Here is a 57,671-nt window from a genome sequence, read left to right as displayed (position 1 = left end):
ACAACTTCATCGCCCAGCTGCCGCGGGACCTGATGGAGGCGGCGGTGGTGGACGGCGCCTCGCACTTCAAGATCTTCCGGTCGATCGTGCTGCCGCTCTGCACGCCGGCGCTGGCCTCGTTCGCCATCTTCCAGTTCCTCTGGGTCTGGAACGACCTGCTGGTCGCGCTGACCTTCGCCGGGGGAACGCCCGAAGTGGCGCCGATGACCGTCCGGTTGGCCCAGCTCTCCGGCTCCTTCGGCGGCCGCTGGGAGCTGCTCACGGCAGGCGCGTTCCTGTCGATCGTCATCCCCCTGGCGGTCTTCTTCGGCCTCCAGCGGTACTTCGTCCGCGGACTGCTGGCCGGTTCGGTCAAGGGATAGTCCCGATCGGCACGGGATGTGGCGGTTCCGTGGACACGGTCGGCGCCGAACCGGTACACCGATAGGGGCAGTTGGCCGAGGTGCGTGGGGGGCGGTCATGGCAGGTACAGGCATTCGCGCGGGCGTCGGACGCCGTGGCAGGCTCGGGGGCCTGCTGGCCGCCCTCACCACCGCCGTGGCGGTGGTCGCCGGCCCGGCGGCCGCTCCGGCGGCGGCCGCCACGGTGACCCTGGGCAGTACGGCGGTCGGTCCGTCCACCGATTCCGGAGACTCGAACCACCTCAACGCGTCCCGGTACGTCACCGGCGCGGCCGGCGGTACGGTCAGCAGCGTCAGCGTCTACGTGGGCGCGGTGGACGCGGCGCCGAACAACCGGTTCCAGGCGGCGCTCTACCGCGACAACGGGGGCAGCCCGGGCGCGCTGCTGGCCGGCAGCGCCACGGCGACGCTCACCGCCGACAGCTGGAACACCGTGCCGCTGACGGCGGACCTCACCGCGAACACCGCGTACTGGCTGGCCTACAACAGCAACGGCGGCAGCGCCGCCGTCAACAACCTGCGCTACAGCCCCGGCGGTACCAGCGTGTACGGCAACGGCGGCCGGGCGTTCGGCAGTTGGCCCGCCGACTTCGGCGCGGTGACGTCCAGCGGTCTCAGCTTCTCGATCTACGCGACCTACACCGCGGAGCAGACCCCGCCGCCCCCGCCGCCGGGTGCCGGCCCGGGCGCCGAGGGTCCGATCCTGCTGGTGACCAGCCAGGCCAACCCGTACACCCGCTACCTGGCCGAGATCCTCAAGGCGGAGGGCCTCAACGACTACCGCACGGTGGACATCTCGGCGGTGACCGGCTCGGTGCTGGCCTCCGCCGACGTGGTGCTGCTGGGCGAGATGCCGCTCACCGCGGCGCAGGCCGCGCTGTTCACCACCTGGACCGACGGCGGCGGCCGGCTGGTGGCGATGCGCCCCGACAAGCAGCTCGCGCCGCTGTTCGGCCTCACCCCCACCGCCGGTACCCGCGCGGACGCCTACCTCAAGGTGGACACCTCCGCGGCCCCCGGCGCCGGGATCACCGGCGACACCATGGGCTACCACGGCGCCGCCGACCTCTACGCGCTCAACGGCGCCACCACCGTCGCCGCCCTGTACGCCGACGCCGCCACCGCGACCGCCAACCCGGCGGTCACGCTGCGGACGGCCGGCAGCGGGCGGGCCGCCGCCTTCAGCTACGACCTGGCCAGGTCGGTGGTGCAGACCCGGCAGGGCAACGCGGCCTGGGCCGGCCAGCAGCGGGACGGCACGGACGGCTACGAGGCCTCCGAGATGTTCTTCGGTACCGGAGGCCGGCCGGACTGGAACGACCTGGACAAGGCGCTGATCCCGATCGCCGACGAGCAGCAGCGGCTGCTGGCCAACCTGATCACCCTGCTCGACTCCGCCCGCAAGCCGCTGCCGCGCTTCTGGTACTTCCCGCGCGACGTCAAGGCCGTGGTGGTGATGACCGGGGACGACCACGGCGTCGGCGGCACGGCGGGCCGCTGGGACGGCTACACGGCGCAGAGCCCGCCCGGCTGCAGCGTCGCCAACTGGGAGTGCGTGCGCGGCTCCTCGTACATCTACACCGACGATCCGCTGACCCCGGCGCAGGCGCAGGCCTACACCGACCAGGGCTTCGAGGTGGGCGTCCACGTCACCACCAACTGCCGTCCCTGGGGCAGCGCCTCCGCCCTCCAGGGCTACTACGCCGACCAGTTGTCCAGCTGGCGGGCCAAGTACCCCTCGCTGCCGAACCCTTCGAGCAGCCGTACGCACTGCGTGGAGTGGGACGACTGGGCGACGCAGGCGAAGACCAAGCTGGCCAACGGCATCCGGCTCGACACCGACTACTACTTCTACCCCTCCAACTTCACCAAGGACCGCCCCGGTTACTTCAACGGCACCGGTCAGATCATGCGCTTCGCCGACACCGACGGCAACGTGATCGACGAGTACCAGGCCACCACCCAGCTGACCGACGAGTCCGGCCAGTCCTACCCCGGCACCATCGCCACGCTGCTCGACGCCGCCTACGGCGGCACGGGCTACTACGCGGCGCTGACCGCTAACATCCACACCGACTTCGCGGCCTCCGCCGCCTCGGACGCGATCATCACCGCCGCGAAGGCACGCGGCGTCCCGGTGGTCTCCGGGCGGCAGATGCTCACCTGGCTGGACGGGCGCAACGGCTCGGCGTTCACCAAGCTGGCCTGGAACGGCGGCAGTCTGACCTTCGACATCACCGGCGGGGCCAACGGGCTGCGGGCGATGCTGCCCGTCTCCGCCGCCTCCGGCACGCTGACCGGCATCTCCTCGGGCGGCCGGAGCGTCCCGTACCGGATCGAGACGGTCAAGGGCGTGGCGTACGCGTTCTTCGACGGGGCGGTCGGCTCCTACACGGCTTCGTACGGCCGCGACACCACCCCGCCCGCCGTCACCGGGACGACCCCGGCCGGCGGTGCCACCGGGGTGGCGGCGGGGACGGCGGTGCGCTTCTCGTTCGGCGAGCCGCTGGACCAGGCGAGCGTGACGGCCTCCACGGTGACCCTGCGGACCGCCGCCGGCGCCGCCGTGGCCGGCTCGGTGGCGTACGACGGCGCCGCCAACGGCGTGGTCCTCACGCCGAGCGCCCCCCTGGCGCTGACCACCGGTTACACCGCGAGCGTCCAGGGGGTGCGGGACACCTCCGGCAACGCGCTGGCGAGCCCGTACGCGATCTCCTTCACCACCGGGGGAGCGCCGCCCAGGACGCTCGGCAACACGGTGGTGGGCTCGCTGATCGACGACACCGACTCCCACCACCTCAACGGCAGCCGGGTCACCACCGGGGCGTCCCCGGTGCCGCTCACCGCGCTGAGCGTGCACACCGGCCCGGTCAGCGCGGCGCCGAACAACCAGTACCAGCTGGCGGTCTACACCGACGCGGGCGGCTCGCCGGGCACCCTGGTCGCGGCGACCGGCAGCGGCACGCTGACCGCCAACGCCTGGAACACGCTCCCGGTCGGGCTCACGCTGAGCGCCGACACCGCGTACTGGCTGGTCTACAACAGCAACGGGACGGGTGCTTCGGTCAACAACATGAACTACTCCACCGGCCCGACCGGCTCGGGCGCCTACAGCAACGCGGTGGTGCCCTTCGGCACCTGGCCGGCTGAGTTCGGACCGGCGGTGAAGGACACGCTGCGGTACTCGCTCTACGGCTCCTACTGACGGCCCGACCCGCCCGCACCCGCGGCACGGCGCCCCCGGGGCGCCTCTGTCACAGCCTTGTGACGGAGGCGCCCCGGGGTTTTTTGAACCTGTTCAGAATGGTCTACAGTCGGCGTCAGTCGCGGCGCCCAGGCGCCTGCCGGCGGACTGCCCCGTGGGCTGCTTCCGCATGCCCGCAGACCCTTCGAGGGGGAACTCATGCCCGGTCACTCCACACCCGCCCCGGCCGGCGGACCGTCCGGATCCGACCCGTACCGCGCTCCCGGCGGCCCGGGGCAGCAGGCGGGCCCCCAGCATGCCGAGTCCGCTCCCGGCCCGGCCGCTCCCGGCGCGTCCTGGCCGGGAGCGGCCGACGGCACGAACCCCTACCGCGCGCCGGGCCGCCCCGTCCCGTCGCCCTTCTCGTGGCTGCGCCCCAGCGACCCGGGCCCCAAGGCCCCGGCGACGCCCCGGGTGCTCGCGGCCGCCCTGGTGACCGGCCTGCTGGTCTCCCTGCTGGTCAACCGCGGACTCGGCGTCAACCTGCTGATCTGCGGCGTGGCCGCCGCCGTCGGGGCCGGCCTGGCGGCCCGCTCGGCCGGTCGCCGGGTGCGCGGCTGGACGCTCCTCTGGAGCGCGCTGGCGCTCGCCCTGCTCGCCGTCCCGGCACTCTCCGACGCCGGCTGGCCGACGATGCTGTCGACGCTCTGCGCCCTTGGCCTGGCCTCGCTCGCGCTGCACGGCGGACGCCGCTGGGCGGGCGTGCTGCTCGCGCTGCCCGGCATCCTCTGGCAGCTGGTGCCCGGTCTGGGCTGGGCCGCCGCCGCCGTGCGCCGCATCAGCCCGGCCGGCCGCGGCAGGGTCGCCCCGGTCCTGAAGGCGGTCCTGGTGGCCGGGGTGCTGCTGGCCGTCTTCGGCTCGCTGTTCGCCAGTGCCGACGCCGCCATGGCCGACGTCCTGGAGGCGCTCATCCCGGACCTGGACCTGGGTGAGTTCCCGCTGCGCGCGGTGCTGTTCGTCCTCGGCACGGTCGTCGCGCTGGGCTTCGCCCACATCGCGGCGGGCCCGCGCCGCTGGGACCGCACGGTGGTCCGGCCGGGCCGCGAGCGCGGCCGGCTGGAGTGGGCGCTGCCGCTGGTCGCGCTCAACCTGATGTTCGGCGCCTTCGCGCTGATCCAGGCCGTGGTGGTGCTCGGCGGCCGGGACTCGATCGTGCGGAACACCGGGATGAGCCGTTCCGAGTACGCCCGGCAGGGCTTCTGGCAGCTGACCGCCGTCACCGTGCTGACCCTGGTCGTGGTGGGCGTCGCCAAGCGCTGGGCGCCGCGCAGCACCGCGGCGGACCGCCGGCTGGTCCGCATCCTGCTCGGCGCGCTCTGCCTGCTCACCCTCGTCGTGGTCGCCTCGGCCCTCGGCCGGATGTGGTTCTACGTCGACGCCTCCGGGCTGACCAGGCTCCGGCTCTGGGTGCTGGTGGTCGAGGTCTGGCTGGGCGTCGTCTTCCTGCTGCTGATCACGGCCGGGCTGGTCCGCTCGGCGGCCTGGCTGCCGCGCGCCGTGGTGCTCAGCGGCATGCTGACGGCCGCGGTGTACGGACTGATGGGGCCGGACGCGATCATCGCCGAGCAGAACGTGGCCCGCTTCGAGCGGACCCAGCAGATCGACCTGCGCAACGTCCGGGACCTCTCGCTCGACGCCGTCCCGGCCCTGGACCGGCTGCCGAAGGACTACCGGACCTGCGCGCTGGAGCTGATGCGGACCCAGGCCGAGGAGGCCGTGCCCTGGTACGCGACCAACCTCGCGGCCACCCGCGCGCGGGACATCCTCGCCGAGCGTCCGCCGCTGGACGAGGTGTCGGCGGCGGGCGGCGCCTGCGCCCGGGCGGGCCTGTGGGACGGGTACCGGGAGGGCGAGGGCGCCGAGCGGCGGTGAGCCGGCCCGGTGGGCCGTGCCGCCGTGCGGCGCGGGGGCCGGAGGTGGCCCGACGCTCGAAGGCCGGCCGGGAGCGGTGAGCTCCCGGCCGGCCCTCGTGGCGTTCCGCGGTCGGTGCGGAGTCCGGACGGTCCGCCGTCGGCGGCCGCTCCGACCGGTGTCGCGTCGGCGCCGCGTTGCTGCGGTGTCGGGCTCGGTGTCGCGTCGGCGCCGCGTTGCTGCGGTGTCGGCGTCGCGTCAGTGCATCGCGATGCCGGAGGTGTTCGACGCCAGGTCCTCCGCCTTGGCCCTGATCACGGTGACCGCGACCACCAGGGCGAGCCCGGCGAGCACCGCGCCCACGATGAAGCCGTGCGAAATGCCATGAGCGAGTACCTGGTTGGCAGCGTCGGTGCCCTTGGGGAACTCCTTCTTCTCCAGGAACGCCGCCTTCTGCTCCGGCGTGGCCGAGGCCATGAAGCCGGGCAGCTGCACCTTGGCCTCCGCGGTGGCGTAGTGCGCGAACACCGTGGTGAGGATCGACAGGCCCAGCGACCCGCCGATCTGCTGCATCGAGTTGAGCAGGCCGGACGCGGCGCCGGTGTCCTCGCCGGCCACCCCGGCGACCGCGAGCAGCATCACCGGGACGAAGGTCAGACCCATGCCGAAGCCGAACACCACCGTGGGGCCGAGCACCCCGTCGATGTAGCCGCTGTCCGCGTTCATCTGGGTCAGCCAGGTGAGCCCGATGGTGACGAACAGCGCACCCCCGGCCATGAACGGCTTCGGGCCGTACTTGGCCTGGAGGGTGGAGGCGACCTGCGCGGCGATGATGATCGATACGCTGATCGGGAGGAAGGCGAAGCCGGCCTTCAGCGGGCTGTAGCCGAGCGGTCCCTGCACGAAGAGCGTGACGTAGAAGAAGATGCCGAACATGGCCGCGGCCAGGCAGAGCATCATCACCAGGCCACCGGTGCGGTTGCGGTTGGCGAACAGGTGCAGCGGGGTGATCGGCTGCGCGGTGCGGTTCTCGATCACCAGGAACGCGGCCACCAGCAGCACGCCGGCCGCGAAGGAGCCGAGCGTCACCGGGTCCGTCCAGCCGTCCGAGGCGGCCCGGATGAATCCGTAGACCAGGCTGACCAGCCCCAGCGTGGAGGTGAGCGCACCGGGCAGGTCGAAGCGGCCGGCGCGGCGCTCCGACTCCGCGATGTAGCGCGGCGCGGCGACGGCGATCAGGATCGCGATCGGCACGTTGACGAAGAACACCCAGCGCCAGTCGAGGTACTCGGTCAGCACGCCACCGGCCAGCAGGCCGATGGCCGCGCCCGAACCGGCCACCGCCGAGAAGACCCCGAAGGCCTTGTTGCGTTCGGGCCCTTCGTCGAAGTTGGTGGCGATCAGGGCGAACGCGGTCGGCGAACATATCGCGCCGCCGATGCCCTGGAGCGCGCGGGCGGCGAGCAGCATGCCGCCGTCCTGCGCGAAGCCGCCGAGCAGCGAGGCCAGCCCGAACAGCAGCGTGCCGGCGATGAACACCCGGCGACGGCCGAGGATGTCGCCCGCGCGGCCGCCGAGCAGCAGCAAGCCACCGAAGGTCAGCGTGTAGGCGTTGATCACCCACGACAGGTTGGTGGTGGAGAAGTTCAGCGCGTCCCTGATCTGCGGCAGCGCGATGTTCACGATGGTGGCGTCGAGGACGACCATCAGCTGCGTCGCGGCGATGACGGTCAGGGTGATGCCCTTGCGCCTGCCCTGGCTGCCTTGCGGTGGAGAGTTCTTGCTGAGCGTGTCGGAGATAGCCAAGTTAGTGCCCCCTGCTGGCTACTGCTTCGTATGCTGTGGACCCGAGGTCCAGTGCGTTCCCGCGATGTCCCGCGGGCTATGAAGGAACGGGATCGTTCACTAGCCTGGACGATATCCTGGGCGAGATTGTGAACGCAAGCGTTCCCTAAGGTTGGTGACGATGGATCAGTTGGTACGGCGCCAGGCGGCAGAACGGCCGGTCGGCCGGGCGGCCGAGCGGCCCGTCGAGCGGCCGCGCGACCAGGTCGCGGACCGGGCGGGCGAGCAGCTCCCGGGGTCGGCGGAGGGAGCCGTGGAGTGCCCGGCGGAGGGCGGTCCGGCCGTGCCCGTGCCGAGGATCGTCGTCCCGGTGGCCGGGCCGGCGTCGCACTGTCCGATGAAGGTGGCCGCCGAGGTGCTGTCCCGGCCGATGCGGCGCCGGGGCAAGGAGCTGGAACGCGCGATCTTCGAGGCCGTGCTCGACCAGCTCACCTCCGGCGGATTCGCACGGCTGACGATGGAAGGCGTCGCCGGGGCCGCGCGGACCGGGAAGGCCGCGTTGTACCGGCGCTGGGCGTCCAAGGTCGAACTCGTCATCGACGCCCTGGACTCCACTCTGCCACGGCCTTCCGACACCCCCGACCTCGGGTCCGCCCGTGCCGAATTGCTGCTGCTCATCCAGGGTTTCACCGAGGCGATGAGCTCCCGGTCGGGTGGTGCCATGCACGCGTTGATGGCCGAGCTGGAGCACGAGCAGGCGGAGCTGTTCAAGGACTTCATCGTCCAGCGGGTGGTCGAGCCGACCAAGGACACGATCCTGGAGATCCTGCGGCGGGGAGCGGAGCGCGGCGACGTCCGGCCCGGCGCGGTCAGCCCGCTGGTCGCCGACGTGGCGCCCGCGATGCTGATGTACCGGGTCAAGGTCTGCGGCCGGCAGCTCGGGCGCGGATTCGCCGTCGAGCTGGTGGACGAGGTCCTGGTGCCGCTGATCCGCCGCTGACGCGCGCTGCCGGGGGCGGCGGGGCGGGTCCGGGTGGTGTGCCTGGCGGCGGCCGGGGCGCCAGGTCGCCGGGGGGCGGCTGGTCGGGATGGTTCCGGGCGGCGGGGGCCGGGGGCCGGCTGGTCGGGGCGGTTCCGGGCGGGGCTTACGCTGGAGGTTGCCCCAGCCGAAGGACTCCGCGATGCCCATCGTTCCGCCGACGCACTCCGTCGAGCGCTCGCTGCGCCGGGCCGGCGCCAAGATCGTCGTCGGTCTCGACGAGGTCGGGCGCGGCGCCTGGGCCGGACCGGTCACCGTGGGTGCCGCCGTCACCGGGCTGCGCAAGCCCCCGGAGGGCCTGACCGACTCCAAGCTGCTGACCGAGCTGCGCCGCGAGGCGCTGGCCCCGGTCCTCGCCGACTGGGTCACCGCGTACGCGCTCGGCCACGCCTCCGCGCTGGAGTGCGACGAGCTGGGGATGACCGCGGCGCTGCGGCTGGCCGCCGTGCGCGCCCTGGAGGCGCTGCCGGTCGAACCGGACGCGGTGATACTCGACGGCAAGCACGACTACCTGGGCGGCCCGTGGCGGGTACGCACGGTCATCAAGGGCGATCAGTCCTGCATCTGCGTGTCGGCGGCCTCGGTGCTCGCCAAGGTCCACCGCGACGGACTGATGGCCGAACTCGGCGAGACCTGCCCCGAGTACGGTTTCGCCGACAACGCCGGCTACCCCTCCCCGGTGCACCGCACCGCGCTGGAGGAGTTCGGCCCGACCGAACAGCACCGGCTCTCCTGGGCCTACCTGGACGGGCTGCCCCGATGGCGCCACCTGAAGCGGGCCAGGGCCGTCGTCGGTGTCGGCGGACCGGGCTCGGCGGGTCCCGCGGACGAGCAGTTGACGCTCGGTTTCTGACGTTTCGTCGTCCATTGACCCGGGTGGGGGCGGAGGGCTTCCGTGCCCAATGGGTGGGGCGCCCGTGCGCGCCCGACCGGCATTTGATAGATATCCGGGTATGCCTGTCTTCCCCGAGGAGCCGGAGATTCACGAGAGCCTCCCGGGCCCCGGCGTTCCCTTCCCCCGCGAGTCGGACGCACAAGCCCCCCGTACGCCTGCCTCCGGCAGCGCGACTCCTTCCGCACCGTCGACCGTCACCGCAGCCCCGGCCCCGGTGCCGGGTCAACGACCCGCACCCGCGCGCCCGGCGCCGCCGGGCGCCGGGCGCCCGGGGCCGCAGCCCCGGCCGGGCGGGATCCCCAAGCCCGGCCCGCGCCGTCCGGCGCCCGCGGCACCGCAGGTCGCGGTCCAACTCCTGTCCGCCACCGCCGCGCAAGCGCTGGAGCGCGCCGACGAGGCGGTCGACCGGCTGCTGGACTCCGGCCGCGACCCGGGCGCCGTCCTGGTGCTGACGGTCGGCGAACCGCACCCCTGGCAGCGGCACGAACTCTCCTTCGGCGAGGAGCGCTACTGGGCGCAACTCGCCGAGGGGGGCGACGTGTTCTACGCGGACGCCGCGCTGACCCGGCCGGCCCGCCGTGCCGTGGTCGTGCTGGTGGTCAACGGCGGCAGCGCCGACCGTGCCGCCAGGGCGTTCACCGAGGCGCGCGGCCGGGCGGCCGAGCTCCTGGTGGTCTGCGGTGACGCCGGCCCCGCCGCCGAGGCCGCCGGTGTACCGGCCGGCCGCCCCGTGTCCGCCTGACACCCGTCGACCCTTGGGCCCGGCACCACCAGGTGCCGGGCCCGACCCGTGCCGTTCCGACCCGTGCCGCCACCTGTGGGCGTGCCCGCGGCGCCCGGGCCCCGAAGCACGGGTGGGCGGCGGCCCGTTGCCCGAGGGCGCGGCCTCAGTAGGTGCCGGTGCGCCGGCCGGGCTCGATCGCGGTGACCCGTGCGCCGGTCCACGGGCGCTCGGACTGGCGCAGTGGGCGCTGCCCCCGAGCGCTCTCCGGTGCCGGGCGGGGCGGCAGCTCGGTCACGGTGTGGACCGGCCCGTCCGCCCACGAGCCCGAGTGCGGATTGCGTCCGCTCCGGCCGTCGGCGAGGATCTGCCAGCCCGCCGGGGTCAGCGTGAGGTACGAACCGCAGCGCAGCCCGTGCAGGGCGGCCGCGTCCTGCAGGGCCCACATCCAGGCGCCGTCCTGGGCCGTCCAGCCCGCCGAGCCCTCCCGGCAGCGCAGCAGCACGGCCGTTCTGGCCGGAGTGGTCCGGCGCAGGTCGTGCGGGGTGACCTGCCGCAGGTGCGCCAGGAGGGCGTTGCGGTGCTCCCAGCCGTCGGTGTGGCGCGGCCGGGGCGCGAAGGACGCCGAGGCGGTCAAGCGGTGCGAGGCGTCCAGCACGGTGACCACGACCGTGCCGGGCTGCGGCAGGTGGCGCCGGTGCAGCTCCAGGACGAACTCGCGCGGGTCGCGCAGCGACGGGATCCCCGAGGCGGCCCACGTCTCCAGGTCGCACACCCGTCTGGGCTCCGAGCCCCGGGCGAGGGGATACTGACCTCGGCCGATACCGTTGATCACGATCCTCCTTCCCGACCCACGGATGCGCGGGTACGTGTGTACGCCGAAGCCCTGGTCCAGCGGACCGGGTTCCGGGTACGGTCCAATTCTCAGGGCAGCGTGGGCGTAGCGGCAATGATGAAATGATGAACGCTGCCCGAAAGCCAACGTTCTGCCGGATATATTCCCCTCCGGCGTGACCGTCACCCACGGCTCGCGAGGCGGTGATCCGGAGCACCCGAAGGCCGGCGCGGAGTACTTTTCGCATGGTCGTCCCTCCGTTTGCCCGGTCGGTGCCGCCGGTTCCCGCAGATCGTCCGCACTGCGCCCGCATTACTCCATTCAGGTGTAGGTCAGTGCCGGAACCCCCAGGCTCCGTCACCGTCTTCCCGCCGATCACGAGCGCAGTCCCACCTCGCTCCGCTCGTTCCGGCCCGCTTCGCACCTTCCGGTTGGCCCGGCTCCCCGCTCGCCGGAGCCCCGCGTACCCCCCCGGCTCAGCCCTGCACGGCCAGGACCAGCGGCAGGACGGCGCTCGCCCCGGCCTTGCGCAGCAGCCGGGCGGCGACGGTGACCGTCCACCCGGAGTCGACCAGGTCGTCGACCAGCAGCACCGGCCCGCCCGCCGCGGCCACCGCCGCCTCCACCTCCGGCGGCAGCGCGAGCGCTCCGGCTAGTGCGTGCAGGCGCTGGGCACTGTTGCTGCGCCCGCCCTGCGGCGACCGTCCGGCCGCGTACTCGATGTGCCCGAGCAGGGGCAGCCGGCCGATCTCGGCGATCCGGGCCCCGAGGCTGCCGACCAGCTGCGGTCGGCGGGACGAGGCCATGGTCACCACGCCGACCGGCCGGTCGAGCCGGACTCCCTCGGTCGTCGCGGGCCCGGCCCAGCCGCCGGGGCCGCGTGCCCAGTCGCTCAGCACCGCCACCAGGGCGTCCACCGCCTCCCCGGGCGCCGGAACGTCGGGCGCCTGGTCGGCCAGCAGCGTCCGCAGCCGGTTGCCCCAGCCGATGTCGGAGAGCCGGCCCAGCGCCCGGCCGGTCTCGGCCTGCTCGCCCGCCGGGATGCGGCCCTTGAGCGGCACGCCCAGCGCGTCCATCCCGGTCGGCCAGAGCCGGCGAGGCTCGAAGCTGACGCCGGGCCGGCCGAGCGCGGCCCGCGCCGCGTCCAGCGCCGCGGCGGAGACCTCCGGGGTGTGCAGCGGTCCGGCGCAGTTGTCGCAGCGGCCGCACGGCTCGGCCTGCTCGTCGTCCAGCTGCCGCCGCAGGAACTCCATCCGGCAACCGGTCGACGCCGCGTACTCGCGCATCGCCGCCTGCTCCGCCTCGCGCGAGGCGGCGACCTTGGCGTACCGGGCGGTGTCGTACGCCCAGCTCTGCCCGGTGGCCGTCCAGCCGCCCTTGACCCGGCGCACCGCGCCGTCCACGTCGAGCACCTTGAGCATGGTCTCCAGCCGGGCGCGGCGCAGGTCCACCCGGGGCTCCAGGGCGGCGGTGGAGAGCGGCCGGCCGGCCTCGGCGAGGGCGTCGATGGTGCGGCGGACCTGCTCCTCGGGCGGGAAGGCCAGGGAGGCGAAGTAGCGCCAGATCGCCTCGTCCTCGCGCCCCGGCAGCAGCAGCACCTCGGCCCGGTCGACGCCGCGGCCGGCCCGGCCGACCTGCTGGTAGTAGGCGATCGGCGAGCTGGGCGAGCCCAGGTGCACCACGAATCCGAGGTCGGGCTTGTCGAAGCCCATGCCGAGCGCGGAGGTGGCGACCAGCGCCTTGACCCGGTTGGCCAGCAGGTCCGCCTCGGCGGTGCGGCGCTCGGCGTCCTCGGTGCGGCCGGAGTACGAGGCCACCGGGAAGCCCCGCTCGCGCAGGAAGGCCGTCACCTCGTCGGTGGCGGCGACCGTGAGGGTGTAGATGATGCCGGAGCCGGGCAGCCGGTCGAGGTGGTCGGCCAGCCAGGCCAGCCGGTGCGCCGGGTCGGGCAGGGCGAGCACCCCCAGGGTGAGGCTCTTGCGGTCCAGCGGGCCGCGCAGCACCAGGGCGTGCTCGTCGGTGGTGCCGGTGCCGAGCTGCTCGGCGACGTCGGCCGTGACGCGGGCGTTGGCCGTGGCGGTGGTGGCCAGCACCGGGACGCCCGGCGAGAGGTCGGCGAGCATGGTGCGCAGCCGGCGGTAGTCGGGGCGGAAGTCGTGGCCCCAGTCGGAGATGCAGTGCGCCTCGTCCACCACGAGCAGGCCGGTGGAGGCGGCGAGCTTGGGGAGCACCTGGTCCCGGAAGTCGGGGTTGTTCAGCCGCTCGGGGCTTACCAGCAGGATGTCCACCGCGCCCGCCGCGACCTCGGCCTGGACGGCGTCCCACTCGTCGGTGTTGGCCGAGTTGATGGTGCGGGCGTTGATGCCGGCCCGGGCGGCCGACTCGACCTGGTTGCGCATCAGGGCGAGGAGGGGGGAGACGATCACCGTCGGACCGGCGCCGCGGGCCCGCAGCAGGGCGGTGGCGATGAAGTAGACGGCGGACTTGCCCCAGCCGGTGCGCTGCACCACGAGAGCCCGGCGGTGGTCGACGACCAGGGCCTCGATGGCCGTCCACTGGTCCTCGCGGAGGGTGGCGTTGGGCCCGGCGAGTTCGCGCAGGACGGCCTCGGCCCGCGCCCGGACCTCGGCGCGGTCGGCGGCTGTCGCGCTGCCGGTGCCGGCCGTGGCGGTGGCGTCGGTGGCGGTGGTGTGGTTCTGCGGCTGCTGCATGCCGTCCATGTAACCCCGAGCTGCCGACAATGGGCGAACGGCGCTGCTCACGGGTGGGTGGCCGGCGGGTGCAATTCATCAGCTCTTCCGCTGAACGGGGGTCGAATGTCCCCCGGGAGAGTGGCTCTGAATGCCCCGAACGAAGGACGTTTTATCCACAGGCGGGCTTTATCCACAGGGAAAAGGAAAATCCGGGGGCGGCTCGTGGATTACGGCAGTCTTCCGGTCATGAACAACGAACGCGTCGCACTCCCCTTCCACCCGGCCTCCGGCGGGCGTCCGGTCACCATGCGCGGCCCGGCCGACATGGCCGAGCTGCTGCCCTACCTGCTGGGCTTCTTCCCCGACGACAGCATCGTCGCCGTCGGCCTCCAGGGGCCGGACCTCCACCAGGGCGGGGTGATCCGGCTGGACATCCCCGAGGCGCCGCAGCAGTGGTCGGCGGCCGCCGACGAGACGGCCTCGCTCCTCGTCGGCCTCTCCGAGCGCCGGGACCGCCGACCGGTCCAGGTCCTCCTCTACCTCTGTCAGGACCCCGACCGGGAGCACGGTCCGCCGGTGCTCGACCGGCTCCAACCGCTCGCGGAGGAGCTGCGGGCGGCCTTCCAGGCCAGGGGAGTGCGGGTGAAGGAGTCGCTCTGCGTGTCCGCCGGCCGCTGGTGGTCCTTCCTCTGCCGTCGGGAGGGGTGCTGCGATCCGGCCGGCCACCCGGTCCGGCACAGCCCTGCCCCCGGCCCGGTGGCCGCGGCGGCCACGTTCGCGGGACTCGCGCCGCGGGGCAGCCGCAAGGCGATCGTGGCGGCGGTGGGCCCGATCGGTCCGCCCGAGGCGGACGCCCAGCGCCTGGCACTGGCCCGGGTACTGGACAGCCGGGCGCCGTCGCCCTCCCGGGAGCAGGGCGGCGCGCTGCTCGACCAGGCGGTGGCCGAGTTCATGGCCGGCGCGCGCGTACTCGACGACCACCGGACGGCCCGGCTGCTCGTCGCCCTCCAGGACCGGCGCACCCGGGACCGGGCCGCCGAGTACATCCGGCCCGAGGAGCTCGCGCCCACCCAGCGGCTCTGGCGCTTCCTCGCCAGGCGGTGCGTGCCGCCCTACGCCGGTTACGCCCCGCCGCCGCTCACTCTGCTGGCCTGGGCCTCCTGGGTCGCGGGGGACACCGCGACGGCCCGCGTGGTGCTCGCCCACACGCTCCGGCTCGCCCCCACCTACCTGCTGGCCCAGCTGCTCTACGAGTCGTTGAACGGCGGCCTCTCGCCCGAGGAGCTGTTGGCGAGCGTGGCGGCCGAGCGCGGCCGCCGCTCCGCCGGAGAGCGGGGAGCGCCGGCGGGCGGCCCGGGCCGCCCTGTCCCTGAGCGGGGTCCGGACCCCGAGCGGTCGCCGGAGGAGCCGTCGCCCCCGGTCCCGGCGAAGCCTCGCCGTCGGCGCGCCCGCAAGGGGGAGGCCGAGGCGGAGCCGCCGGGTGAGTCGGGTGCCGCGAGCCCGGGGGCGGTGCCCGGCGAGGCAGGTGCGCCAGGTGTCGCCGGTACGCCGGGGCGACGCCCCGACCGTCCGGCCAGGGGCACGGCGAAGGTCCGCGAGGGCGGTCGGCCCGACGAGGGCCCGAGTGCAGGACCGCCGGTTCGGGCGTCTGACCGTGAGGCGCGACGGCCGTCCTCCCGGGTGCGCTCCGCCCGGAGGGCGGGGCCCGGCCGCGCCTCGCCCTGGGCGTCGGTGGAGGCGGCGGCGGCGACGGCGGGTGGGCGCGGCCGGAGTCGCGGCGCCCGCGGTGCGACGGGCAGGTCCCGGCATGCGCCGTGACACCCCGGCGGTCGGGGGCCCCGGTTCCTCCGCCGGCCGGCTCGGGCCGCCGACCCGAGCCGGCGGCCCGAGGCCGCTACACCTCGCCGCGGGCCATCGCGATCAGACGGTCCAGCACCTTGCCGCCGCTGACCCGGAGCCCGTCGTGCTCCCACTCGTTGGTGACCCACGTCCGCAGGCCGCGTACGGCCCGGGCGGTCTCCAGCGAGTCCGCGGTGTCGACGTACATGTCGTCGTGGTAGACCGCCGCCACGACGGGCACCTCGTTGACGGCCAGTCGGGCCGGGTCGTACAGGTCGGCCCAGTCGGTGCGGGCGGCGAGCAGCTCCGCCGTCTCCTTCAGCGGGCGGAGCGCCGGGTCGGTGTCGAACAGCCAGGGGTAGATCATCTCCCCGGTGAACAGCACCGGGGCCCCCGATTCCAGCGCAGCCCCGGCGTCGAACTCGGGGAACTCCTTGCGGACGCGCTCGGCCGCCCAGCCGGTGCCCGCCCCGTCCACCGACCGCTGACCGTAGATCGATTCGTGCAGCACGGCGTACAGCGGTCCCTCGGCGAAGGAGACCTTCGCCTGAACGCCGGCCAGGAAGGTGTCGGACAGCTCGGGCCCGGCGACGCCTTCCACCCAGGCCTCCTCCAGCAGGTAGTGCAGGCTTCCGGAGCCGCTGCCGCCGCCGAGCATCATGCCGAGGCCCTGGAACGCCTGGACGGTGAGCAGCCCGCCGTCGGGCAGCGTGGCGGGGGAGTCGGCGAGGTGGGCGGCGATCCGCCGGACCGCTTCGACGTCCTGCGGGAAGCGGGCGTAGTGCTCCTCGTTCTTGCGGACCACCCGGGGGTAGGCCGCCCGGTACACGTCGTCGGCCGAGCTGCGCAGGCCCGCGAGGCCGCCCGTGACGAAGGCCTCGTGCAGCCCCTCGGGCGCGATCGACAGGTAGGTGAGGAGGCAGAAGCCGCCGAAGCTCTGGCCGAGCACGCTCCAGCGCCGGTCGTCGCCGAGAAGTCGGCGCCGGATCAGCTCGGCGTCCCGCACGATCGAGTCCGCGCGGAAGCACGCCAGGTAGTCGGCCTGCTCCTGGGCGCCGCCGCGCCGGGCGAGGGTCTGCCGGTTCGCGGGCGTGGACCGCCCGGTGCCGCGCTGGTCGAGCAGGAGCACCCGGTAGTCGTCCAGGGCGCGCTCCAGCCAGCCGTCGCGGCCGAGCGGGCGCCCCGCCTTGCCGCCCGGTCCGCCCTGGAGGAAGAGCAGCCAGGGCAGATCGTCCTTCTCACGGCGCGCGGCCACCACCTCGCGGGCGTACACCTCGATCTGCTCGCCCTGGGGGGCGGAGTGGTCGAGGGGCACGCGGAAGACGTGGTCGGTCGTGACAATCCCGGGCAGCCGGCTGGCGGTGGACATACAACTCCTCGGTATGTGTCTGGTTCACAGCCGTCACGCCGCCGCTCACGGTGTTGCCGGTGCGGGCGCCGCAACCCCCGCACCGTATCCTGACGGCGGTCGGACACGGGTTCGACGGTTGCCGTTCACGACCGTCCGCCCGAGGAGCCGCGCGAGGCTGTACGACAGCCGCGGCACCCGTGGGTGCGGGCCCGTCACGGCACCGGCCCGGAGCGCCGGCGGCCCGGCGGCGGCACGACCGCCCGGTACCCCGGTGCGGCAGGCCGAAGTGGCGGTTCGGGCGTTACCTGCGGCCGGTCCGCGGCGTTCACCCCGGGGGCACTGTGCCCGGACGGACACCGGGCTCCCGCAGCCGGACGACGCCGCGCCGAGTACCGGGGTGCGGCCCGCCGACGGTGCCCGGCGCACCGCCCGGCCGACGGGCGGCCGGCAGAAGGTGGCCGCCCCGCGCCCGTCCACGACGGGACCGGGGCGCCGATCGGGACACGGCGTCACCGGTGCGACCGGGCAAAGGCCGTGACGAAGTGCCGGGCACCAGCGGGTGCCCGGGAGAGGCGAACCCGGTACCCCGGCGGCACCGGGCACCGCATGGCACGGCCCGGCGACGGGTACGGCCAGACACGGCAGACACGCCGGCGGGAACCCCCGCCGGCCAGGCATCATCAGCACGCGATCGAGCATGCTCGCGGCCCACCGGCCCCACCGGCCACCGGACCGCCGAGGGGAGGAGAGTCCGGTGACCGCCATGAGGCCACCACAGGCCATGCCGGCCGAGAGCGTGGTCGGTGCGCCGAGACCGGTCGGGCGCCCCGACCAGGTACCGCCGGGCATGCCCGGCGGCGCACCCGCAGGCCCGGCCCGGTCGGCGGCGCCGCGTCCGCAGCCCGCCGCCGTCCACCACGCGGTGCTCTGCGTCAACGCCCCCTCGATGGCCGCCTCCGGCCCGGACGGACAGCTGCGCGGTCAGGGCCTCCACGGCTTCTACCGCTCCGGAGTCCGGGTCCTGGCCCGGATGGAGCTGCGGATCGGCGGCATGGAGCCGCTGCCGCTCCAGGGCACCCTGACCTCGGCGGCGCAGGCCCGCTTCCTCGGCGCCGTCCGGATCCCCGGCGACCTCGACCCCGATCCGGCGCTCACCGTCGAACGGCTGCGCCATGCCGACGGGATCGAGACCGTCACCGTCCGGAACACCGGCAGCAGGCCGGCCCGGCTGCCGCTGGAGATCGCGCTCGGCACGGACCTCGGCCCGGTCGGCGAGATCGCCGCCGGGCACCGGCCGCCGGACCTGCCCGGACAGGTGCAGTCCGCCGGGCTGCGCTGGGCCGGGCCGACCCACAGCGCCGTCGTCAGCGCCAAGCCCTCGCCGCACGCCGTGCTGGCCGGCGCCGGAGTGCTGCGCTGGGACCTGGAGGTGCAGCCCGGCGCCCGGTGGTCGGTCGAGCTGCGCACCGAGCTGGAGAGCACCACCCCCGGTCCCCGGCCGCCGGGCGGCCGCGGCACCGGCGTCCCGCTGCCGTGGGCGGAGCCGGAGGTCCGCAGTGACGACCCCCGGGTCCAGTCGCTGGTGCCGCGCGCACTGGACGCCCTCGGCGGCCTGCTGTTCGCCGACCCGGACCGCCCGACCGACCTCTACCCGGCCTCCGGCGCGCCCTGGCGCTTCGGACTCGCCCCGGCCGACGCGCTCTGGGCGGCCCGGCTGATGCTCCCGCTGGGCACCCGGCTGGCGGCCGGCACCCTGCGGGCACTCGCCCGCCGTCAGCAGCTCGCGCCCCCGGCCGGCCAGGGCGGTCCCGGCCAACGGCCCGAGGGGTTGCTGCCCGGGGCGCTGCGGCACGGCGGTCCGGAGCTGCCGCCCACCTGCACGGCCACCGAGGCGACCCTGCTGTTCGTCACGGTGCTCGCCGAGGCCTGGCGCTGGGGCCTGCCCCGGCACGAGGTGGCCGAGCTGCTGCCGGCCGCCGAGCGGGCGCTCGGGGCGCTCCGCGACGGCCTGGTCGACGGCTTCGTCACCGACCTGAGCCGTCCGGTGGAGGAGCGCGCCGCCCATCCGGTGGCGGCCCGCGCCGAGGTCCAGGCCCAGGCGCACCGGGCGGCGCTGCACGGGGCCGAGCTGCTGGACGCCTTCGGCCGCCCCGGCGCCGAGGAGTGGCGCTCCTGGGCGGCCGGTCTGCGGGGGCGCTTCCGTGAGCGGTTCTGGATCGACGACCTCTCCGGCGGCCGCCCGGCGGCGGCCCTCGTCCCGGGGGGCCAGCAGCTCCCCGCCGTCGCCTCCTCCTTCGTCCACCTCCTCGACCCGGGGCTCTGCGCCGACGGCGGCCGGCACGAGAGCCTGCTCGACCGCGAGCAGACCAGGGTGCTGGCCCAACGGCTGGCCGCGCCCGAGCTGGACAGCGGCTGGGGCCTGCGCACGCTCAGCGCCAAGTCGCCCCGGTTCAATCCGCTCGGCCACCGCAGCGGGGCGGTGCGGGTCCATGAGACCGCCCTCGCGATCGCCGGGCTGGCCGAGGCCGGCCACGAGAACGAGGCCGGCGCGCTGCTGGAAGGCCTGCTCGGCGCCGCCGCCCACTTCGAGGGCCGGCTGCCCGAGATGTACGCGGGGGAGCAGCGCGTCCCCGGTTGCCCGCCGGTGCCGCACCCGGCCGCGTGCCACCCGGCGGCGGTCTCGGCGGCCGGGGCCGTGCACGCGGTGTTCGCCCTCGCCGGGGTGCGCCCCGACGTACCGGGCGGCCGGGTGCTGGTCCGGCCGGCCAGCACGGCGCCGCTGGGCGAGCTGCAGCTGACCGGGCTGCGGGTGGCGGGCGAGCCGTTCTCGGTGCGGGTGAGCCGGATCGGCGTGGCGATGGTCGAGGAGGCGTCCGCGGAGCTCCAGCTGGTCGCCCGCTGACCTCCGAACCGCGCCCCGGTCGGGTGGGGCCGCCTGCCCCGGCCGACCGGGGCGCCCAGAGCCGGGCACGGGGCAGGGACAGGTCGGGGGCGCGGACGGTCGGGCACGCTTCGTGCGCGGGCCTGTGCTTATCGTCAGAGAGACGACTATGATCGTCGCCATGTCGCGTTATGACCCGTCGGCCTTCCCCCCGTTCGCTGTCACGGTTGACCTGGTGGTCCTGACGGTGCGGGACCACGCGCTGTGCGCCCTGCTGGTCCGACGGGGCGAGCCCCCCTTCCAGGGCTACTGGGCCCTGCCGGGCGGCTTCGTCCGCCTGGACGAGGGCCTGGCCGAGGCGGCGTCCCGGGAGCTGGCCGAAGAGACCGGTCTGCGCGCCTACTCCGCTCCCGGCCACGACGCGGCGGGCCCCGGTGCGGCCGGCGCCCACCTGGAGCAGCTCGCGACCTACGGCCACCCACAGCGCGACCCCCGGATGCGGGTGGTCAGCGTGGCCTACCTCGTCCTGGCGCCCGACCTGCCGACCCCGCGGGCCGGTGGCGACGCCAGCGGCGCCCGCTGGGCCCCGGTCGCCGAACTGCTCGGACCGAGTCCGGTCGACGGCGTCCCGCTCGCCTTCGACCACGGGCTGATCCTGGCCGACGGCGTGGAGCGGGCCCGGTCCAAGATCGAGTACTCCTCCCTGGCGACGGCGTTCTGTCCGCCCGAGTTCACCGTCGGCGAGCTGCGCCGGGTCTACGAGGCAGTCTGGGGCGTGGTGCTCGACCCGCGGAACTTCCACCGCAAGGTCACCGGCACCCCCGGCTTCCTGCTGCCCTCCGGCGGCACGACCACGCGCCAGGGCGGCCGCCCCGCGCAACTGTTCACCCCCGGCGGCGCCACCGTGCTCAACCCGCCCATGCTGCGCCCGGAGCCCTGAGCGGGCATCCCGTCCAGCCCCGCGCCCGCGGCCGCCCTCCCGGCGGCCGGGCTACCGGTGCTCGCGGCGCCCGATATCCGCGGCGCCCGATATCCGCAGCGCCCGGAACATCCGCAACGCCCGGAACCGCTCGCCCGATCGGCGCGACGGTGACTCCGTCGCAGGATCGGATTGTCCCCTGATCGGGTGAGGTGCGTGGGCGGCGGGCCCGTGCCGCTCCCGTAATGCCCGGAATCGCCGCTCCGGCCCCCTAATGTGCTGGCGCGGGGCCGTGCGGGCACGGCCCCGTGTCGCGCAGACCAGGTCGGCCGAGGGCACGGGAGCAGCCAGCGATGATCCAGATCACCGGACTGACCAAGGTCTACCGCAGGGGTGTCCCGCCGGCGGTGCTCGACCTGACCTTCGACGCCCGCGCCGGCTCCGTGACGGCACTGCTGGGCCCCGAGGACGCGGGCAAGTCAACCGCGTTGCGGCTGATGCTCGAACTCGAACGCGGCCAGGGCGTCACGCTCTTCGACGGCCGCACCTACCGTCGGCTCCGCCGCCCGGAGCGCGAGGTCGGCGTACTGCTGCCGGCCCCGGGCGGTGCCGGCGGCGCGGTCGCCGGGCACCCCGGCCGAAAGGCCGTCAGCCACCTCCGGATGCTGGCGGCGGCCGTCGGAGTCCCCGCCCGGCGGGCCGACGAACTGCTGGAGCAGACCCGGCTGGCGGCCGTGGCCGGGCAGCGGCTGCGCAGCTTCTCGCCCGGCATGCACCGGCGGCTCGCCCTCGCCGCGGCGCTGCTCGGCGACCCGGGCACCCTGATCCTCGACGCGCCCACCGAGGGGCTCTCGCCGCGCAATGTGGAGTGGTTCCACTCCTTCCTCCGTTCGTTCGGGGTCGCCGGCGGCACGGTCCTGGTCACCACCCGCACACCGCAGGAGGCCTCCCGGCTCGCGGACCGGGTGGTCACGCTCGACCAGGGCCGCCTGGTGGCCGATCAGCCGGTGGAGGAGTTCTGCCGCACCCGGCTCAGCCCCGAGGTCGCCGTGCGCGGGCCGCAGATGGCCCGGCTCGCCGATCTGCTGGCGGCCCAGGGCGCGGCGGTGCGCCGGGACGGCGGGGCGGGCCTCGCGGTGGCGGGGATCGATCGCACCGAGATCGGTGAACTCGCCTACCGGCACGGCATCCTGCTGCACGAGCTCGCCGACCGGGTGGTCGAGCAGCCCGCTCCCCGCGCCACCCTGCCCACGGCCTCGGGGCGGTCGGGTCGGCTCCGGGTCAGGTCGGCGCAGGCCGAGCACCGCCCGACCGATCCCAGGCCCGGGCGCCTGGCGGAGCCCCGTTCGGCGGAGCCCCGCCCGGCGGAGGCGGCGGTGGAGCCCGAGGCCTCCCCGAGCGAGTCGGCGCAGGTGCCCAGGCCGGCCGCGGGCGCGGCGGGCACCGGCGCGCTGCCGGTCCTCGCGCTGCCTTCGTCGTCCGCCGCGGCCGCCGGTACCGTCGCGGTCGCCGCCGCGACGGCCCTGTCGGCGGTCACCGCGCGGGCCACCCGGCGCACGCCCCAGCAGGGCCAGCAGGGCCAGCAGGGCCAGGAAACCCGGCAGGGTCGGGAAGGCCGGCAGGACGGGAAGTCACGGTCGCCCCGGGACCCCCACCCGCCCCGCCGACCCGAGCCGACAACCGCCGAAGCTCCGAACACCGGCCGCACTCCCGAGGTCGCCGGCACTCCCGCGACCGCCGGTACCCCCAACACCGCCGGCACCCCCGCGACCGCCGATACCCCCGACACCGGTGGGGTCATCGAGAGCGCCGACACCGCGCCGACGGTCGTCGTGGACCGCCTCTTCCGGGACGGCCTCCGCGGACTGGCCCGGTCCGGCAGCGCCCCGGACCCCGGTGCCCGCGCCCGGCGCGAGGACGCCGGCGTCGGCGACCTGATGACCGCCGACACCGTCCGGCTCGGCCGACCGCTCCCGGGCACCGCCCCCGACGCCCCGGACACCCCCGCCACCCCCGACCACCGGAGCGAGTGAACCGTGCGTGTACTGGCCTACGAGCTGCGCCGGCTGCGCGGCCTGCGCTCCACCTGGCTGCTCCTCACCGCCGTGCTGCTCTGCGACGCCGCGGTGGCCGCGGTGCTGGCCGCCCAGACTCCCGCCGGGCCGCTGGCCGGGTCGGCCGGCGTGCGGCTGCTGACGGCGACCGTGCCGCTGGTCCCGCTGCCGTTCGCGGCGCTCGGCGCCGGGTTGCTGGGCGCGCTCTCCTACGGCCACGAGGTGCGCCACCCGGGGTTGGCGGCCTCGCAGGTGTCGTATCCGCGCCGGGTGCGGCTGCTGCTGGCCAAGCTGGTGGTGATCGCCCCGGTGGCCGGGCTGCTGGCGCTGGTCACCCTGCTGATCGACACCGTGGTCGTGCACTTCGCGCTCCCGGACGGGGTGGCGGTGGCCGCCTGGTCGGAGCCGGCCGCCCTGTCGGGCCGGGTGTCCGAGGCGCTCGCCTCGGCCGGCTTCAGCGGGCTCGCGGACCTGCCCGGGGCTTTCGCCCCCGCCGCGCTCGCGGCCGGCCAGGGGGTGCCCGCCGCTCTGCTGGCCTTCGTCCTGCTGGTGGTCGTGGCGGGCTGGACGGGGGTGCTGACGGCCTCGCTGACCCGCAGTGCCGCCGCGGGGGTGCTGCTGCTCTGCGCGCTGCCGCCGCTGCTGGAGTCCGGGGTGGCCCTGGTGCTCCGGCAGACCGGCACCGCCTGGCCGGCCCGCGCGACCGAACTGCTGCCATTCCAGTCCGGCGTCGAGTGGGCGTACGGATGGGTGTACGGCGGGGACGACCGGGTTGCGGAGGGCGGTTCGGTGCTGACCGACCCGGCGCTGCTGGCAGCGGTCGCGGCGCCGGCGCTGGTGCTGCTGCTCGTCTCGCTCCTGGTCCAGGCCCGGCGGCGCGCGCTCTGAGGCGACGGGCGGGCGTGCGGACCGGTCGGGCGCCCGCCCGCACGGCTCCCGGCGGAGGCCGGTCGAAAGCCTCGCCGAGGGCCGGGAAGCCACCGGGAAGCCCCTCGCAGAGCCCGGACCGTCGCTGACGGTCTGCCAAGATCGACCAGCAGTGGCCGTAATGTGCGGTTCTTCCTGATAAGAAGTCAATTATCCAGTCACGGTCGATCACCCTTTCGTGTGCTTTTCACGAGAATTCTCAAGCTGCGCCCGCCGATCGCCGACAAAGGACTTGTGAGTACCCTTGCGCACCCCACCATGACCCCCGCCCGTTCCGCCGAAGGTGCCATCCCCGGCGCCGGCGACCTGGACCGCTTCTCGTACGCCGACCGGCCGACCCCGCCGGCGCCCCGCTGGGAGGGCGCCGAGTCGGATCTGGGCCGGGTCGGCCGCAAGACCACCAGCAGTCGTGGCCGAGGCCTGCACGGCCAGCTCGTGCAGCAGCTCGGCCAGATGATCGTCTCGGGCGACCTCGGTGCCGACCGCCCGCTCGTCCCCGAGGAGATCGGCCAGCGCTTCGAGGTCTCCCGCACCGTCGTCCGCGAGTCGCTGCGTGTGCTGGAGGCGAAGGGCCTGGTCAGTGCCCGGCCGAACGTCGGCACCCGGGTCCGGCCGGTCGGCGACTGGAACCTGCTCGACCCGGACATCATCGAGTGGCGCGCCTTCGGCCCGCAGCGCGACGAGCAGCGCCGGGAGCTGTTCGAGCTCCGCTGGGCGATCGAGCCGCTGGCCGCCAGGCTCGCCGCGGGGCACGGCCGGGAGGACGTCCAGCAGCGCCTGGTCGAACTGATCGAGATCATGGGCCACGCCGCCGCCCAGGCCGACCTCTCCACGTTCTCGCGGGCCGACGCCGAGCTGCACGCCCTGGTCCTGCAGATGGCGGGGAACCGGATGCTGGAGCACCTCTCCGGGATCGTCTCCTGCGCCCTCCAGGTGTCGGGCGGCCCGCCCACCTCCTGCGAGCGCCCCTCGGAGGCCTCGGTCAGCCTGCACGCCCGGCTGGTGGACGCCCTCGGCACCGGCGACGGCACGGCGGGCGAGGCCGCGGTGCGGGCGCTGCTCACCGTCCACCCGGAGATCGAGCCGTCCGTCCCCGCTCCCCGGGAGCACTGAGTCGCCCACCCGGCGATCGAGCGGCCCCGCGAACTCCCGGCCCTCCGGCTGCACCGCACGGCGCAGCCGGAGGGCTTCTTCACGCCCGGGCTCGGCCGTCGGACGCCCGCTCCGCCGTGAACCGCCGTGATCCGCCGTGATCCGCGGAATTCGCACGCCCCGCGGCAGCCGCCCCGGCCGCAGTGGTCTGCCCATGCCAAGAGCTTGGTCGCGAGTGAGGGATGATGGAAGTCGGCCCCGGGCCGCGGGCGCCGAGTGGTGTGACCCGCGACACGAAGGCCATGCGTAACACTTGACGAGTAGCAGCGATGTGTCCTGAGCGGAAGCAGCTCCGGAATACCCCAACATGTCAGAATGCTGTGTTGGTCTGCGGCGCTGCTGCCGTCCTGCAAACCCAGTCCTCAAGCCCGAGTCGGTCGGAATCGACACCGCGCGTCCGACGCGCGATCTCCTTCCCCGCCCGCTCGGGCGGCCGGTACGGGTTCGAGTCCACTCATCGTCCGAGAGGTTGTTCGTGTCGGCCAGCACATCCCGTTCGCTTCCCCCCGAGATCGCCGAGTCCGCGGCTCTGCTGGCGCTCATCGAGCGGGGCAAGGCCCAGGGGCAGATCGCCGGTGACGACGTGCGCCAGGCGTTCGAGGCGGACCAGATCCCGGTCACCAAGTGGAAGAACGTCATGCGCAGCCTCAACCAGGTTCTGATTGAGGAGGGGGTGGACCTTATGGTCAGCGCGGCCGAGCCGGCCGGTGCCAAACGCAAGAGCGTCGCTGCCAAGAGCCCCACCAAGCGCACTGCCACCAAGGCGGTCACCACCCGGAACCCGGCCGCTCCGGCGGCCCCGACCAAGCCCCCCGTGCGCATCGCGCCCGGCGCGACCATCTCCGTTCCGGCGGTCGCGGCCGCCGCGGCGTCGGTCGGCACGGTGTCCGCCGAGATCACCGAGGCGGGAGCCACGCTCTCCGCCGAGGCGAAGGCGCCTGCGGCGAAGAAGGCCGCCCCGGCGAAGAAGGCGGCCGCCAAGAAGACCGCCGCGCCGGCCAAGAAGACCGCCGCCAAGAAGACCGCCGCCGGTAAGGCGGGCAAGGGCGACGAGGAGATCGGCGGCGAGGAAGAGCTGATCGAGGACGTCGCGCTGCCCGGCGACAAGGCGGGCGAAGAGGCGGAGCCCGAGGAGGAGTCGCAGGGGTTCGTCCTCTCCGACGACGACGAGGACGACGCGCCTGCCCAGCAGGTCGCCGTCGCCGGTGCCACCGCCGACCCGGTCAAGGACTACCTGAAGCAGATTGGCAAGGTCCCGCTGCTCAACGCCGAGCAGGAGGTCGAGCTCGCCAAGCGCATCGAGGCCGGCCTGTTCGCCGAGGACAAGCTCTCGGCCGCCGACAAGCTGGCGCCGAAGCTCAAGCGCGAGCTGGAGATCATCGCCGAGGACGGCCGCCGCGCCAAGAACCACCTGCTGGAGGCCAACCTCCGCCTGGTGGTCTCGCTGGCCAAGCGCTACACCGGTCGCGGCATGCTCTTCCTGGACCTCATCCAGGAGGGCAACCTGGGCCTGATCCGTGCGGTCGAGAAGTTCGACTACACCAAGGGCTACAAGTTCTCCACCTACGCCACGTGGTGGATCCGCCAGGCGATCACCCGCGCGATGGCCGACCAGGCGCGCACCATCCGTATCCCGGTGCACATGGTCGAGGTCATCAACAAGCTGGCCCGCGTCCAGCGCCAGATGCTCCAGGACCTGGGCCGCGAGCCCACCCCGGAGGAGCTGGCCAAGGAACTCGACATGACCCCCGAGAAGGTCATCGAGGTCCAGAAGTACGGTCGCGAGCCCATTTCGCTGCACACCCCGCTGGGTGAGGACGGCGACAGCGAGTTCGGTGACCTGATCGAGGACTCCGAGGCGGTCGTGCCGGCCGACGCGGTCTCCTTCACCCTGCTCCAGGAGCAGCTGCACTCGGTGCTGGACACCCTGTCCGAGCGCGAGGCGGGCGTCGTCTCGATGCGTTTCGGCCTGACGGACGGTCAGCCGAAGACGCTGGACGAGATCGGCAAGGTGTACGGGGTCACCCGTGAGCGCATCCGCCAGATCGAGTCCAAGACCATGTCGAAGCTGCGCCACCCGTCGCGCTCCCAGGTGCTGCGCGACTACCTGGACTGATCCGCGACCGGCGGGACCGCCGCCGGACCATCCGGTCCGGCCCGGTCCGGCGATCCGCACCGTGAGTAGGCCCGGAGCACTGCGCTCCGGGCCTTCTCCGTGTCCGGCGTGACTCCGGCGTGGCTCCCGGGGGCGGCCGGGCGATAGAGCGACCGGGCGATAGGGCGATAGGGCGATAGGACGCGTCAGCGTCCGGGTGGCTGTTGTCGCTCGTCCGGGTGGCGGTGCGGCGGTAATCGGTCGCGGAACGTAGCCGATCACCTACGCTGTGCCGGTTGCCCGCTACCGAGCCAACTGGAGACACGGTGCTGCCCAACCCGGATCGCGCGGACCTGCCGACCGTCGCCTCGCCCTCGGCGTGCCCGGCCGGCCGGCCGGTGCGTCGCCGCTACCGGGCGGCCGTCCTGGGCCTGCTCGCCGCGCTGCCCGCGACGCTGGTCGCGTTCGGCCCGGCCGCACCGGCCGAGGCCCAGCGGCGGGTGATCGGCGGCGCCGTCGTGAGCACCGCCGACCATCCGTGGATGGTGGCGGTCGCCAGCCGCCAGCAGTTCGGCAACGGTCGCTCGGGGCAGTTCTGCGGCGGTGCGCTCGTCACTCCGACCAAGGTCGTGACGGCGGCGCACTGCTTCTACGACGAGGCCAAGGGCCGGCGGGTGGAGCGGCCGGGGCTGAAGGTCGTGGTGGGCCGGGACGACCTGCGCGGCTCGGTCGGCCGTGAGGTGCCCGTCGAGGCGGTCTGGATCCACCCCGACTACGCCTTCGCGGCCAACATGAACGATGTGGCGGTCCTCACGCTCACCGAGTCGCAGGGTGCCCGCCCGGTGATCGACCTGGTCGGCCAGGGGGACACGGAGCCGTACCGGGAGGGGAACCGGGCGCAGGTCTACGGCTGGGGGGACACCTCGGGCAAGGGCGACTACTCGCCCACGCTCCGTGGTGTCGACGTGTCGGTCATCCCCGACCGGACCTGCGCCCAGGCCTACCCGGGTGGGCAGGACGGGCACTTCGACGCCCGCGGCATGGTCTGCGCCGGTGCGGAGAAGGGCGGCAAGGACGCCTGCCAGGGGGACAGCGGTGGCCCGCTGGTCGTCGCCGGACGCCTCGCCGGGCTGGTCTCCTGGGGGACGGGCTGCGCGGAGGCGGCCCACCCGGGTGTCTACACCCGCGTCGCCGCGGTCGCCGACGCGGTACGCTCCGTCCTGTAGTCGCACGGTCACGTTCTGACGTCGCGTCGCCCGTACCGTCGGGCGGCGCGACGGCCCGTACCGAAACCGCGACGGGCCCGGATCACAGCTGGTCCGATCGCGGCCGGAAACAGCAGAGCCGGGCGACCGGCCCCCGTCAGGGGACCCGCCGCCCGGCTCGCCGGTCGCGCGCAGTGCGCGGCCGGACACAGCTCGTTGGCCTGCTGCTGCTGTGGCGCCCGGTATCAGCGCTCTTCGTCGGCGGCCGCGGCGTTGGTGGTGCTGCTGAGCCGGCCGCTCTCGTCCTGTATCTCCACGGCGATCTTCTTGAGCTCGGGCTCGAACTTCCGGCCGTGGTGGGCACAGAAGAGCAGCTCTCCGCCGCTGGCGAGTACGACGCGCAGGTAAGCCTGGGCGCCGCAGCGGTCGCAGCGGTCAGCCGCGGTGAGCGGGCTCGCAGGGGTCAGAACAGTAGTCACGTCGCCTCTTCTCTAGCTCGACGAGCTGTCGTACCAGGGTCAACATCCAACCAGGCCGAAAACGTTCCCGCTCGTGGCTTTTCTTCTTTGAGGATTCTGCTGTGTTGATGAGGACGTGCCCCGGGGGCCGGTGGTTCATGCGTACCGAAGCCCAGGATCCGCCTGTCCCTCGAACGCCCGATCGGGACGGGGTGCGAGGTCCGCGTAGCATAATCCTCTGCTGGGTTGGAGCATAAGCCCCGTCCTGGGCCCCGGTAGCCTGCATAACGGCAGTTCCGGAGCCTGCGCCCGGTCCCACGATCCGCCAGGACCGGTGGTACCGGGAGGAGATGGCGCTCCGGTGCGCGGAATCCGGCGCGGTGCGTGTTCGCGCAGCGCGTACAAGCTGCGCGGGACCGGCTCGTCGTGCTGTGACCCAGCGCAGGGGCGTGCACACGTGGCGGAGCTGTTGTCGGTGCGGTGTGCTGCACTGGCGGACGTTCCGGCTGTGCCCGGATGTGACCGATGAGACAGAACTTCACCGAGGAGAGTGCCGCGTGAGTGCCGAATCGACCGTGCCGTCCGCACTGCTGGCCGGGGACGACGGCTCCAACTACACCGCTCGGCACCTGCTCGTCCTGGAGGGCCTGGAGGCGGTTCGCAAGCGCCCCGGCATGTACATCGGCTCCACCGACAGCCGGGGCCTGATGCACTGCCTCTGGGAGATCATCGACAACTCGGTCGACGAGGCCCTCGGCGGCCACTGCGACCGCATCGACGTCGTCCTGCACGACGACTCCTCGGTGGAGGTGCGCGACAACGGCCGCGGCATCCCGGTGGACGTCGAGCCCAAGACCGGGCTCTCCGGTGTCGAGGTCGTGATGACCAAGCTGCACGCCGGCGGCAAGTTCGGCGGCGGCTCCTACGCGGCCTCGGGCGGCCTGCACGGCGTGGGCGCGTCCGTCGTCAACGCCCTCTCGGCCCGGCTGGACGTCGAGGTGGACCGCGGCGGCCACACCCACGCGGTCAGCTTCCGCCGGGGCACCCCGGGCATCTTCACCGAGGGCGGCCCGGACGCCCCCTTCGAGCCCGCCAACGGCCTCAGCAAGGCCCGCAAGGTGCCGAAGGCCCGCACCGGCACCCGGATCCGCTACTGGGCCGACCGGCAGATCTTCCTCAAGGACGCCCGGCTCTCCCTGGAGCACCTGCACAACCGGGCCCGGCAGACCGCCTTCCTCGTCCCCGGCCTCACCATCGTCGTCCGTGACGAGCGGTTGACCGAGAGCGACGTGGTCGAGGAGTCGACCTTCCACTACGACGGCGGCATCGCCGAGTTCTGTGAGTTCCTCGCGCCGGACAAGCCGGTCTGCGACGTGCTGCGGCTGCACGGCGAGGGCACCTTCAAGGAGACCGTCCCCGTCCTGGACGAGGTCGGCCACATGACGCCCACCGAGGTCACCCGCCACCTCGGCGTGGACATCGCGCTGCGCTGGGGCGCCGGCTACGACACCACCCTGCGCTCCTTCGTCAACATCATCGCCACCCCCAAGGGCGGCACCCACGTCACCGGCTTCGAGCGCTCGCTCGCCAAGACCGTCAACGAGGCACTGCGCGCCGCCAAGCTGCTGCGCGTCGCCGAGGACGACATCACCAAGGACGACGCCACCGAGGGCCTCACCGCCGTGGTCACCGTCCGGCTCGCGGAGCCGCAGTTCGAGGGCCAGACCAAGGAGGTGCTGGGCACCTCGGCGGCCAACCGGATCGTCGCCGCGGTGGTCGCCAAGGAGCTCAAGGCCTTCCTGACCTCCGCCAAGAAGGACGAGAAGCTCCAGGCCAGGGCCGTCCTGGACAAGGTCGTCGCGGCCGCCCGCACCCGGGTCGCCGCCCGCCAGCACAAGGAGGCCCAGCGCCGGAAGACCGCGCTGGAGACCAGCTCGCTGCCGGCCAAGCTGGCCGACTGCCGCAGTGACGACGTCGAGCGCAGCGAACTCTTCATCGTCGAGGGGGACTCCGCGCTCGGGACCGCCAAGCTGGCCCGCAACTCGGAGTTCCAGGCGCTGCTGCCGATCCGCGGCAAGATCCTCAACGTGCAGAAGGCGTCCGTGAGCGACATGCTCAAGAACACCGAGTGCGCCGCGATCATCCAGGTGATAGGGGCCGGTTCGGGCCGCACCTTCGACATCGACCAGGCCCGTTACGGCCGGGTCATCTTCATGGCCGACGCCGATGTCGACGGCTCGCACATCCGCTGCCTGCTGCTGACGCTCTTTCAGCGCTACATGCGGCCCATGGTCGAGCAGGGCCGGGTCTTCGCCGCCGTCCCGCCGCTGCACCGGATCGAGCTCACCAACCCCAAGCGGGGCCAGGACAAGTACCACTACACCTACTCCGACGCCGAGCTGCGCTCCACCCTGCTGGAGTTCCAGCGCAAGAACATGCGCTGGAAGGACCCGGTCCAGCGGTACAAGGGCCTCGGTGAGATGGACGCCGACCAGCTGGCCGAGACCACCATGGACCCGCGCCACCGCACCCTGCGCCGGATCAACCTGGGCGACCTGGAGCAGGCCGAGAAGATCTTCGACCTGCTGATGGGCAACGACGTCGCCCCCCGCAAGGAGTTCATCGTCGACTCGGCGGCCACCCTGGACCGCTCGCGCATCGACGCCTGAGCACACCGCCGCACGGCAGGGGCCCTCCACCCTCGGGTGGAGGGCCCCTGCCGTGCCGGCTCCACCCCCGGTCCACCCCGGCGCCGATCAGCGGGGGGCGCCGGATCCGTAGCGTCGGAGAGGTCAGCAAGCCCTCCTGTCGGAACGGAGAATCCGATGACCGGCCTCGTCAACGTCCTCGTGATCATCGCGGTGGTCGCCCTGGTGCTCCGCCGCCAGCTGAGCCCGCAGCGCCTCGACACCGAGCGCCGGTTCTGGGTGCTGCCGCTGGTCCTCGCCGTGCTCGCACTGCGCGACCCGGGCCTGGTCGACGGTGCCCACCGGGCCCTCTCGATCGGGCTGACCGCCGCCTCGCTGCTGGTGGTGCTGGCGATGGGCTGCGTCTGGGGCTGGACCGTCCGGATCTGGCGCGGCGAGGACGGCGCGCTCTGGACCCGCGCCACCAAGGCCACCGGGGCGGCCTGGGCCGGCATGATCGCCGTCCGGATCGGTCTGTACGGACTGGGCGCGGCGCTGCACGTCCACCAGAGCGGCAGCGCGCTGATGCTCGGGCTCGCCGCGCTGCTGGTGGTCCGGACCGTCGTGGTGAACTGGAGGGCGCGGGAGCTGGCGACGCCGTACCGCGCCGGCGTGGCCGGCTGACCGGCCGGCCCGCGCCTGACCACACCGACGAGAGGGAGGCCCGTGCCCGGGTGGAGCTGGACCGGCTGGCCGGCCCGCGAGGGGCTGGAGAGGGACGCGGAGAGCCCGGCCCGGCGGGTCCTGACGCTGATCGGCCGGTCGGTCCTGCTCGTGACCCTGGGCTGGGGGACGTTCTCCCGCGGCGGGTACACCGGCTGGGCGGTGGCCGCGGCGGCGGCCGGGCTGGCCGCGGTGGTCCTGCTGACGGCCGCCTTCCTGCGGGCCGCCCGCGCGCAGCTGCTGCGGCCCGCGCTCGCCCTGGCCGCCGTCCTGATCGGCACCGCCTGGGTCGCCGAGTGGGGGAGGGCCCACCTGCTGGCCGACTTCGTCTGGGGCGGGCTGGCCCTGACCGCGCTGGTCCGGCTGCCCGCCGGCGCCGCGCTGGCCACGGCGGCGGCCGCGTTCGGCAGTTACACGGCCGCCAGCTGGGAGAGCTGGCTGGGGATCCTCGCCACGGTGGGCGGGCTCACCCTGCTCGGCTACCTGCTGCGGATGGACGGCGAGGCACGTGGCACCGCCCGGCGGCTGCTGGCCCAGGAACGGGCCGCGCGGGCCGCCGAGGCGGAGAGCGCGGCGCTCGCCGAGCGGGCCAGGATCGCCCGCGAGATCCACGACGTCCTGGCCCACAGCCTCTCCGCGCAGCTCGTCCACCTGGAGGCGGCCCGACTGATGCTGGACGCGGGCACCGACCGGGAGCGGGTCCGCGAACGGGTGGTGGCGGTGCGGCGGATGGCGCAGGACGGCCTGGCCGAGACCCGGCAGGCGCTTTCCGCGCTGCGCGGCGAGTTCACCCCGGTCGGCGAGTTCCTGGTCGAGCTGACCGGGCGCGAGCGGGCGGCGTTCACCGTCACCGGGACCCCGCGCCCGCTCCCCGCCGAAGCGGGGCTCGCGGTCCGGCGCACGGCGCAGGAGGCTCTGACCAACGTGCGTAAACACGCCCCCGGCGCACGCTGCGCGCTGGAACTGCGCTACCTGCCCGACGCGGTGGAGCTGGAGGTGCGCAACACCCGCCCGGGCCGCGGCGAATCGGCCGGTGGGCTGGCGGCCACCGGCAGCGGGTACGGTCTGCTGGGGATGCGCGAACGCGCGGAACTGCTCGGCGGCACCCTGCTGGCGGGCCCGGACGAGGGAGGGTGGCGCGTGCTGTTGCGGGTGCCGGTGTGACCGGGGCGGATCCGACCAGGGTGCTGGTCGCGGACGACCAGACGGTGGTGCGCGAGGGCATCGTGATGCTGCTCGGCCTGTTGCCGGGCATCGAGGTGGTGGGCGCCGCCGCCGACGGCGAGGAGGCCGTCGAGCTGGTCGAGCGGCACCGCCCGGACGTCGTCCTGATGGACCTGCGGATGCCGCGCTGCGACGGGGTCGAGGCCACCCGCCGGATCCGGGCGGTACACCCGGAGACCGAGGTCGTCGTGCTGACCACCTACGCCGACGACGAGTCGCTCTTCCCCGCGCTGCAGGCCGGGGCGCGCGGCTACCTCACCAAGGACGCCGGCGGCGACGAGATCGCCCGGGCCATCGCGGACGTCCGCTCGGGCGCCGCCGGGCTCTCACCGCAGGTGCAGCTGCGCCTGCTGGAGCGGCTGGCGGGCGGTGCGCGGCAGGCCACCGCGCCGGGCGGGTGGGACGCGTCGCACGGCGGCGGGCGTGGCGGTGGCGGTGGCGGCGAGGCGGGCCGGTCCGGTCCGGCCGGGCCCGGAGCGGGGCGCCCGGCGGAGCTGCCGGACGGGCTGACCGCCCGCGAGGCCGAGGTGCTGGCACTGATCGCGGAGGGCCTCTCCAACACCGAGATCGCCCGTCGGCTGTTCGTCAGCCCGGCCACCGTGAAGACGCACATCAACAATCTGTTCGCCAAGACCGGGGTGCGGGACCGCGCCCAGGCGGTCGCGTACGCCTTTCGCCATGGGTTCACCGGTACGCAGCAGTAGTCGGATGAGCACCTGTCGGATCATCGATCACCTCATCGAGTGAACGTATCTGCAATGGGAGTTGGCGGCCTCCGCGGGCCTCCATCATGGGTTCCGTCAGAGCCCCGCCGGTCCAGGAGCAGTAGTGCCACAGCAGCAGACGAGCAGTCCCGGACAGGGGCAGCGATTCGACTGGTGGGCCGCTCCCGCCGCGGCCCCCCAGCCCGACCGGCCCGCGCCGCCGGCTCCCGCCGTGCCGCCGCCGGCACCACCGGTGCCGTCCGCGCCGCCCGCGGCCCGGATGGAGGCCGCCCCACCCGCCCGGCCGCTCGCGCCGGCTCCCGTGCCGCCGGTCGAGGCCCCGTCGGCCGTCGACAGCAGCGAGGTGTACCGCGCCGTCCAGGGCAGCGACGCGTTCCAGGAGATCAAGCGCAGCTACCGGGCCTTCGTCCTCCCGGTCAGCGGGGCGTTCCTCGGCTGGTACCTGCTGTACGTCGCCGCCCAGGCCGGCGCGCCCGGGCTGATGCGCAGCCAGGTCGCCGGCCCGGTCAACGTGGCCTGGCTGCTCGGCCTGCTGCAGTTCGCCTCGACCTTCCTGCTCACCTGGCTCTACGCCCGCAACGCCCGCACCAAGCGGGACCGGGCCGCGCTGGGCCTGCGCTGGGACACCCAGGACCAGCTGCGATGAGGACCGCGACCCCGCCTCCCGTCGCCCCCGCGGGCGACCACCACGACCTGGCCATCGTGCTCTTCGCCGTCATCGTCCTGGTCACCCTGGGCATCACCCTCTGGGTGGGCCGCCGGGGCAGCGCCGCCGAGGACTTCTACGCCGGCGGCCGTGACTTCACCCCGCTGCAGAACGGCTTCGCGCTCTCCGGCGACTACCTGTCCGCCGCCTCCTTCCTCGGCGTCGCCGGGCTGATCGCGCTGTACGGCTACGACGGCGTGCTCTACAGCATCGGCTTCCTGGTCGCCTGGCTGGTGGTGCTGATGCTGGTCGCCGAGCTGGTCCGCAACGCCGGCCGGTACACCCTGGCCGACGTGCTGGCGCTGCGCCTGCGGCGGCGCAAGGTCCGGGCGGCGGCCGGCGGCGCCAGCGTCGTCGTCACCCTGCTCTACCTGGTCGCCCAGATGGTCGGCGCGGGCAGCCTGGTCGCCCTGCTGCTCGGCACCAGCAGCACCCAGGCCCGGACCTGGACCATCGTGGCGGTGGGCGGTCTGATGATCGTCTACGTCACGGTCGGCGGGATGCGGGCCACCACCTGGATCCAGATCGTCAAGGCCTTCCTGCTGATCGCGGGCTCGGTGCTGCTCACCGTGCTGCTGATGGTCCGCTTCCACGGGGACGTCGGTGAGCTGATGCGGCAGGCCGCCCAGCACAGCGGCGCCGGGCAGCGGTACCTGGAGCCGGGGCTCAAGTACGGGGCGAGCTTCACCAGCCGGCTGGACTTCTTCAGCCTCGGCCTCGCCCTGGTGCTGGGCACGGCGGGCCTGCCGCACATCCTGTCCCGCTTCTACACGGTGCCCACCGCCCGGGCTGCCCGGCGCTCGACGATGTGGGCGATCGGGCTGGTCGGCGGCTTCTACCTGATGGCCATCGCGCTCGGCCTGGGCGCCACCGCGCTGGTCGGCTCGGCGGAGGTCCGGCACGCCAACGCGGCGGGGAACACGGCCGTCCCGCTGCTGGCCCTCGTCCTCGGCGGCGGCAACGGCAGCACCGGCGGGGTGGTGCTGTTCGCGCTGATCTCGGCGATCGCCTTCGCCACCATCCTGGCCGTGGTCGCCGGGCTGACGCTCGCCTCCTCGGCCGCCTTCGCCCACGACATCTGGGCGGGCGCCTGGCGGGGGCGCCCGCGCCGTCGGCGGGGCGGCGTGCCGGCCTCCCGGCGGGCCCGCCGGGAGGCGTCCGAGCGCGAGGAGGTCGGCGTCGCCCGGATCGCGGCGGTGGGGATCGGGGCGGTCGCGATCGCGCTCAGCCTCTTCGCCCAGCAGCTGAACGTGGCCTTCCTGGTCGGCCTGGCCTTCGCCGTCGCCGCCTCGGCCAACCTGCCGGTGCTGTTGTACACGCTGTTCTGGCGGCGGTTCACCCCGCGCGGCGCGGTCTGGTCGGTGTACGGCGGGCTGATCCCGGCGATCGTCCTGGTGACCTTCTCGCCGGTGGTCTCCGGGACCAAGGTGGCGCTCTTCCCGGGGGTGGACTTCCACTGGTTCCCGCTGGAGAACCCGGGCATCGTCTCCATCCCGCTGGGCTTCCTGGCCGGCTGGATCGGCACCCTCACCTCGCCCGAGCCGGCCGACGCGGACCGCTACGCCGAGCTGGAGGTCCGCTCCCTCACCGGAGCCGGCGCGGCCTGAGCCGCGGCGGGCGCCGCGCGGCGCGCACGGAACCCCGACGGGCCCGGGACCCGTCGGGGTTCCGCCGTGAACGGCGGCGTTCGGCCCGGGGCGGCCGTCAGGCCCGGACGGCCAGCACGTAGCGGTGCTCGGGCCGCCCGGTGTCGCCGTAACGCAGGGTGAGCCGCAGCCGGCTGTCCCGCTCCAGCTGCTTGAGGTAGCGCTGCGCGGTGGAGCGGCTCAGCCCGGTGGCGTCAGCGACCTCCTGGGCGCAGAGCGGGCGGCCGGCGCGGCGGAGCACACCGAGCACCAGGTCGGTGGTGGGCGCCGAGTGGCCCTTGGGCAGGGCGGCCGCGGGGGCCGCCGTGCCGCGCAGGGTGGCGAAGAGCCGGTCCACCTCGTCCTGGCCCGCCTCGCGCGCGGCCGGTCCGGCCAGCGCGTGCCGCAGCTGCGCGTAGGCGACCAGCTTCTCCCGCAGCCCCGCGAAGCTGAACGGCTTGACCAGGTACTGCAGGGCGCCGTGCTGCATCGCGGCGTGCACCGTGGAGACGTCCCGGGCGGCCGTCACCATCATCACGTCGCACGCCACCTGCCGTTCGCGCAGGCGCCGCACCAGGGCGAGGCCGGTCTCGTCCGGCAGGTGGTGGTCGAGCAGCAGCAGGTCCACCGGGCGGCGTTCCAACGCGGCGAGCGCCTGACCGGCCGAGTGCGCGGTGCCGGTGACCCGGAAGCCGGGCACCTTGGCCACGTAGGCGGCGTGCACGTCGGCGACCCGGAAGTCGTCGTCCACCACGAGTACGTCGATCATCGGGCCTCCACGAGCGGTGCGGGGACGGGCGGTGCGGGAAGGGGTGGTGCGGGGGCGACCGCGGCCGGGGGGTCGTCGTGCAGGGCCTCGGGGAGCTCGACGGTGAACCGGGCGCCGCCGAGCGGCCCGGTGTCGAGCACGATCCGGCCACCGGTCCGTTCGACCAGCCGCCGCACCATCGCCAGCCCCAGCCCGCGCGGCCGGTGCGCGGGCGCGTCCTTGCTGGTCCACCCCTCTTCGAAGACCCGCTCGCGCAGGGCCGCCGGCACCCCCGGCCCGCTGTCCGCGACCTCGGCCAGCAGGGTGGACCCGGCCGCCGCCAAGGTCACCGCCACCTGACCGCCGCCGCCCGGAGCCACCGCGTCGACGGCATTGTCGATCAGGTTGCCGAGCACCGTGACCAGCGCCCGGGTGTCCACCACCGCGTCCGGCAGGTGCGCCGCCGGGGCGACCGCCAGCCGGACGCCGCGCTCGGCCGCGACCGCCGCCTTGCCGGCCAGCAGCGCCGCGACGTGCGGGTCCCGCACCCGCTCGCCGATGCGGGCCACCGCCGCCGCGTGCGAGCCCGACTGCTCGGAGATGAACGCCACCGCCTGGTCGTGGCGGCCGAGCTCCAGCAGGCCGAGCAGGGTGTGCATCCGGTTGGCGTGCTCGTGGTCCTGGGCCCGCAGGGCCTCGGTGAGGCTGCGGGTGGTGTCCAGCTCACGGACCAGGGACTCCAGCTCGGTGCGGTCGCGCAGGGTGACCACCGCGCCGCCCTCGGCCGTCGCCATCCGGTTCACCACCAGCACCCGGTCGTCCCGGACGGCCGGCAGGTCGGCGCCGGTGATCCGCCCGGCCAGCACGTCGGCCAGTCGGCCCGGCGGCAGCACCTCGTCGATCGGCCGCCCGGCGAACTCCTCGGGGAGGCCGAGCAGCCGCCCCGCCTCGTCGTTGGCGAGCCGGATCCGGCCCCGTTCGTCCAGGGCCACCATGCCCTCCCGGATGCCGTGCAGCATCGCCTCCCGCTCCACCAGCAGCGCCGAGATGTCGGCCAGCGCGATGTTGTGGGTGCGGCGCTTCAGCCGGCGGGCCAGCGCCAGCGTGGCGACGGTGCCGGCGGTCAGCCCGGCGCCCGCGCAGAGCAGGATGCCGGTGAGCATCTTCAGCAGCCGCCGACGGATCGAGTCGTCGCTGATGCCCACCGAGACCTCGCCGACGATCCGCCCGTCGGCGACCCGCAGCGGGACCTTGCCGCGCGCGGTACGGCCCAGGGTGCCCTCCTGGATGGCGGTGACGCTGCGCCCGGCGAGGGCGGGCTCGGGATCGGTGGATACCCGCTGGCCGATCCGGCCGGGATCGGTGTGCGAGAGCCGGATGCCGTCCAGGTCGGTGACCACGACGAAGCTGGCGCCGGTGGCCGTCCGGATCTGCTCGGCGTTGCGCTGGGCGGTGGCGGCGTCCCGGACCTCGGCGGCCCGGGCGATCGTCTCGTCGCCGGCGGTGGCCTGGGCGATGGACAGCGCGCGCTGCATCGCGTCGTGGTCCAGTTCGGCGCTGACCGGTGCCAGGAACAGGCCGGCGGTGAGGACGGTGACGCCGACGGTCACCACGGTCTGGCTCAGCAGCAGCTGGGCGAAGACCCGGCGGGGCCAGTGGGGGTGTTTCATCCGGGCCTCCTCTCGGGGGCGTCCGACCGGCCGCGGTCGACGGGCGAGGGGGATCAGGGCGGGGCGGGGGGTTTGGGGGATCGGGCGGGGCGGATCGGGGCGGGGTGGATCGGGCAGATCGGGCAGATCGGGCGGAACCGGGTGGGTGGCGGGTCGGTGGTCGGCACACCCTATGTTTCCGGGGTGGTTCTGTCAGCCGTGCCCCCGCTGTTGTAGCGGAAGCAAAACGAGCAGAACAGCCCTCAACGCGGAGAACCCGCAGTTCGCCGAGAAGTCTCCCGCCGCCGCCCCCGCCGCTCCTAGCCTCCCGGGGCAAGCACAGAGCACCCCGGGAGGTTCCATGAGCACAACCCCGGCGACCGGGCCGGCGCCGGCCCCGGCGATCGAGCTGACCGGCGCCACCAAGCGGTTCCGCACCCCGTCCGGCGCCCTGCACACCGCCGTTCGTGACCTCGACCTGACCGTCGCCCAGGGCGAGTTCGTCGCCGTCGTCGGCCCCACCGGCTGCGGCAAGTCCACCACGCTGACCCTGGTCAGCGGCCTGGAGGAGCCCACCGAGGGCGAGGTCCGGGTGTACGGCCGGCCGGTCGACGGCATCGACCGGAAGGTCGGCTTCGTGTTCCAGCAGGACGCCGTCTTCCCCTGGCGGACCGTGCTGTCCAACGTCACGGCCGGCCCGCGCTTCCGCGGCGTGCCGGCCACCGAGGCCAGGGAGCGGGCCCGCGACTGGCTGGCCCGGGTGGGCCTCGGCGACTTCGAGGACCGCTACCCGCACCAGCTGTCCGGCGGTATGCGCAAGCGCGTCGCGCTCGCCCAGACCTTCGTCAACGACCCCGGCATCCTGCTGATGGACGAGCCGTTCTCGGCGCTGGACGTGCAGACCCGCGCCCTGATGTCCGACCAGCTGCTGGAGTTGTGGGCCGGCACCGGGTCGTCCGTGGTCTTCGTGACCCACGACCTGGACGAGGCGATCGCGCTGGCCGACCGGGTCGTGGTGATGACCGCCGGACCGGCCACCGTCAAGGAGGTCTTCACCGTCGACCTGCCCCGCCCGCGCACCGTGGAGGCGGTCCGACTGGAGCCGAGGTTCGTCGAGTTGTACCGGGAGATCTGGGCGTCGCTCGGCGAAGAGGTGCGCATCACCCGGGAGAGAGGAGCGGGTCGTGCCGCTTGAGACCGCGCCGGCCGTCGCCGGAAAGGCCCCGGTGGCCACCGCCACCAGGACGGAAGCCCGCGAACGGGCCGCCCGCAGGCGAAGGCTGGGCATCTACGGAGCCCGCATCGCGGTGCTGGTGGCCTTCCTCGGACTCTGGGAGCTGTGCGCCCGCACCGAGGTCGTCGATCCTTTCAACTTCTCCCAGCCGACGAGGATCTGGGACCAGATCTGGCAGTGGATCACCCACGGCACGGCTCAGGGCTCGCTCGGCGAGCAGATCGGCTACACCCTCTACGAGGCCCTCACCGGCTGGGTGATCGGTGTCACCGGAGGCGTGCTGCTGGGCATCGCCCTCGGCCGGATCCGCTTCCTGGCCGACGTGTTCGGGCCCTACATCAAGGTGCTGAACGCCATCCCGCGCATCGTGCTGGCCCCGATCTTCCTGATCTGGTTCGGCCTCGGCCCGGCCTCCAAGGTGGCCTCGGCGGTGGTGCTGGTGTTCTTCCCGGTCTTCTTCAACGCCTTCCAGGGCGCCCGCGAGGTCGACCGCAACCTGGTCGCCAACGCCCGCATCCTGGGCGCCGACAACCGGCGGGTCACCCTTCAGGTGGTCATCCCCGCCGCCACCACGTGGATCTTCACCAGCCTCCACGTCAGCTTCGGCTTCGCGCTGATCGGCGCCATCGTCGGCGAGTACATCGGCGCCACCAAGGGCCTCGGCCTGCTGGTCGCCGCGGCCCAGGGCACCTTCAACGCGGCCGGCGTGTACGCCGCGATGACCATCCTCGCCGTCGTCGCGCTGTTCACCGAGGGGCTGCTGACCTTCGCCGAGAAGAAGCTGTTCCGCTGGAAGCCCGCCGACTCCGGCGACGGCCGCTGACCCCCACCCCGTTCCACCGCAGAGAGGGACCCCCACCCATGCGCCCGAACCCGACCGGCAGAGCTGCCGCCGCCGCCCTCGCCGCCGTCCTGCTGTTCCCGCTCGCCGCCTGCGCCAACGACGCCGCCTCCGTCTCCCACAGCGGAGCCGCCCCGGCCGGGCAGAAGGTCGACGGCCCCAAGGTCAAGATCATGGTCGGCGGCCTGGACAAGGTCATCTACCTGCCCGCCATGCTCACCCAGCGCCTCGGGTTCTTCGCCGAGGCCGGAGTCAACGTCGAGCTGCTGAGCGAACCGGCCGGCGTCAACGCCACCACCGCGCTGCTCGCCGGGGACGTCCAGGGCGCGGTCGGCTTCTACGACCACACCATCGACCTCCAGGCGAAGGGCAAGAACGTCGAGTCGGTCGTGCAGTTCTCCCAGGCACCGGGCGAGGTCGAGATCGTCTCCGCCAAGCAGGCCGACGCCATCACCTCGGGCGCCGACTTCAAGGGCAGGAAGCTCGGCGTCACCAGCATCGGCTCCTCCACCGACTTCCTCACCAAGTACCTCGCCGTCAAGAACGGCACCGCGGTCAGCGAGTTCAGCCCGATCGCGGTCGGCGCCGGCCAGACCTTCATCGCCGCGCTCCAGCAGGGCAGCATCGACGCCGGCATGACCACCGACCCGACCGTGGCCGCCGTTCTCGACAAGGGCCTCGGCAAGATCCTCTACGACATGCGGACCCCCGAGGGCTCGCGCGCCGCACTCGGCGGGCTCTACCCCTCGTCCTCGCTCTACATGAGCTCCGAGTGGGTGGAGAAGAACAAGGACACCACCCAGAAGCTCGCCAACGCCTTCGTCAGGACGTTGAAGTGGATGGCCGCGCACACCCCGGCGGAGATCGCCGAGAAGATGCCCGCGGACTACGCGCAGGGCGGCGCCGAGCAGTACGCGGCGGCGATCGGGGCGACCCTGCCGATGTTCACCACGGACGGGGTGATGCCCGCCGACGGGCCGAAGACCGTCCTCGCGGTGCTCGCCGCCTTCCACCCGGACGTCAAGGGCAAGGAGGGCTCCATCGACCTGGCCCGCACCTACACCACGGAGTTCGTCGGCAAGGCCGCCACGGGCTGACCCCGCGCCGGCGGTCCCGCGCCCACCCCCACGGGCGCGGGGCCGTCACCGTTCCTGGACCGGCAGCGCCCGGACCGCCGCCACGTCCATCCGCGACGGCGTGCCCGCCGCCTTGCCGCAGCTCTCCGGGCGGGCCGGCTCGCTCGCGCCCTCGACCACGTCCACCTCCCAGGCCCGGCCGTCCCGGTGCCGCACGGTCACCAGCCAGCGCCCCGCGCCGGCGGAGCGCTGGCTCAGGCTCAGCGCGTCCACCTCGGTCTCGCCGGTGGCCAGCCGGACGGCGTGGTCGGCCGCCTGGCCCGGGCGCTCCCAGCCCGAGCAGCCCCGCGACCACTCCGGCACCATGTGCCCGGAGGCCGTCGCCGCCAGCACCTCCTTGGCGCTCTCCGCCGTCAGCCGCCCGTAGGCGAAGCCGTACGGCAGCACCAGCATGGTGGGGGAGAAGCGGTGCCCGCCCAGGTGGGTCACCTCCCACACCTCGCTGTGCCCGGCCGCCGTCAGCTGAGCGGCCAGCGGCCGGCCCAGCAGCGCGCAGCAGCGGTCCCGTCGGCCGTTGGTGCACACCAGGGCCACCGGTCCGCCGACGTGCTCCGCGCCGAACCCGCCGTGCTCGCCCGCCCCCAGCGCCCCGAAGTCCAGCCCGAGCAGCTCCGCGGGGTCGGTGACCGCCCCCCGGCGCACCCAGCCGCGACCCGGCACGGTGTGCGCGAGGAACACCTCGTGCCGCGCGGTCGGCAGGCAGTCGGCGTGCCGGCCCGGCCGCCGGATCAGCGCCACCCGCACGCCCGTCCCCGCGGCGGCCGCCTCCAGGGCCCGCCCCACCGCGGCGTCCAGATGGCTCTCCGCGAGCGCCTTCGCGCCCCACGGCCCGGTCTGCTCGATCAGCAGCCAGGTGGTGGCGGTGGCCGCCGTGGCGGCCAGCGGCTCCGACAGTTCACGCGACACGGTCGCACAGGTGCTCACGCAGGCAAGGCTACCCTTGGCCCCCCGGGCCACCGGGGCTTGGCACCCGCTTGGCCCCCTCGGCTCCCGGGGCTCCCCGGGCTCCCCGTACGCGGCTCCTGCGACCCGGCCCGGACGCGAGAGAGGGGCGCCGGACTCCGGCACCCCTCCCACGCCCTGCGGCCGGCCGCTGTTACAGCGGGCCGCCGTTACACCGTTCCGCCCTTACACCGGGCCGGCCACCACACCGATCGGCGCCGTCACCGGCGTGCCCGACCCGTCACGACGCGGGTCGCGCTCCGGCAGGTCGACCGGAGCCCCCTTGGCGCCGGCCGCGCGGGCCGGCGCGGCACCCGCCCAGGCGAAGGACAGCACGTCCTCGCCGCGCAGGAACCGCTGGCAGCGCACGCCACCGGTGGCCCGGCCCTTGCGCGGGTACTGCTCGAACGGCGTGACCTTCCAGGAGCTCTGCTCCTCGCCCGTCAGCGTGCCCGAGGCACCGGCCACCGAGACCACCACCGCGTCCACGGCCGGGTCCACGGCGGTGAAGGAGAGCACCCGGGCGCCGTCCGACAGCTTGATCCCGGCCATGCCGCCCGCCGGTCGGCCCTGCGGGCGCACCTGGCCCGCCGGGTAGCGCAGCAGCTGGGCGTCGGAGGCGATGAAGACCAGGTCCTCCTCGCCGGTGCGCAGCTCGACCGCGCCGACCACCTCGTCACCCTCCTTGAGGGCGATCACCTCGAACTCGTCCTTGTTCGCCGGCCACTCCGGCACCACCCGCTTCACCACACCCTGCGCCGTGCCCAGCGCCAGACCCGGCGAGGACTCGTCCAGCGTGGTCAGCGCCAGTGCCCGCTCGCCCGTCTCCAGCCGCAGGAACTCGCCCACCGCGGCGCCGCCCGCCAGCGTCGGCGACGGCGTCGGCGGCAGCGCCGGCAGGTCGATCACCGGCAGTCGCAGCACCCGGCCCGCCGACGTCACCACACCGATGTCCGCCCGCGCCGTGGCCGGCACCGCCGAAACGATCACATCGTGCTTGGAGCGCTTCTCCGACACCTCGAACGGCTCGCCGTCCGCCGTCCGCGCCAGCAGGCCCGTCGAGGAGAGCAGCACCCGGCACGGGTCGTCCGCCACCTCCAGCGGAACGGACAGCGCCGCCGACGGGGCCGCGCCCGCCTCCAGCAGCACCGTTCGCCGCTCGGTGCCGAACTGCTTCGACACCGCGGCCAGTTCGCCCGACACGACGTTGCGCAGCCGGGTGTCCGACTCCAGGATCTCGGTCAGCTCCGCGATCTCGGAGTTGAGCTTCGCCTGCTCCTCCTCCAGCTCCACCCGGTCGAACCGGGTCAGCCGGCGCAGCGGCGTGTCCAGGATGTACGCGGTCTGCGTCTCCGACAGCGAGAAGCGCTCCATCAGGCGCTCCTTCGCCCGCGCCGCGTTGTCGCTCGACCGGATGATCGCGATGACCTCGTCGATGTCGATCAGGGCCACCAGCAGGCCCTCGACCAGGTGCAGCCGCTCCTGGCGCTTGCGCCGACGGAACTCGCTGCGCCGGCGCACCACCTCGAAGCGGTGGTCGACGTAGACCTCCAGCAGCTCCTTCAGACCCAGCGTCAGCGGCTGGCCGTCCACCAGGGCCACGTTGTTGATGCCGAAGGTCTCCTCCATCGGCGTCAGCTTGTAGAGCTGCTCCAGCAGCGCCTCCGGCACGAAGCCGTTCTTCACCTCGATCACCAGCCGCAGCCCGTGCTCGCGGTCGGTGAGGTCCTTGACGTCCGCGATGCCCTGCAGCTTCTTCGCGTTGACCAGGTCCTTGATCTTCGAGATGACCTTCTCCGGGCCGACGTTGTACGGCAGCTCGGTGACCACGATGCCCTTGCGGCGGGCCGTCACGCTCTCGATCGTCGTCGTCGCACGGATCTTGAAGGTGCCGCGGCCCGACTCGTACGCGTCCCGGATGCCCGACAGGCCGACGATCCGGCCGCCGGTCGGGAGGTCCGGCCCGGGCACGAACCGCATCAGCGTGTCCAGGTCGGCGTTCGGGTGCTTGATCAGGTGCCGGGCCGCCGCCACCACCTCGGACAGGTTGTGCGGCGGCATGTTGGTCGCCATCCCGACCGCGATCCCCGTCGCGCCGTTCACCAGCAGGTTCGGGAACGCGGCCGGCAGCGCCAGCGGCTCCTGCTCGCTGCCGTCGTAGTTCGGGCCGAAGTCGACGGTGTCCTCGTGGATCGACTCCACCATCGCCATCGAAGCCGCCGTCAACCGCGACTCGGTGTACCGCATCGCGGCCGGCGGGTCGTCGTTGCCCAGCGAACCGAAGTTCCCGTGCCCGTCGATCAGCGGCAGCCGCATCGAGAACGGCTGCGCCATCCGGACGACCGAGTCGTAGATCGACGCGTCACCGTGCGGGTGCAGCCGGCCCATCACCTCGCCCACCACGCGGGCGCACTTCACGTGCGCGCGGTCCGGCCGCAGGCCCATCTCGTTGGCCTGGTACAGGATCCGCCGGTGCACCGGCTTCAGACCGTCCCGTGCGTCGGGCAGCGCACGCGAGTAGATCACCGAGTAGGCGTACTCCAGGAAGGAGCCCTGCATCTCGTCCACGACGTCGACGTCGAGGATCCGCTCCTCGAAATCTCCGGGCGGCGGGGTCTGCGAACTGCGGCGGGCCATCGCGGCGGGGCTCCCTTACGTCTCGCTTGCGTCTCGTCGGCGTCAGTCGTCGTCTGCGTCTGCCGTCGTGTGCTGTCCTCGTCGGCTGTCGTCAACAGGGCCCAGCGCCCCCATTGTGGACCCTCGCGCCGACACTCCGAGCCAGCGCCCCTCTTCCGCCCCTGGCGAACGCCCGGTCCGCGCGGACACATCCGAGCCCTCCCCGCGTTGCACCACAATGGGGGACGCCACACGAACCCCCGACATCGACGACGGGAAGGACCCGAGCGCATGGCCAACCCGGCCCCCGCATCCGCCTCCACCGGAGGAACTGGCGCTGCCATCGCCATCACCGAGCACCGCCTGGCCAACGGCCTGCGCGTCGTCCTCTCCGAGGACCACCTCACCCCGGTCGCCGCCGTCTGCCTCTGGTACGACGTGGGCTCCCGCCACGAGGTGAAGGGCCGTACCGGTCTGGCCCACCTGTTCGAGCACCTCATGTTCCAGGGCTCCGCCAGCGTCTCGAACAACGGCCACTTCGAGCTCGTGCAGGGCGCCGGCGGCTCGCTCAACGGCACCACCAGCTTCGAGCGCACCAACTACTTCGAGACCATGCCCGCCCACCAGCTGGAGCTCGCCCTCTGGCTGGAGGCCGACCGGATGGGCTCGCTGCTCGCCGCCCTGGACGACACGTCCATGGAGAACCAGCGCGACGTCGTCAAGAACGAGCGCCGCCAGCGCTACGACAACGTGCCCTACGGCACCGCCTTCGAGAAGCTCACCGCGCTCTCCTTCCCCGACGGCCACCCGTACCACCACACCCCCATCGGCTCCATGGCCGACCTCGACGCCGCCACCCTGGAGGACGCCCGCGCGTTCTTCAGCACGTACTACGCGCCGAACAACGCCGTCCTCTCCGTCGTCGGCGACATCGACCCCGAGCAGACCATCGCCTGGGTGGAGAAGTACTTCGGCTCCATCCCCGGCCACGACGGCAAGCAGCCCCCGCGCGACGGCACCCTGCCCGACACCTTCGGCCGGGAGATCCGCGAGCACATCCACGAGGACGTCCCGTCCCGCGCCCTGATGGCCGCCTACCGGCTCCCGCACGACGGCACCCGCGAGGCCGACGCGGCCGACCTGGCCCTCACCATCCTCGGCAGCGGCGAGTCCAGCCGCCTCTACAACCGCCTCGTGCGCCGCGACCGCACCGCCGTCGCCGCCGGCTTCGGCCTGCTCCGCCTCGCCGGCGCCCCCAGCCTCGGCTGGCTCGACGTCAAGACCTCCGGCGACGCCACCATCGAGCAGATCGACGCCGCCGTCGACGAGGAGCTCGCCCGCTTCGCCGCGGAGGGCCCCACCGCCGCCGAACTGGAGCGCGCCCAGGCCCAGATCGAGCGCGAGTGGCTCGACCGGCTCACCACCGTCTCCGGCCGTGCCGACGAACTCTGCCGCTACGCCGTCCTGTTCGGCGACCCGAAGCTGCTGGGCAGCGCCCTGGCCAAGGTGCTCGACGTCACCGCGGAGGAGGTCCAGGCCGTCGCCCAGGCCCGCCTGCACCCGCGCAACCGGGCCGTCCTGGTCTACGAGCCCACCACCGCCGACGACACCGACGCCGACGAGACCGCCACCGACGCCACCGAAGAGGAGGGCGCTGCCGCATGAGCACCGACTACGTCCCCGCCATGACGTTCCACCCCAAGCCCGAGCCCGGCACCGCAGAGCCGTGGGCGTTCCCCGCCCCCGAGCGCGCCGCCCTCGGCAACGGCATCACCGTCCTGCACTGCGACCGCCCCGGCCAGCAGCTCGTCGCCGTCGAGGTCCAGCTCGACGTCCCGCTCGCGGCCGAGCCGGAGGGCCTCGACGGCATCGCCACCATCCTGGCCCGCGCCTTCAACGAGGGCACCGACACCCTCACCGCCGAGGAGTTCGCCGCCGAACTGGAGCGGGCCGGCGCCACCCTCGACGCGCACGCCGACCACCCCGGCCTCCGGGTCTCCCTGGAGGTGCCGGCCTCCCGGCTCCAGCGCGGCCTCGGCCTGCTCGCCGACGCGCTGCGCGCGCCCGCGCTGCCCGAGGACGAGATCGAGCGCCTGGTCGCCAACCGGCTCGACGAGCTCGTCCACGAGGCGGCCAACCCCGCCCGCCGCGCCGCCAAGGCCCTCTACGCCGAGCTCTTCGACGGCGCCGACCGGCTCTCCCGCCCCCGCGGCGGCACCGCCGACACGGTCAAGTCCATCGACCGGGCCGCCGTCAAGGCCTTCTACGACGCCCACGTCCGCCCCTCCACCACCACCGTCGTGGTGGTCGGCGACCTCACCGGCACCGACCTGCCCGCGCTCCTGGAGGCCACCCTCGGCGCCTGGACCGGCACCACCGCGGAGCCCACCGTGCACGCCCCGGTGACCGGCGACGACACCGGCCGCGTCGTCATCGTCGACCGCCCCGGCTCGGTCCAGACCCAGCTGCTCATCGGGCGCGTCGGCCCGGACCGCCACGACCCGGCCTGGGCCGCCCAGATCCTCGGCACCTACTGCCTCGGCGGCACCCTCACCTCCCGCCTGGACCGCGTCCTGCGCGAGGAGAAGGGCTACACCTACGGCGTCCGGGCGTTCGCCCAGCCGCTGCGCTCCGCCGCCGACGGCTCCGGCCGTGCACTGATCGCGATCAGCGGCTCGGTGGACACCGCGTCCACCGCGCCGGCGCTCGCCGACACCTGGACCATCCTGCGGACCCTCGCCGCCGAGGGCCTCACCGACGCGGAGCGCGACGAGGCCGTGCAGTTCCTGGTCGGCGTGGCCCCCCTGAAGTACGAGACCGCGGGCTCCGTCGCCGGCACGCTGGCCGACCAGGTCGAGCAGGACCTGCCGGACGACTACCAGGCCGAGGTCTACCGCCGGCTCGCCGAGCTGCCGACGGCGGAGGCCACCGAGGCCGTCGTCGCGGCGTTCCCGGCGGACCGCCTGGTCACCGTCCTGGTCGGCGACGCCGCCACGATCGCCGACCCGGTGCGCGAGCTGGGCATCGGCGAGGTCACCGTGATCACCGCCTGATCAGCGCCTGATCCCCCCGGTACGGGCTGGGCCCGGTGGAGCACTCCGCTCCGCCGGGCCCAGCGTTTTATCCCGTTGCGGGCCCCGGGCGCTGCGTGGGTAGATGTTCCCCGGCACACACGAACGGGAGGAGGCGGTCACCATGCGGGTCGAGCGAACTGCACGACGCTCCCCAAGGCCGTTCTCCCGCTGTGCCCAGGGCGTCTGAGCCCCACCCCCGGAACTTCCCCGAGCCGCGCCGGGACTCTTCGCGCGGCACCCCACCTAGGCTTGAACCAGCCGACCTTTGGAGGTCGTTCAACCATGTCGTACACCGAGGTACCCGGCGTCCGCGTGCCGATCCGGATGTGGACCGACCCGGCCACCGTCGAGGGCCAGGCCATGCAGCAGCTGCGCAACATCAGCTCGCTGCCCTGGCTGCACGGCCTCGCCGTGATGCCCGACGTCCACCTGGGCAAGGGCGCGACGGTCGGCTCCGTGATCGCGATGAAGGGCGCCGTCTGCCCGGCGGCCGTCGGCGTCGACATCGGCTGCGGGATGAGCGCCGTCAAGACCTCGCTCACGGCCGGGGACCTGCCCGACGACCTCTCGCGACTGCGCTCCAAGATCGAGCAGGCCATCCCGGTCGGCCGCGGCCTGCACACCGACCCGGTCGACCCGACGAAGCTCCACGGCTTCGCCACGGCGGGCTGGGACGACTTCTGGGAGCGGTTCGACGGCGTGGCCCACGAGGTCAAGTGGCGCCGCGAGCGGGCCATGCAGCAGATGGCGACCCTCGGAGGCGGCAATCATTTCATCGAAGTATGTGTTGATAGCACCGGAGTCGTGTGGCTGATGCTGCACTCCGGGTCCCGGAACATCGGCAAGGAGCTGGCGGAGCACCACATGGGCGTCGCCCGGTCGCTGCCGCACAACCAGGGGCTGATCGACCAGGACCTCGCGGTCTTCATCGCGCAGACCCCGCAGATGGCCGCCTACCGCGAGGACCTCTTCTGGGCGCAGGAGTACGCCAAGAAGAACCGTGCGGTGATGATGGCGCTCTTCCAGGACGTCGTCCGCCGTGAGTTCGCCAAGGCGAGGGTCACCTTCGACGAGGTGATCAGCTGCCACCACAACTACGTGTCGGAGGAGCGGTACGACGGCGTCGACCTGCTGGTGACCCGCAAGGGCGCGATCAAGGCCGGCTCCGGTGACTTCGGCATCATCCCCGGTTCGATGGGCACCGGCTCCTACATCGTCCGCGGCCTCGGCAACGAGGCGGCGTTCAACTCCGCCTCGCACGGCGCCGGCCGGAAGATGAGCCGCAACGCCGCGAAGAAGCGGTTCACCACCCAGGACCTGGTCGAGCAGACCAAGGGCGTGGAGTGCCGCAAGGACAGCGGCGTCGTGGACGAGATCCCCGGTGCGTACAAGTCGATCGAGAAGGTCATCGAGCAGCAGAAGGACCTCGTGGAGGTCGTCGCCCACCTGAAGCAGGTCGTCTGCGTCAAGGGCTGACCCGGGCGCAGGGCCCGCGGCTCCGGCGCCGCCGGGTGCCGGTCATGCGGAAGGGGGGCACCGCCGTGGCGGTGCCCCCCTTCTCGACGGTGCTCAGGCGGCGGCCGGCAGCTCGTCGAGGCCTTCCTGGACCAACTGGGCGAGGCGGTCCAGGGCCTCGTCCGCGCCCTCGGCGTCGGAGGCGAGGACGACCTCCTCGCCGCCCTGGGCGCCGAGGCCGAGCAGGCCGAGCATGGACGCGGCGTTGATCGGGGTGCCGCCGGGCTTGGCGATCGTGATCGGCACGCCGGTGGCCGTGACGGCCCGGACGAAGACGGAGGCGGGACGGGCGTGCAGGCCCTCGGCCCAACCGATGGTGACGCGGCGCTCAGCCATGAGACGTGCCTTTCCGGTGAAGCTGGTCATGGCCGGGGCAGGGGGGGTACCTTCGACCATGTTGTCTAGACCAGTGTTGCATGCAGGCAACCCCTGCGAGCCGCCGCGTTCAGGACTTGTGATTGTTTCTTTCGGGGGCATAACCCCCGGCCAGTGGCCGTCTCCACCCTGCCGCGACGACACGTCCGGCGCCATTCGGCTCGCCGCCGGATAACCTGACGAATGTGGACGACTCCGCGGTACCGCACCCCGAGCAGACCCCGCAGGATCCGCAGAACCGGCCGGCTCCCCAGCCCCGGCAGCACCAGGACGCGGACTACCCGCAGCACTGGGAGGCCGACGTCCTGCTGCGTGACGGCGGCACGGCCCGGATCCGGCCGATCACGCCCGCCGACGCCGGCCGGCTGGTCGAGTTCTACGAGCAGGTGTCGGACCAGTCCAAGTACTTCCGCTTCTTCGCGCCCTACCCGCGGCTCTCCGACAAGGACGTCCGCCGCTTCACCCACCACGACTTCGTGAACCGGGTCGGCCTCGCCGTGGTGGTCCGCGACCGCTTCATCGCCACCGTCCGCTACGACCGGATCGACGCCGACGGCCGCCCCTCGGAGACCGGCACCGACGCCGAGGTCGCGTTCCTGGTGCAGGACGCCCACCAGGGCCGCGGGGTCGCCTCCGCACTGCTGGAACACATCGCCGCGGTGGCCCAGGAGCGCGGCATCCGCCGCTTCCAGGCCGAGGTGCTGCCGGAGAACCGCAAGATGGTGAAGGTCTTCACCGACGCCGGCTACACCCAGCACCGCAGCTTCGCGGACGGTGTGGTCCACCTGGAGTTCGACCTGGAGCCGACCGCCGCCTCGCTGGCCGTGATGCGGGCGCGCGAGCACCGGGCCGAGGCGCGGTCCGTGCAGCGGCTGCTCACCCCGCGCTCGGTCGCGGTGGTGGGCGTCTCCCGCCACCCGCAGACCGTCGGCCGGGCGATCCTGCGGGACCTGCTCGGCGGGCTGCCGCACGGTGACGAGCGCCGCGTCTACGCGGTGAACCGCAACGCCCCGCCCGGCACCTCGCTGGACGGCGTCCCGGTGCACCGCTCGGTGCTGGAGATCCCCGGCCCGGTGGACCTCGCCGTGATCGCCGTCCCGGCCGCCGCCGTCCCCGCCGCCGTCGCCGACTGCGGCGCGCACGGTGTGCAGGGCCTGGTGGTGGTCACCGCCGGCTACGCCGAGACCGGCCCGGAGGGCCGCGACCGCCAGCGCGCCCTGGTCCGCCAGGCCCGGGCGGCCGGCATGCGGGTGATAGGCCCGAACGCCTTCGGCCTGATCAACACCGACCCCGCGCTCCCGCTCAACGCCTCGCTCGCACCCGTCCTGCCGCGCCGGGGCGGCTTCGGCATCTTCTGCCAGTCCGGCGCGATCGGCGTCGCCCTGCTGGAGGCCGCCCACCGCCGGGGCCTCGGCGTCTCCTCCTTCGCCTCGGTCGGCAACCGCTCCGACGTCTCGGGCAACGACTTCCTCCAGTACTGGGCGGAGGACCCGGCCACCGACGTCGTGCTGCTCTACCTGGAGTCCTTCGGCAACCCCCGCAAGTTCACCCGGATCGCCCGCCGGCTCGCCGCCGTCAAGCCGATCGTGGTCGTCAAGGGCGCCCGCCACACCGGCAGCCTGCCGCCCGGCCACGCCGTCCCGGTCACCGCCAGCGGGCTGCGCGACGCCACCGTCGACGCCCTGTTCGAGCAGGCCGGCGTCACCCGGGTGGAGACCATCACCGAGCTGTACGACACCGGGGAGCTGCTCGCGCTCCAGCCGCTGCCGCCCGGCGACCGGGTCGCCGTGGTCGGCAACTCCGACTCGCTCGGCCTGCTCACCCACGACGCCTGCCTCAGCGCCGGTCTGCGCCCCCGCACCCCGGTCGACCTCACCACGGCCGCCACCGGCGAGAACTTCCGGATCGCGCTGGACGTCGCACTCGCGGACCCGGCCGTGGACGCGGTGATCGCCGTCGCGATCCCGCCCATCGGCACCTCCGCGCACGCCTTCATGGGCGGCCGGCTGACCGGCCCGGACGATCCCGAGATGGGCTCCGACGACCCCGAGATCGCCGCCGCCCTGCTCGAAGCGGGCGAGCGCGCGAGGGAGTTGGGCAAGCCGCTGGTGCTCGCCCACCTGGCGCTGACCGACCTGCCGAGCCGGCTCCGCCCGGGCGGCATCCCCGCCTACCCGGCACCGGAGCGCGCCGTCCGCGCCCTCGCGCACGCCGTCCACCACGCCGAGTGGCGGCGCCGGACGGCCGAGGCGGAGGAGACCGCCCGCGTCCCGGAGCTGGACCGGATCGACGAGGGCGGCGCCCGCGACCTGGTCGAGGCGGCGCTCAGCACCCGGACCGCGATCGCCGCCCGCACCCAGCCCGGCGGTGCGCGGATCACCCTGCCGGAGGCCGGCACCACCGCGCTGCTCGCGCACTACGGCATCGACGTCTCCCCGACCCTGCCCGCGCCCGACGAGGAGTCCGCCGTCCGTGCCGCCGCGACGCTCGGCTACCCGGTGGCGCTCAAGGCGACCGCCCCGCACCTGCGCCACCGCCCCGACCTCGGCAGCGTCCGCCTCGACCTGACCGGCGAGCCGGGGCTGCGCCGCGCCCACCGCGAGCTGGACGCGCTGCTCGGCGGGGCCGCCCAGGCCGAACTCGTCGTGCAGCGCCTGGCCCCGCGCGGTGTGGACACCGTGATCGGGGCCACCGTCGACCCGGCGGTGGGCGCGATCCTCTCCTTCGGTCTGGCCGGCGCCCCGGCCGAGCTGCTCGGTGATGTTGCCCACCGTCTGGTCCCCGCCACCGACCAGGACGTCGCCGGTCTGATCCGCGAGGTTCGGGCGGCCCCGCTGCTGTTCGGCTGGCGCGGCGCCGAGGCGGTGGACACCGCCGCCCTGGAGGAACTGCTGCTGAGGGTGTCGCGGCTGGTCGACGATCTTCCGGAGGTCGCCTCGGTGGACCTCGAACCCGTGGTCGTCGCCCCGCACGGACTGGCGATCCTGGGGGCGCGGGTGCGGATCGCGCCCCTGCCCGTCCGCAGCGATCTGGGCCCGCGCGCGATGAGCACGCTGTAACCTTCCTTGGTTGCGCCCTGTCCGGGGGCGCTGTCGTCCGGAAGCTCGGCGCCGCGCCGCCCGCTTCGTCGGCGGACCATGCCAGGATGGAGTTATGGCGAAGACCGGTACCACCACCACTCAGGACCTGCGCTCGGCGATCGAGCGCAGCGGCTACTACCCGGCCCTGGTGTCCGAGGCGGTCGAGTCCGCGGTGGGTCCCGAGCCGATCAGCTCCTACCTGGTGCACCAGGAGACCACCTTCGACGCCAACGAGGTGCGCCGGCACGTCACCGTGCTGGTGCTGACCCCGACCCGTTTCGTGGTGAGCCACACCGACGAGCAGTCCGGCGGCGAGGCCGGCCCCGCGGTGCCCTACGCCACCACCTCCACCGAGAGCGTCCGGCTGGACCGGATCGGCTCGGTCGTGGTGAGCCGGATGGTCGCCAACCCGGAGACCTACACCCCCGGCACGCTGCCCCGCGAGGTCGTGCTGACCATCGGCTGGGGTGCCGTGCAGCGCCTGGACCTGGAGCCGGCCGGCTGCTCGGACCCGAACTGCGAGGCCGACCACGGCTACACCGGATCGGCCACCGCTGACGACCTGTCACTGCGGGTCAGCGAGGCGGGTGACGGCCCGGAGACGGTCGCCCAGGCCCTGGTGTTCGCCCGGGCGCTCTCCGACGCCACGATCAGCAACGGTCCGCGGGTCTGAGCCGACGCACCGGAAGCCAGGAAGTCAGCCTCTCACCCATGTCCTTCGCACCCGACGCCCACGACGCCTTCGAGATCCTCGACCCCGCCGCCGCCCCGGCCCCCCTGTACGGCGGCGGCTCGCTCTGTGACCTGCTGCCCTCGGTGGCGGCCGGACTCGGCGTGCCCGGCTTCACCGCCGCACTGCCGATCGCCCCGGCCGACCGGGTGGTGGTCTTCCTGGTCGACGGACTCGGCTGGGAGCTGCTGCTGCGCCACCCGGAGTACGCGCCGTTCCTCTCCTCGCTGATCGGCAGCTCGTTCGCCGGCACCGGCCGCCCGCTGACCGCCGGCTTCCCGTCCACCACCGCCACCTCGCTGGCCTCGGTCGGCACCGGGACCCCGCCCGGCCTGCACGGCCTGGTCGGCTACACGGTCGCGGTGCCGGGCGCCGGCCACCTGATGAACCAGCTGCGCTGGCAGCCGCCGGTCGCCCCGCACACCTGGCAGCCGTACCCGACGGTGTTCGAGCAGACGCACGCCGCCGGGGTGGCGACCGCCCAGGTCTCCTCGCCGCTGTTCGCCCAGACCCCGCTGACCCGGGTGGCGCTCTCCGGCGGCAGCTTCCTCGGCCGCACCACCGGCGAGGAGCGGATGGACCGGGCCGCCCGCTGGCTGGCCGAGCACGACCGCGCCCTCGTCTACACCTACGTGAGCGAGCTGGACGGCGCGGGGCACCGGTTCGGGGTGGACTCCGACGACTGGCGGATGACGCTGGACGCGGTGGACCGCCTGGCCCGCCGCCTGGCCGAGCAGCTGCCGCCGCGGTCGGCGATGTACGTCACCGCCGACCACGGCATGATCGACATCGCTCCGGAGGACCGGATCGACTTCGACGAGGACTGGGAGCTGGGCGCCGGCGTCGCCCTGCTCGGCGGCGAGGGCCGGGCCCGGCACGTCTACGCGGTGCCCGGCGCGGCCGCCGACGTGTACACGGTCTGGAGCGAGGTGCTGGGCGACCGGATGTGGGTGGCCACCCGGGACGACGCGATCGCGGCAGGCTGGTTCGGACCCTCCGTGGACGAGCGGGTCTACCTGCGGATCGGCGACGTGGTCGCCGCCGCCCGGGACGACGTCGCGGTGACCGCCTCCCGCAACGAGCCCGGCGAGTCCGCGATGATCGGTCTGCACGGCTCGATGACCCCGGTCGAGCAGTTCGTGCCCCTGCTCGAAGTCCGCACGTGAACCCCCTTGAAGTGAAAGGCCTTCGCACCACCCATGGCTGAACTGGTGTTCTTCTCGGGCACGATGGACTGCGGGAAGTCGACGCTCGCGTTGCAGATGGACCACAACCACGCCGCGCGCGGCCGGCAGGGGATCATCCTCACCCGCAACGACCGGGCCGGCGCGGCCACCATCTCCAGCCGGCTCGGCCTGCAGGCCGAGGCGGTCGAGGTGGCGGACGAATTCGACTTCCACGCCCACGTCGTGCACCGGCTCTCGGCCGGCGGCCGGGTGGACTACCTGATCTGCGACGAGGCCCAGTTCTTCGCCGCCGAGCAGGTCGACCAACTGGCCCGGGTGGTGGACGAACTCGGCATCGACGTGTTCACCTTCGGCATCACCACGGACTTCCGCACCCGGCTGTTCCCCGGTTCCCAGCGGCTGATCGAACTGGCCGACCGGGTGGAGGTCCTCCAGGTCGAGGCGCTCTGCTGGTGCGGCGCGCGGGCCACCCACAATGCCCGTACGGTGGGCGGCGTGATGGTGGTCGAGGGCGCCCAGGTCGTGATCGGCGACATCACGGTGCGCGAGGACGAGGTCGGCTACGAGGTGCTCTGCCGCCGGCACCACCGCCGCCGGCTGACCGCCGCCACCGCCCGCGTCTCGGTGCTCTCCCCGGACGTGCTGCCCTTCGAGGAGCAGCAGGCCTGACCCGCTCCTACCGGAGCCCCGCCTGCAGCACCGAGAAGTGCCCGCCCTGCGGGTCCGCCAGTCGCGCCACCGGTCCGCGCCCGCTCTCGTGCGGCTCCAGCAGCACCCGGCCGCCCAGCCGGATTGCCCGACGGGCCGTCAGTTCGACGTCCTGGACGGCGAAGTGGACTCGCCAGCGCGGCGGGTGGCCGCGCAACTCGGCGCCGTGCCGGATGCCCGCCACCGGCCGGCCGTCCACCAGCAGCGCGGACTCGCCGCCGGCGGGTGCCACCGGCCGCCCGAGCACCGCGCCGTAGAACACCGCGGCGCCCTCCTCGTCCGGCGTGAGCAGCTCGGCCCAGGCCGGTCCGCCGGGCTCGGGTCCGGCCTCGCGGCCGATGTGTTCCTCGCCCTGCCAGAGGCCGAAGACCGCGCCGGAGACGTCGGCCGCGATCGCCAGCCGTCCGGCCCGCTCGGCCTGGAGCGGCCCGACCGCCACCGTTCCGCCGCACTCGTGCACCAGTTGGGCCGTCCGGTCGGCGCTGTCCACCGCGAAGTAGGTGGTCCACTGCACCGGGAAGCCGGGCACCGCGGCGACGCCGAGGCCGGCGACCGGCGCACCGCCCGATTCGGCCCGGACGTAGTCACCGAGCTCGGTGGGGCCGGGGGTGTACGTCCAGTCGAGCAGCTCGCCGTAGAACGCGCGGGCGCCGGCCAGGTCGTCGGTCATCAGGCTGACCCAGCACGGCGTGCCCTGGGCCAGCCGGAGTGTCACCGCGGGCATGCGGGCCTCCTCACGGGGCGGTCGGCGCACGGACCTGCGCACGTGAGGGTGATGGTTCCACCCTGGCGCGCGTCGAACCCTCGGGCCGCGCGGAAAGTCCGGCAAAGACCGCACAAAGAGCGTTGAGTTGGTGGTGCTGCGCGAGAATGACCGCCATGACGACCTCTCACGATGACTCCCCGCTGGTGTCGGTGGCCGGCCTGCGGGAGGCGCTCGCCTCGGCGCGCCCGCCCGTCCTGCTCGATGTGCGCTGGCAGCTCGGCGGCCCTCCCGGCATCGAGGACTACGCGGCGGGCCATCTGCCCGGTGCGGGCTTCGTCGCGCTGGACACCGACCTCGCCGCCCCGGCCGGGCCCCCCGGGCGCGGTGGCCGTCACCCGCTGCCCGACCCGGAGGAGTTGGGCGCCGCACTGCGTCGCCTAGGGGTCCGCGCCGACCGTCCGGTGGTGGTGTACGACGGTGCGACCTCGCTGGCGGCGGCGCGCGCCTGGTGGCTGCTGCGCTGGGCCGGTCACCCGGACGTGCGGGTGCTGGACGGCGGGTTCGCCGCGTGGCAGGCGGCCGGGCTGCCGGTGACCACCGAGGTGGAGAGCCCGGAGCCGGGTGACTTCAAGCCGGTGCCCGGGCAGTTGCCGACGGTCGACGGGGACGGCGCGGCCGCGCTGGCCCGGACCGGTCTGCTGCTGGACGCGCGGGCGGGCGAGCGCTACCGGGGCGAGACCGAGCCGATCGACCCGCGGGCCGGCCACGTGCCGGGGGCGCTCTCCGCGCCGACCACCGAGAACGTCGGCCCGGACGGGCGGTTCCGGCCGGCCGCCGAACTGGCCGAGCGGTTCCGCGCGCTGGGCGCCGCCGAGCGGGAGACCGCGGTGTACTGCGGGTCCGGGGTGACGGCGGCCCACCAGATCCTCGCCCTGGCGGTGGCCGGGCTGCCGGCCGCGCTGTACCCGGGCTCGTGGAGCGAGTGGTCGAGCGACGAGAGCCGCCCGGTGGCGGTCACCGGGCAGCCCGGCTGATCGACGGAACGGGAGAGGGGTGGCGGGCCGGGCGGAGCCGGTGCGGGTCCAGCGGTCGCCGTTGCTGAGCACGACGCGGACGGTGTTGGCGCCCCTGGCCGCGATGTCGGCGATGGCGGTG

Annotated in this window: 42 protein-coding genes (1 of these 42 running past the window's edge); 31 read left to right on the top strand and 11 right to left on the bottom strand. The window is 74.0% G+C overall.

Annotated elements, in window-relative coordinates:
* The 3 genes from ABZ495_RS27105 to ABZ495_RS27095 all read left to right on the top strand — a co-directional run.
* Positions 1-362: the 3' end of a carbohydrate ABC transporter permease gene (locus tag ABZ495_RS27105; protein ID WP_359838520.1), read on the top strand. Its footprint begins 673 nt before the window's first position; 362 of the gene's 1,035 nt are visible here — the last part of the coding sequence; the start codon falls outside the window, past its left edge; the stop codon is at positions 360-362.
* 97 nt (positions 363-459) lie between these two features.
* Positions 460-3,606: an Ig-like domain-containing protein gene (locus tag ABZ495_RS27100; protein ID WP_359838518.1), complete on the top strand. Its 3,147-nt coding sequence runs from the start codon at positions 460-462 to the stop codon at positions 3,604-3,606.
* Positions 3,607-3,804: 198 nt separating this feature from the next.
* Positions 3,805-5,517, top strand: a complete 1,713-nt coding sequence (locus ABZ495_RS27095) for a DUF4153 domain-containing protein (RefSeq protein WP_359838516.1) — start codon at positions 3,805-3,807, stop codon at positions 5,515-5,517.
* A 237-nt stretch (positions 5,518-5,754) separates the two neighbouring features.
* Here the strand turns inward: ABZ495_RS27095 and ABZ495_RS27090 are convergent, their stop codons facing one another.
* Positions 5,755-7,296, bottom strand: a complete 1,542-nt coding sequence (locus tag ABZ495_RS27090) for an MFS transporter (protein WP_329492270.1) — start codon at positions 7,294-7,296, stop codon at positions 5,755-5,757.
* A gap of 166 nt (positions 7,297-7,462) precedes the next feature.
* Between ABZ495_RS27090 and ABZ495_RS27085 the strand changes: the two genes are divergently transcribed.
* From ABZ495_RS27085 to ABZ495_RS27075, 3 genes are all read left to right on the top strand, one after another.
* Complete coding sequence (locus ABZ495_RS27085; RefSeq protein ID WP_359838514.1) at positions 7,463-8,281, top strand: TetR/AcrR family transcriptional regulator; 819 nt, start codon at positions 7,463-7,465, stop codon at positions 8,279-8,281.
* A gap of 181 nt (positions 8,282-8,462) precedes the next feature.
* The gene (locus ABZ495_RS27080; RefSeq protein WP_359806452.1) at positions 8,463-9,173 is read left to right on the top strand and encodes a ribonuclease HII; all 711 of its coding nucleotides are present in this window, start codon (positions 8,463-8,465) and stop codon (positions 9,171-9,173) included.
* 256 nt (positions 9,174-9,429) lie between these two features.
* On the top strand, positions 9,430-9,957 hold the full coding sequence (locus tag ABZ495_RS27075) for a hypothetical protein (RefSeq protein ID WP_359838512.1): 528 nt from the start codon (positions 9,430-9,432) through the stop codon (positions 9,955-9,957).
* Between the two features lie 145 nt (positions 9,958-10,102).
* On the opposite strand, the gene ABZ495_RS27070 is transcribed toward ABZ495_RS27075, so the two are convergent.
* Both ABZ495_RS27070 and ABZ495_RS27065 read right to left on the bottom strand, forming a co-directional pair.
* Positions 10,103-10,711, bottom strand: a complete 609-nt coding sequence (locus ABZ495_RS27070; RefSeq protein WP_359806447.1) for a hypothetical protein — start codon at positions 10,709-10,711, stop codon at positions 10,103-10,105.
* A gap of 536 nt (positions 10,712-11,247) precedes the next feature.
* Positions 11,248-13,482 carry a RecQ family ATP-dependent DNA helicase gene (locus ABZ495_RS27065; RefSeq protein ID WP_359838510.1) on the bottom strand — a complete coding sequence of 745 codons (2,235 nt, stop codon included), beginning with the start codon at positions 13,480-13,482 and terminating at the stop codon, positions 11,248-11,250.
* Positions 13,483-13,710: 228 nt separating this feature from the next.
* Between ABZ495_RS27065 and ABZ495_RS27060 the strand changes: the two genes are divergently transcribed.
* Entirely contained in the window at positions 13,711-15,282 is a 1,572-nt protein-coding gene (locus tag ABZ495_RS27060) for a DUF4192 family protein (RefSeq protein ID WP_359838508.1), read from the top strand.
* 76 nt (positions 15,283-15,358) lie between these two features.
* On the opposite strand, the gene ABZ495_RS27055 is transcribed toward ABZ495_RS27060, so the two are convergent.
* The gene (locus tag ABZ495_RS27055) at positions 15,359-16,672 is read right to left on the bottom strand and encodes an alpha/beta fold hydrolase (RefSeq protein WP_329489859.1); all 1,314 of its coding nucleotides are present in this window, start codon (positions 16,670-16,672) and stop codon (positions 15,359-15,361) included.
* Between the two features lie 745 nt (positions 16,673-17,417).
* On the opposite strand from ABZ495_RS27055, the gene ABZ495_RS27050 reads away from it, so the two are divergent.
* From ABZ495_RS27050 to ABZ495_RS27020, 7 genes are all read left to right on the top strand, one after another.
* Positions 17,418-19,556 (top strand): glycogen debranching N-terminal domain-containing protein, encoded by a 2,139-nt coding sequence (locus tag ABZ495_RS27050; protein WP_359838526.1) that lies wholly within the window; start codon positions 17,418-17,420, stop codon positions 19,554-19,556.
* A 160-nt stretch (positions 19,557-19,716) separates the two neighbouring features.
* Positions 19,717-20,475: an NUDIX domain-containing protein gene (locus ABZ495_RS27045; RefSeq protein ID WP_359838506.1), complete on the top strand. Its 759-nt coding sequence runs from the start codon at positions 19,717-19,719 to the stop codon at positions 20,473-20,475.
* 332 nt (positions 20,476-20,807) lie between these two features.
* Entirely contained in the window at positions 20,808-22,487 is a 1,680-nt protein-coding gene (locus ABZ495_RS27040; protein ID WP_359838504.1) for an ATP-binding cassette domain-containing protein, read from the top strand.
* A 3-nt stretch (positions 22,488-22,490) separates the two neighbouring features.
* Positions 22,491-23,396, top strand: a complete 906-nt coding sequence (locus ABZ495_RS27035; protein ID WP_359806436.1) for a hypothetical protein — start codon at positions 22,491-22,493, stop codon at positions 23,394-23,396.
* A gap of 219 nt (positions 23,397-23,615) precedes the next feature.
* Entirely contained in the window at positions 23,616-24,548 is a 933-nt protein-coding gene (locus ABZ495_RS27030) for a FadR/GntR family transcriptional regulator (protein WP_329489863.1), read from the top strand.
* A 514-nt stretch (positions 24,549-25,062) separates the two neighbouring features.
* Complete coding sequence (locus ABZ495_RS27025; protein ID WP_329489864.1) at positions 25,063-26,703, top strand: RNA polymerase sigma factor; 1,641 nt, start codon at positions 25,063-25,065, stop codon at positions 26,701-26,703.
* Positions 26,704-26,978: 275 nt separating this feature from the next.
* Complete coding sequence (locus ABZ495_RS27020) at positions 26,979-27,908, top strand: serine protease (protein ID WP_359806431.1); 930 nt, start codon at positions 26,979-26,981, stop codon at positions 27,906-27,908.
* A 224-nt stretch (positions 27,909-28,132) separates the two neighbouring features.
* Here ABZ495_RS27020 and ABZ495_RS27015 read toward each other — a convergent pair whose 3' ends face one another.
* Positions 28,133-28,366 (bottom strand): hypothetical protein, encoded by a 234-nt coding sequence (locus ABZ495_RS27015; RefSeq protein WP_329489866.1) that lies wholly within the window; start codon positions 28,364-28,366, stop codon positions 28,133-28,135.
* 536 nt (positions 28,367-28,902) lie between these two features.
* On the opposite strand from ABZ495_RS27015, the gene ABZ495_RS27010 reads away from it, so the two are divergent.
* From ABZ495_RS27010 to ABZ495_RS26985, 6 genes are all read left to right on the top strand, one after another.
* Entirely contained in the window at positions 28,903-31,014 is a 2,112-nt protein-coding gene (locus ABZ495_RS27010) for a DNA topoisomerase IV subunit B (RefSeq protein ID WP_329489867.1), read from the top strand.
* 156 nt (positions 31,015-31,170) lie between these two features.
* Entirely contained in the window at positions 31,171-31,656 is a 486-nt protein-coding gene (locus ABZ495_RS27005; protein ID WP_359806427.1) for a DUF1453 domain-containing protein, read from the top strand.
* A 42-nt stretch (positions 31,657-31,698) separates the two neighbouring features.
* Positions 31,699-32,859, top strand: coding sequence for a histidine kinase (locus tag ABZ495_RS27000; RefSeq protein WP_359838501.1), 1,161 nt, complete (start codon positions 31,699-31,701; stop codon positions 32,857-32,859).
* Positions 32,856-33,623: a response regulator transcription factor gene (locus ABZ495_RS26995; RefSeq protein ID WP_359806422.1), complete on the top strand. Its 768-nt coding sequence runs from the start codon at positions 32,856-32,858 to the stop codon at positions 33,621-33,623. The genes ABZ495_RS27000 and ABZ495_RS26995 overlap by 4 nt, the downstream gene beginning before the upstream one ends.
* A gap of 124 nt (positions 33,624-33,747) precedes the next feature.
* Positions 33,748-34,290, top strand: coding sequence for a DUF485 domain-containing protein (locus ABZ495_RS26990; RefSeq protein ID WP_352294226.1), 543 nt, complete (start codon positions 33,748-33,750; stop codon positions 34,288-34,290).
* On the top strand, positions 34,287-35,957 hold the full coding sequence (locus tag ABZ495_RS26985; RefSeq protein WP_352294224.1) for a cation acetate symporter: 1,671 nt from the start codon (positions 34,287-34,289) through the stop codon (positions 35,955-35,957). The genes ABZ495_RS26990 and ABZ495_RS26985 overlap by 4 nt, the downstream gene beginning before the upstream one ends.
* A gap of 97 nt (positions 35,958-36,054) precedes the next feature.
* On the opposite strand, the gene ABZ495_RS26980 is transcribed toward ABZ495_RS26985, so the two are convergent.
* Both ABZ495_RS26980 and ABZ495_RS26975 read right to left on the bottom strand, forming a co-directional pair.
* Positions 36,055-36,744, bottom strand: coding sequence for a response regulator (locus ABZ495_RS26980; RefSeq protein WP_329489873.1), 690 nt, complete (start codon positions 36,742-36,744; stop codon positions 36,055-36,057).
* The gene (locus ABZ495_RS26975; protein WP_359806417.1) at positions 36,741-38,393 is read right to left on the bottom strand and encodes a sensor histidine kinase; all 1,653 of its coding nucleotides are present in this window, start codon (positions 38,391-38,393) and stop codon (positions 36,741-36,743) included. Before ABZ495_RS26975 ends, ABZ495_RS26980 begins: the two co-directional genes overlap by 4 nt.
* Positions 38,394-38,733: 340 nt before the next feature.
* On the opposite strand from ABZ495_RS26975, the gene ABZ495_RS26970 reads away from it, so the two are divergent.
* Genes ABZ495_RS26970 through ABZ495_RS26960 form a run of 3 tightly spaced genes read left to right on the top strand, consistent with a single transcriptional unit; the run spans position 38,734 to position 41,544 of the window.
* Complete coding sequence (locus ABZ495_RS26970; RefSeq protein ID WP_329489875.1) at positions 38,734-39,567, top strand: ABC transporter ATP-binding protein; 834 nt, start codon at positions 38,734-38,736, stop codon at positions 39,565-39,567.
* Positions 39,557-40,429, top strand: a complete 873-nt coding sequence (locus ABZ495_RS26965) for an ABC transporter permease (RefSeq protein WP_329489876.1) — start codon at positions 39,557-39,559, stop codon at positions 40,427-40,429. Before ABZ495_RS26970 ends, ABZ495_RS26965 begins: the two co-directional genes overlap by 11 nt.
* A 38-nt stretch (positions 40,430-40,467) precedes the next feature.
* Positions 40,468-41,544: an ABC transporter substrate-binding protein gene (locus ABZ495_RS26960; protein WP_352294220.1), complete on the top strand. Its 1,077-nt coding sequence runs from the start codon at positions 40,468-40,470 to the stop codon at positions 41,542-41,544.
* A gap of 45 nt (positions 41,545-41,589) precedes the next feature.
* Here ABZ495_RS26960 and ABZ495_RS26955 read toward each other — a convergent pair whose 3' ends face one another.
* Positions 41,590-42,507, bottom strand: coding sequence for a sucrase ferredoxin (locus tag ABZ495_RS26955; protein ID WP_359806414.1), 918 nt, complete (start codon positions 42,505-42,507; stop codon positions 41,590-41,592).
* Between the two features lie 204 nt (positions 42,508-42,711).
* Positions 42,712-45,162, bottom strand: coding sequence for a DNA topoisomerase IV subunit A (locus ABZ495_RS26950; RefSeq protein ID WP_352294216.1), 2,451 nt, complete (start codon positions 45,160-45,162; stop codon positions 42,712-42,714).
* A 270-nt stretch (positions 45,163-45,432) separates the two neighbouring features.
* Here ABZ495_RS26950 and ABZ495_RS26945 point away from each other — a divergent pair, with 270 nt between their 5' ends.
* The 3 genes from ABZ495_RS26945 to ABZ495_RS26935 all read left to right on the top strand — a co-directional run bounded on the left by ABZ495_RS26945 (position 45,433) and on the right by ABZ495_RS26935 (position 49,691).
* A complete protein-coding gene (locus ABZ495_RS26945; protein WP_359806409.1) occupies positions 45,433-46,806 on the top strand; it encodes a pitrilysin family protein in 1,374 nt (457 codons plus the stop codon).
* Positions 46,803-48,194, top strand: a complete 1,392-nt coding sequence (locus ABZ495_RS26940) for a pitrilysin family protein (RefSeq protein ID WP_329489881.1) — start codon at positions 46,803-46,805, stop codon at positions 48,192-48,194. Before ABZ495_RS26945 ends, ABZ495_RS26940 begins: the two co-directional genes overlap by 4 nt.
* A 303-nt stretch (positions 48,195-48,497) precedes the next feature.
* Entirely contained in the window at positions 48,498-49,691 is a 1,194-nt protein-coding gene (locus tag ABZ495_RS26935; protein WP_359806406.1) for an RtcB family protein, read from the top strand.
* A gap of 93 nt (positions 49,692-49,784) precedes the next feature.
* On the opposite strand, the gene ABZ495_RS26930 is transcribed toward ABZ495_RS26935, so the two are convergent.
* A complete protein-coding gene (locus ABZ495_RS26930; protein ID WP_359806403.1) occupies positions 49,785-50,066 on the bottom strand; it encodes an HPr family phosphocarrier protein in 282 nt (93 codons plus the stop codon).
* 344 nt (positions 50,067-50,410) lie between these two features.
* Here ABZ495_RS26930 and ABZ495_RS26925 point away from each other — a divergent pair, with 344 nt between their 5' ends.
* The 4 genes from ABZ495_RS26925 to ABZ495_RS26910 all read left to right on the top strand — a co-directional run bounded on the left by ABZ495_RS26925 (position 50,411) and on the right by ABZ495_RS26910 (position 55,771).
* Complete coding sequence (locus tag ABZ495_RS26925; protein ID WP_359838524.1) at positions 50,411-53,164, top strand: GNAT family N-acetyltransferase; 2,754 nt, start codon at positions 50,411-50,413, stop codon at positions 53,162-53,164.
* 94 nt (positions 53,165-53,258) lie between these two features.
* Entirely contained in the window at positions 53,259-53,858 is a 600-nt protein-coding gene (locus ABZ495_RS26920) for a DUF5998 family protein (protein ID WP_329489885.1), read from the top strand.
* 38 nt (positions 53,859-53,896) lie between these two features.
* Positions 53,897-55,081 carry a nucleotide pyrophosphatase/phosphodiesterase family protein gene (locus tag ABZ495_RS26915; RefSeq protein ID WP_359806401.1) on the top strand — a complete coding sequence of 395 codons (1,185 nt, stop codon included), beginning with the start codon at positions 53,897-53,899 and terminating at the stop codon, positions 55,079-55,081.
* A gap of 33 nt (positions 55,082-55,114) precedes the next feature.
* Positions 55,115-55,771 carry a thymidine kinase gene (locus tag ABZ495_RS26910; protein WP_329489887.1) on the top strand — a complete coding sequence of 219 codons (657 nt, stop codon included), beginning with the start codon at positions 55,115-55,117 and terminating at the stop codon, positions 55,769-55,771.
* A gap of 7 nt (positions 55,772-55,778) precedes the next feature.
* On the opposite strand, the gene ABZ495_RS26905 is transcribed toward ABZ495_RS26910, so the two are convergent.
* Entirely contained in the window at positions 55,779-56,534 is a 756-nt protein-coding gene (locus ABZ495_RS26905; RefSeq protein WP_359806398.1) for a VOC family protein, read from the bottom strand.
* 155 nt (positions 56,535-56,689) lie between these two features.
* Here ABZ495_RS26905 and ABZ495_RS26900 point away from each other — a divergent pair, with 155 nt between their 5' ends.
* On the top strand, positions 56,690-57,550 hold the full coding sequence (locus ABZ495_RS26900) for a sulfurtransferase (RefSeq protein WP_352294205.1): 861 nt from the start codon (positions 56,690-56,692) through the stop codon (positions 57,548-57,550).
* Positions 57,551-57,671 lie beyond the last annotated feature (121 nt).

This window comes from Kitasatospora sp. NPDC005748 (genome assembly GCF_040630735.1).
Lineage (GTDB): Bacteria > Actinomycetota > Actinomycetes > Streptomycetales > Streptomycetaceae > Kitasatospora.
The sequence above is the reverse complement of the archived record's forward strand: the minus strand, read 5'-3'. Positions and strand labels throughout refer to the sequence as shown.

What these genes read in the sequence shown, in the direction of transcription:
- ABZ495_RS27100 (WP_359838518.1), top strand. Translation starts at nt 460, where the DNA reads ATGGCAGGTACAGGCATTCGCGCGGGCGTCGGACGCCGTGGCAGGCTC.
- ABZ495_RS27095 (WP_359838516.1), top strand. Translation starts at nt 3,805, where the DNA reads ATGCCCGGTCACTCCACACCCGCCCCGGCCGGCGGACCGTCCGGATCC.
- ABZ495_RS27085 (WP_359838514.1), top strand. Translation starts at nt 7,463, where the DNA reads ATGGATCAGTTGGTACGGCGCCAGGCGGCAGAACGGCCGGTCGGCCGG.
- ABZ495_RS27080 (WP_359806452.1), top strand. Translation starts at nt 8,463, where the DNA reads ATGCCCATCGTTCCGCCGACGCACTCCGTCGAGCGCTCGCTGCGCCGG.
- ABZ495_RS27065 (WP_359838510.1), bottom strand. Translation starts at nt 13,482, where the DNA reads ATGCAGCAGCCGCAGAACCACACCACCGCCACCGACGCCACCGCCACG.
- ABZ495_RS27060 (WP_359838508.1), top strand. Translation starts at nt 13,711, where the DNA reads ATGAACAACGAACGCGTCGCACTCCCCTTCCACCCGGCCTCCGGCGGG.
- ABZ495_RS27055 (WP_329489859.1), bottom strand. Translation starts at nt 16,672, where the DNA reads ATGTCCACCGCCAGCCGGCTGCCCGGGATTGTCACGACCGACCACGTC.
- ABZ495_RS27050 (WP_359838526.1), top strand. Translation starts at nt 17,418, where the DNA reads ATGAGGCCACCACAGGCCATGCCGGCCGAGAGCGTGGTCGGTGCGCCG.
- ABZ495_RS27045 (WP_359838506.1), top strand. Translation starts at nt 19,717, where the DNA reads ATGTCGCGTTATGACCCGTCGGCCTTCCCCCCGTTCGCTGTCACGGTT.
- ABZ495_RS27040 (WP_359838504.1), top strand. Translation starts at nt 20,808, where the DNA reads ATGATCCAGATCACCGGACTGACCAAGGTCTACCGCAGGGGTGTCCCG.
- ABZ495_RS27005 (WP_359806427.1), top strand. Translation starts at nt 31,171, where the DNA reads ATGACCGGCCTCGTCAACGTCCTCGTGATCATCGCGGTGGTCGCCCTG.
- ABZ495_RS26985 (WP_352294224.1), top strand. Translation starts at nt 34,287, where the DNA reads ATGAGGACCGCGACCCCGCCTCCCGTCGCCCCCGCGGGCGACCACCAC.
- ABZ495_RS26980 (WP_329489873.1), bottom strand. Translation starts at nt 36,744, where the DNA reads ATGATCGACGTACTCGTGGTGGACGACGACTTCCGGGTCGCCGACGTG.
- ABZ495_RS26975 (WP_359806417.1), bottom strand. Translation starts at nt 38,393, where the DNA reads ATGAAACACCCCCACTGGCCCCGCCGGGTCTTCGCCCAGCTGCTGCTG.
- ABZ495_RS26970 (WP_329489875.1), top strand. Translation starts at nt 38,734, where the DNA reads ATGAGCACAACCCCGGCGACCGGGCCGGCGCCGGCCCCGGCGATCGAG.
- ABZ495_RS26960 (WP_352294220.1), top strand. Translation starts at nt 40,468, where the DNA reads ATGCGCCCGAACCCGACCGGCAGAGCTGCCGCCGCCGCCCTCGCCGCC.
- ABZ495_RS26950 (WP_352294216.1), bottom strand. Translation starts at nt 45,162, where the DNA reads ATGGCCCGCCGCAGTTCGCAGACCCCGCCGCCCGGAGATTTCGAGGAG.
- ABZ495_RS26945 (WP_359806409.1), top strand. Translation starts at nt 45,433, where the DNA reads ATGGCCAACCCGGCCCCCGCATCCGCCTCCACCGGAGGAACTGGCGCT.
- ABZ495_RS26940 (WP_329489881.1), top strand. Translation starts at nt 46,803, where the DNA reads ATGAGCACCGACTACGTCCCCGCCATGACGTTCCACCCCAAGCCCGAG.
- ABZ495_RS26935 (WP_359806406.1), top strand. Translation starts at nt 48,498, where the DNA reads ATGTCGTACACCGAGGTACCCGGCGTCCGCGTGCCGATCCGGATGTGG.
- ABZ495_RS26930 (WP_359806403.1), bottom strand. Translation starts at nt 50,066, where the DNA reads ATGGCTGAGCGCCGCGTCACCATCGGTTGGGCCGAGGGCCTGCACGCC.
- ABZ495_RS26920 (WP_329489885.1), top strand. Translation starts at nt 53,259, where the DNA reads ATGGCGAAGACCGGTACCACCACCACTCAGGACCTGCGCTCGGCGATC.
- ABZ495_RS26915 (WP_359806401.1), top strand. Translation starts at nt 53,897, where the DNA reads ATGTCCTTCGCACCCGACGCCCACGACGCCTTCGAGATCCTCGACCCC.
- ABZ495_RS26910 (WP_329489887.1), top strand. Translation starts at nt 55,115, where the DNA reads ATGGCTGAACTGGTGTTCTTCTCGGGCACGATGGACTGCGGGAAGTCG.
- ABZ495_RS26905 (WP_359806398.1), bottom strand. Translation starts at nt 56,534, where the DNA reads ATGCCCGCGGTGACACTCCGGCTGGCCCAGGGCACGCCGTGCTGGGTC.
- ABZ495_RS26900 (WP_352294205.1), top strand. Translation starts at nt 56,690, where the DNA reads ATGACGACCTCTCACGATGACTCCCCGCTGGTGTCGGTGGCCGGCCTG.